Genomic DNA, 54,498 nt, shown 5'->3' with positions numbered 1-54,498 from the left:
GCTGAACGGCGGCACCTGCCAGTCGCCTTCGGTGCCCGGCGCGATCGGCACCACGTCCTGATGCGCCAGCAGCGCGATCGGCGCGGTCTTCGGGTCGCTGCCTTCCCATGTGTAGAGCAGGCTGTAGTTGGCGACGATTTCGCGCCTGGCGGCGGCATGAAACGCCGGAAAGCTTGCCGCGATCAGATCATGCAGCGCGCGGAAAGCGTCCGCGCTTTGATCGGGATCGGTGACGCTGGCGATGGTCTGCAGCCGGACCGCCGCGCCGAGCCGCTGCGCCGCCGCCTGCTCATCGATGATGACGGGCGCAACCGGAGCGGCGGCGATCTGCTGCGACGATTTTCGCCAGGCGTTTGCAACCAGAACGGCTGCGAGAATGACGATGGCGGCGATCAGGAGAAGGACGATGTTGCGGAGGATTCTGATGGAACGGCGCATCGTTTGAATCCCTCAGCCCGATCTTCCTGATTATTTTTTCTTGGCGCGCTCGAGGCCTTCGACAATCAGCTTGCGGGCATCGTCCGCATTGCCCCAGCGCAGCACCTTGACCCACTTGTTGGGCTCGAGATCCTTGTAGTGTTCAAAGAAATGCTGGATTTGTTGCAGGGTGATGTCAGGCAGATCGCTGTAGTTCTGCACCTTGTCGTAGCGCTGGGTCAGCTTCGACGTCGGCACCGCGATGATCTTCTCGTCGCCGCCGGCCTCATCCTCCATGAACAGCACGCCGACCGGGCGCACCGCGATCACCGCACCCGGCACGATGGCGCGGGTGTTGGCGACCAGCACGTCGCACGGATCGCCGTCGTCGGAGAGGGTGTGCGGGATGAACCCGTAATTCCCCGGATAGCGCATCGCCGTGTAGAGGAAGCGATCGACCACCAGCGTGCCGGCTTCCTTGTCCATCTCGTACTTGATGGGCTCGCCGCCGACCGGCACTTCGATGATGACGTTCACTTCATGGGGCGGGTTTTTTCCGATCGAGATCGCGTCGATGCGCATGACAAGGCCTTGGGTTGGTTCAGTCGAACGCGCTGGTTAGCGAATCGGGAGCGGGGCTGGAAGCCCGAAAAAAGAGCCAAAAGGATAAGACGGCAGGAAAAAGGAGAGTCGCCTCAGGCCGTCCAGGCAAACGCGACCTTGTCGAGCGACTTGCCGCCGAATCGCTCCGAGGAGCGCGCGACCATGCGGCCGCCGAGGGTCCGGTAGAATTCGACCGCCGGCTCGTTGTCCGAAAGCGCCCAGATCACCATGCTTTTCAACCCGCTCTGGACCAGATCGCGCTTGGCGGCGGTGAACAGGCGGCGGCCGAAACCGAGGCCCTGGAATTCCGGCCGCAGGTAGAGCTCGTAGATTTCGCCTTCGAAATGCAGGCTGCGGGCACGATTGCGGCCATAATTGGCATAGCCTGCGACCTTGTCGCCGAACGACAACACGCTGACGCGGCTGCCCTTTCGGATCGCCGAATCCCACCATTGCGGGCCTCGGCGGTTGATCAGCTTTTCGAGTTCGGCACCGGGGATGATTCCCTGGTAGGCCGCGCGCCACGCCTCATCGTGCGTCGCAGCGACTGCGGGCGCATCGGAGGCCTTGGCTGGCCGGACTTCGATAAGGATCGTGCTCATGGTGCAATCAAAGCAACTCGCGGCCCCGCCTTCAAGGTCCATCGTTAATTATCGGTTAATATGTGAGCTTTTTGCATCAGGTCCAAGGCGGCGTTGTACCGAAAGAGGACAGCCAAACGGCTTATGGCCTTGGCTTGGCGGTGCGACGCAGGCAATGATCGCCGAAGATGACAAAAAATGCATTGTTCAAGGTCGCCAGCCTGCTTCTTGCGGTTGGTGTTTTGCCGCAAACACCCGCTTGGGGCGAGAATCAGTTAGGGGCACGCGGCGGCGAAGGTACGGCGAACCGGCGTCAGGAGTGGCTGGTGCCGACGCAGGACCAGATCACACCTTCGCGAGCGGTTCTGTTTCGCCCCGCCGGCAAAGGCCCGTTTCGTCTCGCCGTGATCGCCCATGCCTCGACGCAAAACCGGCTGGCGCGTGCGCAGATGCCGCAGCCGGAATATCCGGCGCTCGCCGCGGCGCTGGTGGCGCGCGGCTTTGCGGTGCTGGTGCCGCAGCGGCTTGGCCATGGCAAGACCGGCGGACCTTATCTCGAAGACCAGGAAGGCTGCGACAACGCCGAATACGCGATGTCCGCGCGCTCAACAGCCGAAGCGATCACGGCTGCGCTCACGTTCATGCGCACGCAGCCGTTCATCCGCAAGGATGCCTCGGTGATTGTCGGGCATTCGGCCGGAGGCTGGGGCGCGCTCGCGCTTGCGGACCAGAGCCCGAAAAGCATTTCGTCGATCGTGGTGTTCGCGCCGGGGCGCGGCGGGCGCAAGGATGACCGCGCGAACAGCATTTGCGCGCCGGACAAACTCATCGCCGCAGCGAAGGAATTCGGCGAAGACGCGCAAGTGCCGGTGACATGGCTGGTGGCGGAAAACGATTCATATTTTCCGCCGGAGTTTTCGAAAAAAATGGCGGACGCTTTCATCGAAGCCGGCGACGACAAGGTGGATTTTCAGGCGCTGCCGCCGTTCGGCAAGGAAGGCCACTGGCTCGCGGAAGCGGGGGAGGAGGGGATGATTGAATCGATTCTCGCCAATACCGCGGGGCTGAATGTGCCGGGGCCGGTCGTGCAGGGCGCGAGTGCGAAGAAGAAATAGCGCGACGTTGCGAGGCGCTAAGCCGCGCTCCTGCCCACCACCTCCCCCGCCGCCCGCACACCTGTCTCCTGCGCGCCGTGGGCGGTGGTGAAGAAGTTCGGCGAGGTCGCTTCGCCCGCAAAGAACAGCCGGTCATCGACCGGTGTCGCGAGAACCGCGCGGTCATCGGCATGGCCTGGCAGCGCATGTGAGTAGGAGCCGCGCGCGAACGGATCGTGCGCCCAGCGGGTTTCTGCAAGCGGGCGCAGCTTGCGGCGGAAATCCGATCCCAGCAGCATCACCAGCTCGTCGATCGCCTGTGCCGCCAGCGCGCCGTCTCCGGCATTCTCAAGCTCGCGCGCGAATGTGCCGCCGAAAAATCCGGAGATGCAGGGCTGGCCCATCGGACGCAGGTGATAGCTGCCGGTGCCGACACGATCGAGCGCGCCATAGAGATGCCCGTCGCCCGGCAGCGATTCAGGATCGTCCAGCGCCAGCATCACCTTGTCCGCGAGGCCGAGCGGCAGGCCGGCCGCAGCGCTCACCTTGCCCGGCAGCGGGGGATGAAAGCGGATCGATTCATTGGCGATCAGGTCGGTCGGTGCGGTGACGATCACCTTGCCTGCGGAGATCGTTCCCTGCGAGGTCTCGATCCTGATGCGCGCGCCGGAATGATCGATCAGCGTCACCTTCGTGTTCAGCGCCACAGGACATGGCGCGCCATAGGCCGCGATCAGCGCGCCATAGCCGCGCCGCACCCGCCAGTTGATGCCGGTGTCCTCATACGCATCGAAGTCATAGGTCGAGACGCGATCGAGCTCGGTGCCGTTGATGTAGGTGCTGATCGCATCGATCTGCGCGTTCCAGGGATTGCCGGGTTCGAGCCACTTGCTGGCTGGCGTATCGTCCGGCAGATCGGACGCCGTGCTGACACGGGCATCGAAGGCGTCCATCGCCGCGAGGAATTCCTCGCGGGCCTGCGGCGGAAAGCCGGCGTTGAGACTCTGCTCGCGCCAACGCGGACGCGTCTCGTTGATCTCGAAGCCGAGATCGCGCGCGATCGCCACGAACGAATTCTTGTCGGCGGAATGCAGCCACTCGCAGCCGACATCGAACACGATGTCGCCGGGCAGGATCACGGTCTGGCTGCGTCCGCCGATCCGGTCGCGCGCTTCGAGGACGAGAACGGACAGCCCCGAATTTTCCAGCGTGCGCGCGGCAGCAAGGCCGGCCGCACCGGCGCCGATGATCGCAACATCGATGTCGGAGGGAATGGGCATTCGAGACCCGGGTCCGGTATTTCTGGCGGGCCTGTCCCGGCCATTCATGACTTCAGTCTAACCGACCTATAAGACGACAATGCCCGGCACAAGGCCGGGCATCATCAAGATTTGGAAAGAGGCGGGCCGTCTTAGCCGACCAGCGCTTCCTTGGACTTTTCGGCGCGCTTGCGCTCGTTCGGGTCGAGATGGCGCTTGCGCAGGCGGATCGACTTCGGCGTGATCTCGACCAGCTCATCATCCTCGATATAGGCCAGCGCCTTTTCCAGTGTCATGCGGATCGGCGGCGTCAGGCGCACCGCTTCATCCTTCGATGTGGTGCGGATGTTGGTGAGCTGCTTGCCCTTGAGCACGTTGATTTCGAGATCGTTCTCGCGGGTGTGCTCGCCGACTATCATGCCGCGATAAACACGCCAGCCCGGCTCGATCATCATCGGGCCGCGGTCTTCCAGCTTGAACATCGCGTAGGCAACGGCTTCGCCCTGCTCGTTGGAGATCAGCACGCCATTGCGGCGGCCCTGGATTTCACCCTTGTACGGCAGGTAGTCGTGGAACAGGCGGTTCATGATCGCCGTGCCGCGCGTGTCGGTCATCAGTTCACCCTGATAGCCGATCAGGCCGCGGGTCGGCGCGTAGAACACCAGACGCAGGCGGTTGCCGCCGGACGGGCGCATCTCGATCATCTCGGCCTTGCGCTCGCTCATCTTCTGAACGACCACGCCGGAGAATTCCTCGTCCACGTCGATCACGACTTCCTCGACAGGCTCCAGAATCTGGCCGTTCTCGTTCTTGGTCAGCACGACGCGCGGACGCGACACGGAGAGTTCAAAGCCTTCGCGGCGCATGTTCTCGATCAGGATCGCGAGCTGCAATTCGCCACGGCCCGAGACTTCCATCGAATCCTTGTCGGCGGCTTCGACCACACGCAGCGCGACGTTGCCTTCGGCTTCGCGCAGCAGGCGGTCGCGGATCAGGCGGCTGGTGACCTTGTCGCCTTCGGTGCCGGCGAGCGGCGAGTTGTTGACGATGAACGACATCGACACGGTCGGCGGATCGATCGGCTGCGCCTGGATCGGCGTCTCAACCGTGGGATCGCAGAACGTATCGGCGACGGTGCCCTTGGTGAGGCCCGCGATGGCAACAATGTCGCCGGCTTCGGCGAGTTCGACCGGCTGGCGCTCGAGACCGCGGAACGCGAGGATCTTGGTAATGCGGCCGGATTCGACGACCTTGCCGTCACGCGACAGCACCTTCACCGACTGGTTCGGCTTCACCGAACCGGAGGCGACGCGGCCGGTGATGATGCGGCCGAGATAGGGGTTGGCTTCGAGGATGGTGCCGAGCAGGCGGAACGGACCTTCTTCCACCACCGGCGGCGCGACGTGCTTGATGACGAGATCGAACAGCGGCTTCATGCCCTTGTCGTTCTCGGTCTCGCTGTTGCCCATCCAGCCGTTCTTGCCGGAGCCGTACAGGATCGGGAAGTCGAGCTGTTCGTCGGTGGCGTCGAGCGCAGCGAACAGATCGAACACTTCGTTGACGACTTCGGTGACGCGCGCGTCCGGACGATCCACCTTGTTGATCGCGACGATCGGCTTGAGGCCGAGCTTGAGCGCCTTGCCGACCACGAATTTGGTCTGCGGCATCGGGCCTTCGGCGGCGTCGACGAGAACGATCACGCCGTCGACCATCGACAGGATGCGCTCGACCTCGCCGCCGAAGTCGGCGTGGCCCGGCGTGTCGACGATGTTGATGCGGGTGTCTTCCCACTCGACCGAGGTGCACTTGGCCAGAATGGTGATGCCGCGCTCGCGTTCGATATCGTTGCTATCCATCGCGCGCTCGACCTGCCGCTGGTTCTCGCGGTAGGTGCCGGATTGCTGGAGCAGCTTGTCGACGAGCGTGGTCTTGCCGTGGTCGACGTGGGCGATGATGGCGATGTTTCGCAAATTCATGTGTCTCAGGTCTTCCAGCTATGGGGCGCGGCGCCGCAGAGGCGGCTGAGTGCAGGTCCGATGTCGTCGTGCGCACTCGTGGTGCGGATTTGACATTCGCGACCCGTCGTGCGGCGGGTTCGTTCGGCGAATGTCAAATCCAAAGCTCCACGAGCATGTTATTTTTGCCGGTGGTTCTTTGATTCTGACATTTGCAAGAGAGTCGAGGGAACGGGATGCAAATGTCAGAATCGAACCACCCGCCCAAAAAACGCGGTGCCCGGTCCAAAAGAACCGGGCACACGGGCACTCATTGCGGCGCAATATAGTCAGAATTCGCCGAAAAACAACGGTCAGAACGGCATTTTATCGGTCCATTTTTGGGTCAAGGTTGATGCCGCAAAGGGCCACATCGGCCCTATCCAGCAATGTTACAGAGCGATGACGGGGCTCCATCGATCGATCACGTCGCCTTCGTCTCGTCCGGATAAACCCCGCGCAGAACTTCGTCGAAATGAGCTTTGACGGCGTCGTTGCAAAGACATGACCGGGCCGCCAGGGCCTCCGGGTTGCGGATCAGGATGGCGCCGCGGCGGGTCTCCAGAATGCCTTCCGCCTTGAAGGCCTGGATGACACGGCTGGTGTAGCTTCGTCCCACACCGAGCATGGTCGATAACTGCTCGTGGGTGAGGGGAACAAGGTCCTCGCCGGTCCGCTCCCGCGCCGACAGGATCCACTTTGCCGTGCGTTGTTCGATCGAATGGATCGCATTGCAGGCGGTGGACTGAAAGATCTGCGCCAGCATGCAGTCGGCGTAGCGCGCGAAAAGATAACGCAGCGTTGGGGATTGGGTCTTGGCGGCATCGAGCTTTGCGACGCGCAGCCGGACGAAGGGGCCGGCGACCTTGACCGTGATGCGCGTGTAGGCTGGCAGATAGCCCAGGCTGACAATGCCGCCGACCGCGCCTTCGCGTCCGACCAGAATGGTCTCGACATCGCGGCCGTCTTCATTCGCCACGAGGAACGAGACGAGACTGGGACCGCATGGAAAATAGACGGTCTGGACGTCGTCGCCCGGATTGTAGAGCAGGTCGTCCGCCTTGGCGTCCGCGGGTTCCAGGAATGGTTCGATAAGCGCGAAATCTCCGGCGCTCAACCGACGGAGCAGATTGTTGAACGGGCGGCCGTCGCTGACCGCTGCCAGTTGTCGTGTCATGGTCCCCTCGCCAAGAGTCACCGTAGCGCAAGTTCCGGCGCGCCTGTGTTCAAAAGTGCACAGACGCAACGGGTGTTTATGTGTTCGGTTCCATGCGGGAACTGGAATGACGGCTCTTTAGCGCCATGACTGGGGTCCCAGCGGACGTATCTCAACCCATCCTCGGACGTGACTCATGAACTCGATCGACCCCCGCGGGCCGGCGGCTGCAAGTCCTGCTGATCTGCCAGAATCCGATCTGCCAACGGATGTTCTGCTGGTCGAAGACGATCCGTTGATCGCAATGGACTGCGCTGAAACCATCACTGGATTCGGCGTGACCTCGGTGCGGACCGCGCGCAACGTGACCGGAGCCCTGAAGCTGATTGCCGAGCGTGCGCCGGATTTTGTGTTGCTCGATGTCGGCTTGATCCGGGAAAAAAGCTTCGCCGTCGCAGAACAGCTCAAGCGGCAGAAAATCCCGTTTTCATTCGTCACCGGATATTCCGGCCCCGCGGGCGTGCCGCCGGCGTTCGGGCGCTATCCGGTGCTGCGCAAACCCTATCTGCGCGAAGAACTTCTGGAGATATTGCGCAAGTGGCGCGATCCGGCTTAGCGCGCCGCGCTCAGGCGACCTGACTACGCGCCGGCCGCGTATCTTTCGACGCCATGTCGAGCAGGAACGTCTTGCGATCCGCGACCGCGTTGTGGAACTGCTCGAGCGCGATGCTGAATGCCGTCAGCGATCCTTCCTCGATCGCGCCGTCCTCGAAACAGTGCAGCGTCTCGCGCATGATCTCGTCGGCCTCCGCCTGCATGGCGTCAAGCTCGCTGATGGATGTAGTCTTGCGCGCGGCCGTCAGCATCTCCAGCAAGCGCTCGCGCAGGTTGGAGTTGGTGACGCGCTCGTCCTTGCGCCAGTAGCTCGCGAACCACGCACCGGCGGAGCCGAGCGCCGACAGCGCCATCAGGCTGCCCCAGATGTAATCGCTGTACCTGTCGAGGAAGGTTTTTTCCTCGCCGTCGACATAAGCGGCCGCGCCGGGATGCGCGGGGATTGCAGCGTCCTTGTCAGTGTCGGGCGTTTCCAGTTTCGCCGTCTGCGGGAATTCGCTCTGGATGGTCTGACGGACCGAGAACAACTGCCGTGTCAGCGCGCCGGCGGTGGCCTCCGACAGCGATTTTCGCGCCACGATGTGATGCGCGAACGTGATGGTATCGATCTTGTCGTCGGGCCGTGCGGGCTTTGCGCCGAACGATCCGGCAGGAATTTCGCCCGATTCATAGACGGGATACTTCTGCGCGATCGCGTCGGCGGTCTCCACCGACAGGAAGGTGGCTTCCTTGCCGCCCTTCGTTGTGGCCGCGACGGCATCGGCCGTGATCTTGCTGTTGAGCGGACCGACGGCGAGGAAGGCGTCGAGCTTTTCGTTCTTGATCGCGTCGGCAAATCCGGTGGTGGTGAACTGGACGATCTGGACCTTGGCGGGATCGACGCCGGACTGCGTGAGAATGACCTTCAGCAGATTGACGTTGGCCTGGGTGCGGCCGATGACGCCGATGCGCTTGCCGGCAAGCTGCTCGATCTTCTTGATGGCGCCCTTCTTGCTGCTTCCGTTCAGCGCCCACAGCACCGCGTAATTCTTGCGGATGCTGGCGATCGCCTGCGCGTCCTTCGGCAGTTCGATGTCGCCGCGGATGACCGCAAGGTCGGTGGTGCCTGCATTCAGACTTGCCGCGCTCGAGGATGTCCCGTCGGTGATGATCGGACGCAGCCGGATATACTTCCGGTCCCGCGAAAAGATTTGTGCGATCGACTGAACGACCTTGACGTCGTCGCTGTAGGGCGGGCCGACCGCGATGCGCAGATGGATCGGGCGGTTCATCCAATAGGTCGCGCCGCCGACGGCAGCGACGGTCGCCAGCACTGCGGCGACCACAATCAGCATGGCCTTCATCTTGTGCGGCCGGGGCGTTGCGGAGCCCGGCGGCCGGGGCGCCTCCGTCGCCATCGATCTGGTAAACATGTCGCTGAAGCCCATGGGTTACCGCGCCTCCTGGCGTCTGCCTGCATCATACCAGATCGCCGGTATTTTCGCAGGCTCCAAGTTCAGCATGGTTAGCGGCCCGAGAGCGGCTTTTCCGTGACTGGCACCGGAAAAGGAGTGCCGGCGCGAAACTCGTTCGCGCAGATGTTCAAGGAACCGTTATATTCGAGAATGGGAGGATCGCATGGTTGAACGGCTATCGGCAGATGAACGGCGCGCGGCGCTGGCAAAGCTCACGGGCTGGTCGGAGGTGTCCGGCCGCGACGCCATCGCGCGGACCTTCACTTTCAAGGATTTCAATGAGGCGTTCGGTTTCATGACCCGCGCCGCGCTGGTCGCCGAGAAGAGCGATCACCATCCGGAATGGCGCAATGTCTACCGGACCGTCGAGGTGGTGCTCTCCACCCACGATGCGGGTGGCGTCACTGCGCGCGATATCAAGCTGGCAGAGGCGATGGACAGGATCGCGGGGCTGTGAGGATGCGCACCTCAGGATGACGCTTCCCAAGGACGTCTTGTCGCGGCGGTCACAGTTCCTACGTAACGTATGCGGCGCGGATCATCGCGCCGGGTGAGGGAACTCGAACCATGATCTCCGACGACACGGCGCATTTTGAACGGGCTGAAAAGCTCGCGAAAGATCCCGAGCGGGTGCGCCGGAAGTTCTGGCTCAAGATCAAGCGCGTCGCGGGCAGCCTGCCGTTCACCGAGGATCTGCTTGCGGCGTATTACTGCGCGTTCGACCGCGAGACGCCGCGCCAGGTGCAGGCGGCGCTGCTCGGGGCGATCGCGTATTTCGTGCTGCCGTTCGATTTCCTTCCCGACATGCTGCCGGTGCTCGGCTTCGCCGACGACGCCGCAGTGCTGGCAACCGCGATCCGCATGGTGTCGAGCCACATCACGCCGGAGCATCGCAAGGCGGCGCATGCGGCGCTGACGCGCGGGCTGGAAGATCAAGAAGCGTGATTTAATCGCGAGTCGTCATTGCCGGGCTTGACCCGGCAATCCATACTTTGAAAATTTTCAAGAAGAATGATGGATGCGCGGGTCAAGCCCGCGCATGACACGTCTTTGCGTTGAACATCACGGATGCAGGATCACCTTGCCCATGGCCTTGCGCTCGGCGAGCACCTTGAGCGCTTCGGTGGTCTTCTCCAGCGGGAAGGTGCTGTCGACGTGGGATGAAATCTTCCCTTCGGCGGCCCACTTCATCAGCTTCTCAAGAGCCGCACGGCCCTGCTTCGGTTCGCGCTTCATGTGCGCGCCCCAGAACACGCCGCGAATGTCGCAGCCCTTGAGCAGCGCGAGATTGAGCGGAATCTTCGGAATGTCACCGGCGGCGAAGCCGATCACCAGGAAGCGTCCCTTCCAGCCGAGCGAGCGCACGCCGATTTCGGCATAGCTGCCGCCGACCGGATCGAACACGATGTCGATGCCCTTCTCGCCGCCAACCTTCTTGAGTGCGTCCTTCAGGTCTTCCTTGGCGTAGTTGATGGTGAGGTCCGCGCCGTGCTTCTTGGCGAATTCGAGTTTCTCGTCGCTCGATGCGCAGGCGATCACCTTCAGTCCCAGCACCTTGCCGAGTTCGCAGGCTGCAAGGCCGACGCCGCCCGCCGCGCCGAACACCACGAGGGTCTCGCCGGGCTTCGGGTCGGCACGATCTTCCAGCGCATGCAGCGCCGTGCCGTAAATCACGATGACGCCGGCGGCGCGGTCGAAGTCGAGGTTGTCGGGAATCTTCACGGCCTGCGATGCGGGGATCGCGATCTTCTGCCGCGCACCGTTGTAGCCGCACGACGCCGCGACGCGGTCGCCGGGCTTCAGATCGGTCACGCCCGCGCCGACGCTCTCGACCACGCCGGCGATTTCAGCGGCGGGCGAAAACGGAAACGGCGGCTTGATCTGGTACTTGCCCTGAATCATCAGGAGGTCGAAGAAATTCAGTGCCGCTGCCTTGATGGCGATGACTGCTTCGCCGGGTCCCGCGACCGGATCTGGAATATCGCTCAGCACGAGATCGTCGGGGCCGCAGTATTCCGAGCAGAGAATGGCTTTCATCGAGACACCTGAAGAGTTCATGGAAACAGGTGGACTGTTTGCCGGATTTGGCGCGGCCCTACAATCGCAATTGCGGGCTGGCGATGATGCTTGCGGGATGTAACTATGTTTGAAACACTGAGCTTTCGGAAAGACACCGCGGTCCGCCGCCATCCCGGCCATGGCTCATATGCTCCCGGACGGATGCGGCAAAGCGCAGCGGTGGTGGGTTAACTTTCCAACAAGCGGTTTGGGGTCTATTGCACGTCCGCGCGCAAGTGCGAGCCATCTTGCAGTCACAATATTGAAGGAACCAGTTTTGGTGATGTCCTTGCAGCGAGCGATGGTAATTCTGGTGGCAGCACTGCCGGTTGTCGGCTTTGCAAATGCTGCGTCGGCCCAAACTGCGCAATCCAAAGCCGCCAAGCCCGCGCCGAAAGCAGCCGCGCCTGCGAAAGCTGCACCCAAGAGCGCCGCACCTGCAAAGCCCGCGGCGCCTGCCGCTGCCGGAAATGCCGAGCCGTCACTGATCGGCCAGTTCGGCACCTGGGGCGCCTACACCGCGACACCGAACGGCAAGAAGGTCTGCTTCGCACTCGCCAAGCCGTCGTCGTCGAAAACCAATCCGCCGAACCGCCCGCGCGATCCATCCTATGCATTCATCTCGACGCGGCCTGCGGAGAAGGTGTCGAACGAAGTGTCGATCATGATCGGCTATGCGCTCAAGCCGGGCTCCGAAGGCTCGGTCGAGGTCGGCGGCTCGCGCTTTGCGATGTACTCGCAGGGTGACGGGCTCTGGATCAAGAATGCGGCCGAGGAAGACCGGCTGGTGGACGCCCTGCGCAAGGGCGCGGACGCCGTCGTGAAGGGCACCTCCGCCAAGGGCACCGAGACCACGGACACGTTCCCGCTGAAAGGGCTCGCCCAGGCGCTGGACAAGCTGGCGCAGGAGTGCCGGCGGTAGCCCCGGCATACCGCAAAGACGGTCGCATTTAGCCGATATTGCCTCTATATAGCGGGTCACGGGACCACGGGTTCCGGTGCAAGCGGCCCTGTGCCGCGGCCATTTCCCCGAGACACGTATCGATATGACCATGACCGAAGCGCCAAACATTCTGGAATCAGGCGTCCTCGAAAAAACCGCGCTGGAAACCTACGTGCCGCCCGCGAAGCCCTCGCTGGTGGGGCTGTCGCGCGAGGAACTGGCGCAGCGTCTCGGCGAGATCGGGGTCGCGGAAAAGCAGCGCAAGATGCGCGTGCAGCAGCTCTGGCACTGGATGTATGTGCGCGGCGCGCAGAGCTTCGCCGACATGACCAACGTGTCGAAGGACATGCGGGCCGAGCTCGAACAGCATTTCACCGTCGACCGGCCGGAGGTCGTCGCCGAACAGATTTCCAACGACGGCACCCGCAAGTGGCTGCTGCGCCTGCCGAGCGGACACGCCTCCGAGCGTCCGCACGAAGTCGAGTGCGTCTACATTCCCGAAACCGACCGCGGCACGCTGTGCGTGTCATCGCAGGTCGGCTGCACGCTGAACTGCTCGTTCTGTCACACCGGCACCCAGCGGCTGGTGCGCAATCTCACCGCCGGGGAGATCGTTGGACAGGTCATGGTGGCGCGCGATCGCCTCAATGACTGGATCGACCGTGAGACGCCGAACGGCAACCGCCTCATCACCAATGTGGTGATGATGGGCATGGGTGAGCCGCTGTACAATTTCGACGCCGTGCGCGATGCGCTGCTGATCGTCTCCGACAACGAAGGCATCGGCATTTCCCGCCGCCGCATCACGCTGTCGACCTCGGGCGTGGTACCGAACATCGCGCGCACCGGCGACGAGATCGGCGTGATGCTGGCGATCTCGCTGCATGCAGTGCGCGACGAACTGCGCAACGAACTGGTGCCGCTCAACAAGAAGTATCCGATCAAGGAACTGCTGGACGCCTGCCGCGCCTATCCCGGCTCATCGAACTCACGCCGGATCACCTTCGAATATGTGATGCTGAAAGGCGTCAACGATTCGCTGGATGACGCCAAGCTGCTGGTGAAGCTGCTCAAGGGCATTCCGGCCAAGATCAATCTCATTCCGTTCAATCCGTGGCCGGGCACCAAGTATGAATGCTCGGACTGGGACCAGATCGAAAAATTCTCCGAATACGTTTTCAACGCGGGCTATTCGTCGCCGGTGCGCACTCCGCGCGGCCGCGACATTCTTGCCGCCTGCGGACAGCTCAAGTCGGAAACCGAGAAATTGTCCGCGCGCGAACGCCAGGCGCTCCGCGCCATGGCGATGACGGATTAAGAATCAGGCTGCAACGGCCCCGATGTTCTCCTTCTCCCCGATGGGGAGAGGGTTGGGGTGAGGGGCTCTAAATGTCAGACGTAAGATCCGAACCCCCTCACCCGGCGCTACGCGCCGACCTCTCCCCCAAGGGGAGAGGTGACAAACAAACCTTGCATCGCTCTCGGCGAGAAGGACGCGATTCATGGCCGTGATCGGACGTTTCTTCGCTATCTTGTTCGGGTTTCTCGCCGCGTGCCTTGTCGCCAGCATCGTGGTGCTGTGGGCAATCTTCTTTCCAGAAATGAGCGATGTCTCACTCGACATCGATCAGGGCGCCATCAACATGGTGCTCGGATTCGGCTTTGTGCTGGTCAGCGGCTTCGCATTGCTGCCGGCGCTGATTCTCGCGCTGGTCACCGAAGCCTTTGCGATCCGTCACATCCTCGCCTATGCGGTGATCGGCGGCCTCGCGGGACTGTTCTGCTATCTCGGCTTCATCCCGTTCGACACCGTGAACATGACCTTCAACGGCATTGTGCGCCGCCATCTCGAAGTGATGGTCGGTGCGGGGATTCTCGGCGGCGTGGTCTACTGGATGATCGCGGGCCGCAATGCCGGCGCGTGGCGCGCGTTGCCGCCGCCTCCGCCATCGTTGCCGCCGCTGCCGCGGTAAGCTGGATTCGTCCGTCATTGCGAGGAGCGCAGCGACGAAGCAATCCAATCTTACTGATACCGAAGCTGGATTGCTTCGCTTCGCTCGCAATGACGGGAATTATTTCGTCGCCCAGCGCAGCGCCTGCTCGAGGCGGTCATTGCCCCAAAACAGTTCGCCGTCCTGCGTGGTGAAGGTCGGCGCGCCGAAGAACTCGCGCCGCTGGGCTTCCGCCGTCAGTTCGCGCAGCTCCGTTTTGATCTCGTCGGCCTGCGCGCTGGCGAATGTCGCATCCACCGGCACCTTCAGTTTTGTCAGGATCTCGGCGATCACATGTGGCTCAGAGATCACCCGGTTCTCGGCATATTCGGCGTGGAACACCGCGCGGCAGAAGTCTTCGCCCCAGGTGTCCTTCAGCCCCACCAGTGCGACACGGCTCGCCAGCACTGCCGATTGCGGAAACACATCCGGCCACTGAAAGCCGACGCCGATCTCGTCCGCGCTGCGCTTCACATCGCGGATCATGTGCTTGCCGCGCAACGGAAACAGATTGAACGGCGAATCCGCCATGCCTTGGGTGGCGAAAATCGGCCCGAGCAGAAACGGCCGCCACCGCACCTGAACACCTGCGGCATCGGCCAGCGGCGCAATGCGCGTCGCGGACAGAAACGAATAGACCGAGGCGAAATCGAACCAGAAGTCCAGAACGGGCTTGGGCATGGTCTTGGGAGGCTCCCGCTTTGAAGGCTTATTTTTGCCGTGCTGCTCTAAAGCTTAACACGGATCGGGGAGGACGCCGGAATGCGGCGTGTGGCCACTTTTATTCCCCTGCCGGCTCGGCTAAACCCCCGCCATGAACCGGACCGGACTCTACATCGCGCTCGCGATCTCGGTGTTTTTCGGATTGCTGTTCGGCCTCTATCCCGAACTCGATCTGAAAGTTGCCGCATTCTTCTACGACGCGACGACCAAAAGCTTTCCGCTGAAATCCAGCACGTGGGCTGCGATCGCCCGCGACGGCGCGATGTGGATTGCATGGGGTCTGGTGATGCCCGCGCTGGTGTCGCTGATCGTCAAGCTGATCAGTCCGGTGAAGCCGCTGATGATCTCCGGCCGCGCCATGGTGTTTCTGATCGTCACCATTCTGCTCACGGCGATCGTGCTGTCGAACATCGTGTTCAAAAGCTACTGGGGCCGTCCGCGTCCAGTAGTGGTGACGGAGTTCAACGGGCCGCTTGAATTCAAGGCGTGGTGGGACCCGCGCGGCGCATGCCCGAAGAACTGTTCGTTCTTCTCCGGCGAGGGCGCGACTGCATTCTGGACCTATGCGCCCGCCGCGCTGACGCCGCCGCAGTGGCGTCCGCTGGCCTATCTCGCGGCGACTGCGTTCGGCGTGCTCACCGGCGGTCTTCGCATGTCCTTCGGCGGACATTTTCTGACCGACGTGTTGTTCTCCGGCACCGTCTCGTTCATCGTGATCTGGCTGGCCTATGCCGTCATCTACCGCTGGCCGTCGACGCGGCTGACGGACTACGGCATCGACGCCTGGCTGACGCGCTTCGCATGGCCGGGCTATCGCTGGCGGCAGAAGCGGCTTGGCCGCGACGTCGGCGAGACCCCGCGCATCAGGCCGGACGCGTCCGCGAACGCTGCGGACGGCGGAGCGCCTGTTCTGCGGCCCTAGCGGAGCGTCCGAGGCCGGTCAGCGCGTGAATGCTCCCTGCGTGTCATTGCCGGGCTTGACCCGGCAATCCATCTTTTTGAATAAGTTCACGTTTTGATGGATCACCGGGTCAAGCCCGGTGATGACGATTGTGTTTGTTGAGGCTCTGTGCCTCATCTTCCCATCGTCCGCCAATCTTTCTATAGAAGCCGGTCTGGTGAGGCTTGTCAGCCGTGCATCCAAACCGCCCAAATGAAATCTCCCGAAGGGAAGTCCCATGACTACGATTCTGAAGAGCCTTCCCAAGGGGGAAAATGTCGGCATCGCTTTCTCCGGCGGGCTCGATACCAGCGCCGCGCTGCTCTGGATGAAGCAGAAGGGCGCGCGCGTCTTCGCCTACACCGCCAACCTGGGCCAGCCGGACGAGGCCGACTACGACGAGATTCCGCGCAAGGCGATGGAGTTCGGCGCCGAGAAAGCGCGCCTCGTCGATTGCCGCACGCAACTGGTTCACGAAGGCATCGCCGCGATTCAATCGGGCGCCTTCCATGTCTCGACCGGGGGCATCGCATACTTCAACACCACGCCGCTCGGCCGCGCCGTCACCGGCACGATGCTCGTCTCCGCGATGAAGGAAGACGGCGTCAACATCTGGGGCGACGGCTCGACCTACAAGGGCAACGATATCGAGCGGTTCTACCGCTACGGACTGCTGACCAATCCGGACCTCAAGATCTACAAGCCATGGCTCGACCAGCAGTTCATCGATGAACTGGGCGGGCGCGCGGAAATGTCGGCGTTCATGAAGGCCGCCGGCTTCGCCTACAAGATGAGCGCCGAGAAGGCGTACTCGACTGACAGCAATCTCCTCGGTGCGACGCACGAGGCCAAGGATCTCGAACATCTCGACAGCGGCATCAAGATCGTCAATCCGATCATGGGCGTTCCGTTCTGGCGCGACGACTGCGTGGTCAAGGCCGAGAAGGTTTCGGTGCGCTTCGTGGAAGGCCAGCCCGTGGCGCTGAACGGCAAGACGTTCACTGATGCTGTCGCGCTGTTCTATGAGGCCAATGCCATCGGCGGGCGTCATGGCCTCGGCATGAGCGACCAGATCGAGAACCGCATCATCGAGGCGAAGAGCCGCGGCATCTACGAGGCGCCGGGCATGGCGCTGCTGCACATCGCCTATGAGCGTCTCGTCACCGGCATCCACAACGAAGACACCATCGAGCAATACCGGATCAGCGGCATGCGGCTCGGCCGGCTGCTGTATCAGGGGCGCTGGTTCGATTCGCAGGCCCTGATGCTGCGCGAAACCGCGCAGCGCTGGGTGGCGCGCGCGATCACCGGCGAGGTGACGCTCGAGCTGCGCCGCGGCAACGACTACTCGATCCTGAACACCGAAAGTCCGAACCTCACCTATGCGCCGGAACGGCTCAGCATGGAGAAGGTCGAGGATGCGGCGTTCACGCCGGGCGACCGCATCGGCCAGTTGACCATGCGCAACCTCGATATTTCCGACACACGCCGCAAGCTCGATCTCTACACCAGGACCGGTCTGCTCTCGGCCGGCGAGGGCTCGAATATTCCGAAGCTCGACAGCGACAAGAGCTGAGACGCAGCTCATCTGCATAAATTTTGCGAGGGCGGGCCGTTCGGTCCGCCTTTTCATTTTGCCGCACCCTGTAGTCAAGCCGTCATCTTGCGCTCATAATTTCCGCGCTCGCGCGCCTGACCCTTACGTGGACATCGTTATGAGACATCTGATTATCGCGGCTGTCGCCGCAGTGGCCTGCAACACCGGCGCAATTGCGCAAACGATCTATCCGATCGACCGCGCGGACATCCTGTCGGGTGCGCGGTTCGATCTGAAGGTGGAGTTCGCCGCGAAAGTGGATCAGGACAAGGTGCGCGTCACCATCAACGGTCAGGATGCGGCAGCGGCGCTCAAGGCCGCGCCGCTGTTCATCGATCGCGAAGACAACAAGGACCAGTCAGCGCTGGTGCTGCGCGGCGCAACGCTGGATACGCCCGGTGCATACACCGTGGTTGCGAGCGATGGCGTCAATTCCCGCACCGTGACCTGGAATGTGTTCGGCACCGGCGCGCGCAAGGCGAAAAACGTGATCCTCTTTATCGGCGACGGTTTGTCGCCCGCGCATCGCGTGGCGGCGCGGCTGCTGTCGAAGGGCATCGCGGAAGGCAAAAGCCTCGGCAAGCTGGCGATGGACGACATGCCGCATATGGCGATGGTGGCGACGGCGGGCTCGGATTCGATCATCACCGACTCGGCCAATGCGGCGAGCGCCTTCGCGACCGGTCACAAGACCGCGGTGAACGCCATGGGCGTCTATGCCGACCGCTCTGCGAATCCGTTCGACGATCCGCGCGTGGAGACCATCGCGAGTCTGGTGAAGCGGCGGCTGAATCTCGCCGTCGGCATTGTCACCAACACCGAGGTCGAGGACGCGACGCCTGCGGCGATGATCGCGCATACCCGCCGCCGCCTGACCTATAACGACATCGTCGATCAGTACTTCGCCGCGAAACCGGATGTGCTGATGGGCGGCGGCATGGCGAACTTCCTGCCGAAGGGCGCGCCGGGCTCGAAGCGCGCGGATGAGACCGACTATGTCGCGAAATTCAAGGAGGCCGGTTATGCCTATGCGGCGACCGCCGCCGAACTCGCCCCCGCGGCGAACAAGGCTGATACGCGCAAGCTGCTCGGCCTGTTTGCGCTGGGCAACATGGACGGCGTGCTGGACCGCAAATTCCTCAAGGGCGGCGGCGTTGCGAAATCGCCGGACCAGCCTGACCTGACGCAGCAGGTGCAGGTCGCCCTCGATGTGCTGGCGAAGAACGACAACGGGTTTTTCCTGATGGTCGAGTCGGGTCTGATCGACAAATATGCCCATGCGCTCGATTTCGACCGCGCGGTGTACGACACCATCATGCTCGACAACGCGGTCCGGCTTGCGCGCGACTGGTCGCAGCGCAACGGCGACGAGACGTTGATCCTGGTGGTGGCCGATCACAACCATCCCAACGGTCTTGTCGGCACCGTCAATGACGACATGAGCACGATTCCGAACGCGCCGCTGCGCGAGCGGATCGGTGTCTACGACAAGGCGGGCTTCCCGAATTATCCGGCGCCGGACGCGGAGGGTTATCCCGCCCGCGTCGATGTCAGCCGCCGTCTGGCGATCTTCTCGGCGAGCTTGCCGGATCATTACGAGACGATGCGGCCCAAGCTCGATCATCCGAACGAGCCCACGCATAAGGCCGACGAGCCCAACACCTACAAGGCCAACGACAAGCACAAGGATCTGCCCGGCGCGGTGCTGCGGCTCGGCAACCTGCCGGCGATGATGGGCGCCAGTGTCCATTCCGGCGAGGATGTGATCCTGACCGCGACAGGCCCCGGCAGCGATCGGGTGCGCGGGTCGATGGATAACACCGAGGTGTTCCGCGTCATGGCCGAAGCGCTCGGGCTTGGGCAACCGAAGCAATAAACATGCACCACAAACAAATACGGCCGGGACATTGTCCCGGCCGTTTTCTTTTTCGACTCGCTCTGCCTTAGCGGCGCGGCGGCGCGGTGCCCGCCGGCGGTGCCGGCAGCGAGGCCTGTCCGCCGTTGAGCAGCGGCGTGATGTTGCGGATGGTGACGCGGCGGTTGCGCCGCTCCGGCCCGTCCGTCGGCACCTTCAGGTACTGTTCGCCGTAACCCTGCGACGTGAGGTTTTCCGCAGGCACGTTGAACTGCTGGGTGAGCAGCGTGGCCGCCGATTCGGCGCGGCGATCCGACAGCGACAGGTTGTCGACGTCGCTGCCGACCGCATCGGTGTGGCCCTCGATCAGGAACACCGTCTGCGGATTGCGTTGGATGGCGCGGTTGATGCCGTCGGCAATCACCTGCAGCTTCGCGGCCTGATCCGGCGGGATTTCCCACGATCCGGTCTCGAAGTTGATGCTGTCGACGTCGATGCTCGGCATGCGCTGGCGCACCGAGGGGCTGTAGCGGATTTCATCGAGCGAGTAGGGCCGCTCGATGCGCTCCACCGGAGGCGCCATCAGCGTGTCATAGATCACATCCGGCGGCGCATCCTCCGCTTCGACGATGTAGCGGTTCTCCGGAATGCGCAGGACCGGCGGCGGCAGTGACACGAAGTAGCCGCCGATGGCGCCGGCAACCACACCGGCGGCGAGACCGGCGCCGAAACCGGGTCCGCGCCGGTTGTCGATGATGATCACCTCGCGTCCGCGTTCGTCGCGGCGGATGCGCCTGAGCAACCGGCCGTCGCGGTCGTTGACCGTGATGATCTGCGTGCCGTCGGGCCGCACCACGACAGTCCGCGTGTCGTTGCCGTCACGCGTCACGCGCACGTCGCGCGCGCCGTAACGGAAACGATCGACGTCGTTGTGACGGACGAAGGACTGCCCGTTCGGATCCTGAACGATGACGCGTCCAGGTTCGCGAATAATCGTGCGGCCGCCTTCCGTGGTCTGCTGACGCTGGCTGCGGAAGTCATCGATACGTCCGACCGGACGCATGCCGGGCTGCTGGACCGGAATCGGCGTGGCCTGAATCGCCGGTGGAGGAGGCAGCGGCGCGGCGACGGGGGCCGTGGCCGGTGCGGCGGGCGTGCCGGCGGGAAGACCCGGAGGCGGACCCTGACGCTGGCCGCGGCGATCGCCGAAGCCCGGCTGTCCCGGCGCTGGCGGCTGGCCGGGTGCAGGTGCTGCGCCTGGCGTCGCAGGCGGTGTCGCGCCCGGTGTGGCAGGAGGCGTTGCTCCCGGTGTTGCGGGTGGCGTTGCAGGAGCTGTTGCAGCAGGAGGTGTTCCCGGTGCCGGTGGTGTGCCGGGCGCTGGCGGGCGCGCACCTTCAGGACGCGTCGGCGTGACATCACGCATGCCCGGCGCAACCGGAGGCGCACCCGGCGGACGCTGAGGTGCAGGCGCAGTTGAAGGCGCACCGGCCGGAGGCGTTGCGGTCGATGGTGCCGGTGCGGCGCCCGGAGCTGGTGGAGGCGGCGTTGCCGGGCGTGCAGCCGGAGGAGCGGTTGGTGCAGGCGGTGGGGTTGGCGCAGCCTTCGGCGCTGCCGCAGGTGGCGGCGGAGGAGGTGCAGCTTTCGGTGCGGCCGGAGGCGGCGTCGGCGCAGCCTTGGGTGCAGCCGGAGGTGGCGGCGGCGGTGGTGCTGCCTTGGGAGGTGCGGGTGGTGGAGGCGGGGCAGCCTTCGGCGGAGCAGGCGGCGGCGGAGGCGCAGCGCGCGGCGGTGCCGGCGGCGGAGGAGGAGCGGCTCGCGGCGGAGCCGGTGGCGGTGCGGCCTTCGGCGGGGCAGGCGGCGGTGCCGGTGCAGCCTTCGGAGGCGCGGGTGGAGCTGCCTTCGGCGGGGCCTTCGGTGCATTCGGGTCTGTAGGCGCGGGTGCGGCCTGTGCGATGACGATCGACGATGTCTCGGCATGCGCCGGTGCTTGCGAAAGCTGGATCGCAGCGATCGCTGTCGTCGTCAGCAGGATGAGTCGAATGTTCTTCATGAGTCCTCTGGGGTGTGAAGAAAGTAAAGCAGCGGTGAAGCTGTCGCCCGTCGCAACGAAGTGAGTAACGATCAGTGATTAGTGATTAGGCGGTAATGTGGCGAAGCCAGAACGCTTGGAACTATTTCACATCGCACGGCGAATCGGCTCGCCGAGAATGAATGGACGTTAAGATACGCTTCGAATCTACCGCTGCAAAATGCGTATCTGCCAAGCACAGTTGCGGTGCACCACAAGCTGTGGCGCAGATTAGCGCTGCGGCGTTTTCACCGGCGCCTCGTCCGGCGCGTTCGGAGGAAGCTCGCGCGGCGCGTCCGGCTCGACCGGATCGTGCATCGGCGGCGGCACTTCGGGGCGCGGGTTGCCGGGCGGATTTTCCACCGGAGGCGCGGTGGGCGTCCCCGGCGTCGCGGGCGGAATCTCCTGCGGCTCGCCGGGGATTTGAGAAAATCGTTTGGTCACATTGCGACCTTGCGGTTTTCGCCGATGTCGGGACGGCCGCCTGTCGCGGCGGCGACAGCCATCTTGATCGAACTGATCACCTTGCCGGGCGTGTCCCAGTACTGAGCTTCGGTCGGCACGACCTTCAGCACGCAGACGTTCGGATCGTCGGGGGACTCCCACCAGGCCTTTGCCCACGCGGTCCACAGCTCCTTGATCTTGGCGCGATCGCTGGACACTGAGGCTTCGCCCGAGATCGAGACGTACTTGTGGTCGCTGGCGTCGGCGAAGGCGAGGCACACGGTCGGGAATTTCCTGATGTCCTCGTCCTTGTGATGACGTTTGTCCGCCAGAAAATAAAACGCGTTCTCGTCGCGCGCGATATGCGCGCTCATCGGCCGCGCATGCGGATTTTGGCCGTCCCATGTCGCCAGCATGGCAACCGAAATTTTCTCCGCAAGATCCCATACGCGGTCCGTGTCGTCTGTCGCTGCCATTCCTGAAACTCCCTGGATCACAAGCCTGTTCAACAAACGCAACGAACGGAGCAAAGCTATGTTCCGTTGCGGACAATGCGAAGACAGCGGGTTCCCGCGTATTGACAGCGGGACGTGAACCCACGGAGATAGCGGAACAGATATCAGGGGGACTTCCGATGCCGCTCGCCTACTGGTGCGTCCTGATCGCCGCGCTGCTGCCCTATGTGCTGGGCAAATACGCCAAGCGGGGCGTCGAGAGCGACAACCGTTATCCGCGCGAGGACTATGACAACCTTCCGCCAAGAAACCGCCGCGCCTATGCGGCGCATCAGAACGCGCTGGAGACGTTTCCGTTCTTTGCGGTCTCGGTGATCATTGCGCTCACCATGGGTGCGCCGGTCTATCTGGTGAACGTGCTCGCGGTGCTGTACATCGTGCTGCGCATTGCCCACGCCCTGCTGTACATCTTCAATCAGCCCACCGCGCGCTCGATGGTGTTCGCCGTGGGCATGGCGGTCAATGTCGCGATCTTCGTGTTGCCGGCGTTCAAATAGGCTTCGTCATTGCGAGCGAAGGGAAGCAATCCATGCTTTGAAACAGCAACAACGGGATTGCTTCGCCGCAAGCGCTCCTCGCAAATCCCGGTGTGATTGTGGCTATTGCTTCCGCACCAGCAGCGTATTGCTGCGGGTCTTGCCGGCAATGCCGTAGCCGAGGCCGGTCATGTCCTTGATGCAGTCGTGCAGCCATTCCTTGCGCTCGAGATGCTCGATGGCGACGGCCTTCGGCCACAGCGATTCCGGAGCCTCGCGGAAAAACGGCGTCAGCACGCGGTCCTCATAACCTTCGACGTCGATCTTGAGAGCGTCGATCTGTGTCACATTGGCGTCGCGCAGGATTGTCAGCAGGCGATGCGCCGGCACCTTGATGCCGCCGGTGGTGGAGATGTGGCTGGCGCCGAGATTGTCGCCGTCGGTCTCGATCATCAGTTCGCCGTCGATGTCGCCGGCAGCCGCCTTGACCAATGTGAGATTGGTCAGCTTCGAGGCGCTCGCGTTGAAGGCGAGCCGCGCATTGCTCACCGGATGCGGCTCGATGGCGATCACGCGTCCGCGCTCGCCGACATGCTTCGCCAGCGCCACCGCGTAGGTGCCGACATTGGCGCCGACATCGACAAAGGTGCCGCCGCGCGGCGCATGTTCGCGGAGGAAGTCCAGCTCCGGAAGGTTGTAGTCCGGATTGAACAGCGCGCCGCGCTCGGTGCCGCTTGCCAGATGATGCAGCCGGAACGACGCACCTTGATAGCTGGCGTCGATCGGGCCGGAGCCGAACAGATGCACAATCCGCGACAGCCATGGCCGGAACGCGCCGCGCTTGAGGCCGGAGCCGTGCGCGGCCGCGATCACCGCGCGTTGCAGGGCGTTGGGGGCATAGGTGCCGAAAGGCTTCTGATCGTCGCTCATGCGCCAGTCATCGCGCACCTGCCCCGCCGTTTCAAGACCGATCCGGCGAGATCGCTGTCCCGAGTTATTTCAGGCTTTTCAGGAAGGACAGCAGATCGTTGATCTGATCGGGCTCAAGCGTGAACACCGGCATGGTGGGATGGCCGGTATCGATGCCTTCGGCAAAGGCTTCCGAGAGCGTATCGAGGGGATACTTCTTGTGCAGCGTCCTGAACGGCGGAGCGATCGCGAGGGGGCTCGGCGTATAGCGATCGATCGAATGACAGCGCGCGCAGTTGGTTTGCGCGAAGGCGCGTCCGCGCAGTTCGGCGGGCGAGGCGGCCATGGCCGAGCTCGTCATCGCAAAGGCGAACAGCGCAAAACTCAAAATCAGGGCGACGGGCATGCATCCATGCTGGAGCTTCTGCGCGAAAGTGCGTTGACCTGCATCAACCCGCCGGGCGCCTGCGATCCTGCAGATACCGCTCGAACCGGCTCGCGGCCTGTCCATCGGACCTGATGCCGGGATCGATGGTGTACAGTTCCTGCGCGCGTCCGATGCCGCGCAAAGCATAGCGCCCGGTCGAAACGAAATGTCCATTGCCCGGCGCATCGAGGCCGTCGAAAAACGCCGAGGACACGAGAAGCTCCCGTTCGACCGAGCGGCACATCGATGCGATGCGGCTGACCTCGTTCACCGCCGGTCCGACCACGGTGAAGTCGAGCCGCTCCTCGCTGCCGATGTTGCCGTAGAAAACCTCACCGACATGCAGGCCCACATAGGCCGAGGTGACCGGCCTGTTCTCGGATGCGCGCCGCTCGTTGAGAACCTGGATGTTCTTTCTGAACTGGTTTTCCGCGCGCAATGCCGCGCGCCGCGCCGCGCCCATGTCGTCCTCATTGAAGATCGCCAGCACGCCATCGCCGATCAGCTTGAGAACGTCGCCGCCTTCCTCGTGAATGGCGTCAATGGCCGCGCCGGCGTAGTCGTTGAGAAAGGGAATGAACTCGGCGGGGTCCATCCCTTCGCCGAGGCGGGTCGATCCGCGCAGGTCCGAAAACCACAGCACCGCATTGATGCGGTCGGCGACGCCGCGTGAAATACGCCCGCTCAGCACGCGCTCGGCGGCATCGCGGCCGAGATAGACGTGACCGATGGTGCGGGCAATCCGCGCATGGGCGGCCGATTTTATCGCAAGGCCCAGCACCGGGACGAGTTCACGCATTGCGTCCATCGCGGATTCATCGAAGCCGTCGTGGCGGCGCATGCACCAGATGGAATAGACGCAGTCCATCTCGCCGATGATGCCGGTCTCGCCGAAGCGGTGAATGAACGTCGCGAAGTGCCTGTGACCGTCACCAATAAGTTTCGACGTCATCTTGAAATGGTCATCGGTATGGCCGATGCGCATTTCGGTCTGCCCGTTCTGGAGCATCGCGTAGAACGGCGAACGCTGCCAGTTTTCGGCGGCCTCGCCTTCGCTGGTCGAGCCATACTCGAAGGTGTCGCTCTCGTTCGATTCGATGTCGCTCCAGCGGAAACCCTGCCCCTCGAAAACCGGATGCAGCGTGTCGATGAATACGAGGCCGCGCGACAGCTCCAGCCCTGCGGCCCTGCTGCGTTCGCAGAACCCGCGTACGAGGTCCGTTTCAGCAACGCCGGCGAGGCCGGCGCCGGCCAGCCAGTTCATGATGTCGAGGCGGGACGATAAATCCATACGGATTCATCGCGCGGGATTGGCGATGTTTCAAGGCGATATCCGGGAAAGTGCGGCGAAAGACGCTACTTCGCCGCGCCCTTCGTTCCCTTGATGAGATTGTTGCGCAGCTTGACCACGCTCTTCTGGATCAGCGCGAATTCCTCGGGCGTGAGCTGCGTTTCCCGCACCAGATTGAGCGGCAGGGCCTTCTCGCGCACCCGGCGGCCGGCCTCGGTGAGGCTGATCAAAACCTTGCGCTCGTCCTTGGGATCGCGCTGCCTTCGGACATAGCCCATCGTTTCGAGATTCTTCAGGATCGGCGTCAGCGTGTTGGATTCGAGAAACAGCTTCTCGCCAAGGCTGCTGACGGTCTGGTTGTCCTCTTCGGACAGAGCCACGATGGTGATGTACTGTGTGTAGGTCAGGCCAAGTTCATCGAGGATCGGCTTGTAAGCCCGCCCGTAGGCGAGGTTGGCCGAATAGATCGCAAAGCAGAGGAAATTCTCGAGCTTCGGGCCCGCTGCTTTCGGAGATGTCTGTTTTAGCTTCGTCATGGCCGCCTCCGTCACACGGGATCGTGATGTCTCGCATCCATATATATCGTATCCGATTAAATCGGAAGGGTTGACTTCGCGGGAGGTGGGGCTATTTAGATCGCATTCGATTGCATCGGATACGATTTAAGTAGGAAAGGACATGCCATGATCACCCAGATCGAAAAGGTACTCTACACCGCCAAGACCCACACCACCGGCGGCCGCGAGGGCGCGTCGCGCTCGTCAGACGGTCAGCTCGACGTCAAGCTTTCGCCTCCAGGCTCGAACCGCGCCGGCACCAACCCTGAGCAGCTCTTTGCCGCCGGCTGGTCGGCCTGCTTCGAGGGCGCGATGGGGCACGCGGCACGGGCCATGAAGGTCAAGCTTCCTGCCGATGTCGCTGTCGATGCCGAGGTCGATCTCGGCACTGCGGGGGATCAATACTTCCTTCAGGCCCGTCTCAACGTCAGCTTGCCGGGCCTCGATCGTGAGGTCGCCCGCGCCGTGGTCGACGCTGCGCATCAGACGTGTCCGTACTCCAAGCTCACGCGCGGCAATATCAACGTCGAACTGAATCTGGTGTGAGCCGGATTGTCACATCGCGGACGTGGCCTGCACGCACTGTCGGCAGGCCGCGCCGCGAAGCGGCGAAAAGCCATCATTCGCTGCTGTCTAATGTCGACCCAAGGAGATTTTCATGTCCGGCCTCATCAGCGCCAACCGCCGCAACTTCCTTCAGGCCGCGGGCAGCGGCGTCGCCGCGCTCGCCGCGTCACAGCTTGGTCTGATTCAATCCGCTGTCGCCCAGACCGCAACAGCTTCCCCGGCGCCGCTGGGCCCGATCAGGCAGATCAATGCCGGCACACTCAATGTTGGCTATTATGAAACCGGTCCCGCCACCGGGCCAGTCGTTATCCTGCTGCACGGCTGGCCCTACGACATCCACAGCTTCGCCGAGGTCGCGCCGCTGCTGGCGGCAAAGGGCTATCGCGTGATCGTTCCGCATCTGCGCGGCTACGGCACCACCACGTTTCTGTCCGCCGACACGCCGCGCAACGGCCAGCAGGCCGTGCTGGCGATGGACATCATTGAGTTGATGAATGCGCTCAGGATCGAGAAAGCCGTCGTCGCCGGCTATGACTGGGGCGCGCGCACCGCCAACATCCTCGCGGCGCTGTGGCCGGAGCGGGTCAAGGCGATGGTGTCTGTCAGCGGCTATCTGATCGGCTCTCGCGAGGTGAACAAGAAACCGCTGCCGCCGAAGGCTGAATTGCTGTGGTGGTATCAGTTCTACTTCACCACGGAACGCGGCCGTCTCGGTTATCAGCAGAACACCCACGACTTCGCGAAGCTGATCTGGCAGCTCGCATCGCCGAAGTGGAACTTCAGCGACCAGACGTTCGCGCGCAGTGCGAAGTCGCTCGACAATCCGGATCATGTCGCGATTTCGATTCACAATTATCGCTGGCGGCTCGGCCTTGCGGAAGGCGAAGCGAAGTACGACGATCTGGAAAAGCGGCTGGAGCAGGGGCCGCTGATCACCGTGCCGACCATCACCATCGAGGGCGATGCCAACGGCGCGCCGCATCCCGAGCCGGCGTCTTACGCGAAGAAGTTCACCGGCAAGTATCAGCACCGGCTGCTGACCGGCGGCGTCGGGCACAACCCGCCGCAGGAAGTGCCGCAGGCGTTCGCGCAGGCCGTTATCGATGTCGACGCGTTCTGATCCACGTCGTGCATGAAAGAAAAAGGCCCGCCAGATTCCGGCGGGCCTTTTTAACAGGGAGGCGGCGGGGATCAGACCTGCCGTTCGACCATCTTCGCCTTGAGATCGGCGATGGCTTCCGACGGGTTGAGACCCTTCGGGCACGCCTTGGCGCAGTTCATGATGGTGTGGCAGCGATACAGCCGGAACGGATCTTCGAGGTTGTCGAGACGCTCGCCGGTGGCCTCGTCGCGCGAATCCTTCACCCAGCGGTCGGCGGCGAGAAGCGCGGCCGGGCCGAGGAAGCGATCGCTGTTCCACCAGTAGCTCGGGCACGAGGTCGAGCAGCAGGCGCACAGGATGCACTCGTAGAGGCCGTCGAGCTTGGCGCGGTCTTCCGGCGACTGCCGCCATTCCTTCTGCGGGGTTGCGGTGGTGGTGTGCAGCCACGGCTCGATCGAGGCGTACTGCGCGTAGAAATTGGTCAGGTCCGGCACAAGATCCTTCACCACCGGCTGATGCGGCAGCGGATTGACCTTGATCGGACCGGCTTCGACCTCGTCCATCGCGCGGGTGCAGGCCAGCGTGTTCTGGCCGTCGATGTTCATGGCGCAGGAGCCGCAGACGCCTTCGCGGCAGGAGCGGCGGAAGGTCAGCGTCGGGTCGACGTTGTTCTTGATCCAGATCAGCGCGTCCAGAATCATCGGACCGCAGTCGTGGGTGTTCACGTAATACGTATCGATGCCGGGGTTTTTGCCGTCGTCCGGATTCCAGCGATAGACCTTGAACTCGCGCAGCTCGGTTGCGCCCGCCGGCTTCGGCCATTCCTTGCCGCCCGAGATCGTCGAATTCTTCGGAAGTGTGAACTGAACCATGGTTGCCTGCCAGTTTAGTGTTGAAGCACGTGGGCAGCTCGTCCGACTCGAACGGTGCTGCCAAGCAGCCAGCCGAATACGAGTTGCGGGAGCAGAGAAGCAGCCACGCCCAGAGCCAAGAAACTCGTGTGAAGACCTCGGTTATCGCCCATTGTCTCCCACAGAATAAAACCAATGGCGGCAACAAGCACTGCCGCATTGATGGGTGCAGCGATCTTAACCCGCCACAAGCGGCCAATAATCAGACTAGAAGCGGCAAGAGCAGTTCCCGCAATTGTCCAAGTGAAGACAATACTGCCATAACTGCCAGGCGCGGCATCTTCCAGATTGGGCATCGAGATCACAGGTGTCCATAGAAAAACTGAGATCAGCAACCACGCAGCCCCACACAATGCCATCAGGGACCATCGTGCAATCTGCATAGTGCGGTCAGGTGTCATTCTATCAATAGACTCGCGCTTTCGGCGGGATGTACTGAACGTCGTTGGTCATCGTGTAATCGTGCACCGGGCGGTAATCGAGGGTCGTGGCGCCCTTGTCGCTGCTCCACGACAGAGTGTGCTTCATCCACTGCTTGTCGTCGCGATCCGGGAAATCCTCGCGGGCGTGAGCGCCGCGGCTCTCGGTGCGGTTGGCAGCCGAATCCATCGTCACCAGGGCCTGAGAAATCAGGTTGTCGTATTCGAGGGTCTCGATCAGGTCCGAATTCCACACCAGCGAACGGTCGGTGACGGCGATGTCGTCGGTGCCGCCGTAAACCTTGTGGATCAGCTCCTGGCCTTCCTTCAGCACGTCGCCGGTGCGGAACACCGCGCAGTTGTTCTGCATCACGCGCTGCATGTTGTCGCGCAGCTTCGCGGTCGGCGTGCCGCCGGAGGCGTTGCGGAAATGGTCGAGGCGGCTGAGCGCGAGATCGGCGGAATTCGCCGGCAGCTCCGGCTGCCGCGCGTTCGGCTGCAGCTTCTCGGCGCAGCGCAGCGCCGCGGCGCGGCCGAACACCACGAGATCGATCAGCGAGTTGGAGCCGAGGCGGTTGGCGCCATGCACCGACACGCAGGCGGCTTCGCCCACAGCCATCAGGCCGGGCACGATCGCGTTGTCGTCGCCGCCCTTCTTGGTGACGACTTCGGCGTGGAAGTTGGTCGGGATGCCGCCCATGTTGTAGTGAACGGTCGGCAGCACCGGGATCGGCTCGCGGGTCACGTCGACGCCGGCGAAGATCTTCGCGGATTCCGAGATGCCAGGCAGGCGCTCATGCAGGATCGCCGGATCGAGATGATCCAGATGCAGGAACAGGTGGTCCTTGCCCTTGCCGACGCCGCGGCCTTCGCGGATTTCAATGGTCATCGCGCGCGAGACGACGTCGCGCGAGGCGAGATCCTTCGCCGACGGCGCATAGCGCTCCATGAAGCGCTCGCCTTCCGAATTCGACAGGTAGCCGCCTTCGCCGCGCGCACCTTCGGTGATCAGGCAGCCCGCCGGGAAGATGCCGGTCGGATGGAATTGCACGAACTCCATGTCCTGCAAGGGCAGGCCGGCGCGCAGCACCATGCCGCCGCCGTCGCCGGTGCAGGTGTGCGCCGAGGTACAGGACAGGTAGGCGCGGCCATAGCCGCCGGTGGCGAGAATGGTGGTCTGGCCGCGGAAGCGGTGCAGCGTGCCGTCGTCCATCTTCAGCGCGATGACGCCGCGGCAGACGCCCTGATCGTCCATGATCAGATCGATGGCGAAGTATTCGATGAAGAACTCGGCCTGATGGCGAACCGCCTGACCGTACATGGTGTGCAGCATCGCGTGACCGGTGCGGTCGGATGCGGCGCAGGTGCGCTGGGCCTGGCCCTTGCCGTAGTCGAGGGTCATGCCGCCGAACGGGCGCTGATAGATCTTGCCGTCTTCGGTGCGCGAGAACGGCACGCCCCAGTGTTCGAGTTCGTAGACGGCGTCGGGCGCGTTGCGCACCATGTATTCGATCGAATCCTGATCGCCGAGCCAGTCCGACCCCTTCACGGTGTCGTACATGTGCCAGCGCCAGTCGTCCTTGTGCATGTTGCCGAGCGAGGCGGAGATGCCGCCCTGCGCCGCGACCGTGTGCGAGCGCGTCGGGAAAACCTTGGTGATGCAGGCGGTGCGCAGGCCCGCTTCCGAGCAGCCGACCACCGCGCGCAGACCCGCGCCGCCGGCGCCGACAACGATCACGTCATAGGTGTGATCTTCGATCGGATAGGCTTGACCGTTCGCGCCGGGCGCGCTCTTGCCGTTCACGGCCATGCGTCAGACTCCAGAGGACAGTTTGAAAATAGCGTAGATCGAGGCGAGGCCGACGGCGATGCAGAAGAAGGTGTTGGCGATGATCGCGACCAGCTTGATCTTCTCGTCGGTGATATAGTCTTCCAGCACCACCTGCATGCCGATCTTCATGTGCCAGACGCTGGCGATGATGAAGAGGATCATGATGATCGCGATCAGCGGCGAGCCGAGAATCTGCGCGGCGCCGGCCTGATTGCGGCCCAGCAGCGACAGGATGACGACAATCACCGGCACGATCAGCAGCACCAGCGCAACCGCGCTGACGCGCTGACGGAAGAAATCCGACGTTCCGCCCTTGGCGGAGCCGAGACCGCGGACGCGCTTGAGCGCGGTGCGGATCGATGTATTCGAATGACCCTGCGCGCTCATCGGCCGCCTCCCACGACGTAGGCGATGATCCAGACCAGCACCGTCGCCGCGATGCCCGCGATCAACGCCGCCCAGGTGAGGGATTCGCGTTCGGTCGGCGAGAAGCCGTAGCCGAGATCCCAGACAAGATGACGAATGCCGCTGAACAGGTGGTGCATCAGCGCCCATGTGTATCCGAACACGATGACGCGCCCGATCCAGCTCGAGGTGAAGCCCTGGATATTGGCGTAGGCGCCGGGACCAGACGCCGTGGCGATCAGCCACCACGCCATCAGCAGTGTTCCGACATAAAGACCGATGCCGGTGATGCGATGAACGATGGACATCGCCATCGTCAGCGTCCAGCGGTAGGTCAGAAAAGGTGAAAGCGGACGGTCGATCCTGGGTGCCATGCGCGACTTTAATGGTTTGCGGCAGAGGGAAGTTGCCGTCTTTTTATGCGGGACCGGGTTCTTAGAGGGCTTCTATTTACGGAGAAGGCGGAACGAGCGCAACGCAGAATCGATCAAACTATGAATCGTAAAGCATTGCTTGATCTGCGCTTTAGCCCTTCTGGTATACCTGTTTTTCGTATACCACAGATGAAAGTGATCACTTCTGAAGCGTGATTCACCTCCTGTCATGAAACCGATAGAAGCGCCCCAGCATCCCTTTACGCGAGATCGCCGCATGATCGCCGGCCTGACGACGTCCCAACTGCTTGAACTTGTTCTGTTGCTGGTGGTGACCGGAGCGCTTGCCGGGTTCCTCGCCGGAATCTTCGGCATCGGCGGCGGCGCGGTCCTGGTGCCGGTGCTGTACGAATGCTTCCGGATCGCAGGCGTGCCGCTGGATGCACGGATGCCGCTCTGCATCGGCACATCACTCGCCATCATCATCCCGACCTCGATCCGCTCATGGCAGGCCCACCACAAGCGGGGCAGTGTCGACATGGACATCCTCGTGAGGTGGGCGGTGCCGGTGCTGCTCGGCGTGATGCTGGGCAGCGTGATCGCGCGCTATGCACCGGAGAAGCTGTTCAAGGTTGTGTTCGTCGGCGTCGCCTGGTCCGCAGCGGCGCGGCTGCTGCTCGGAAAAGAAAACTGGCGGCTGGGTGACGAAATGCCGAAAGGCATCTTCATGCGGGCCTACGGATTCTTCATCGGCCTGCTCTCGACGCTGATGGGAATCGGCGGCGGATTGTTTTCGAACCTGCTGATGACGTTCTATGGCCGCCCGATCCATCAGGCGATCGGCACATCGGCCGGCCTTGCGGTGCTGATCTCGATTCCCGGCGCGATCGGCTACATCTATGCCGGCTGGCCCGCGGCGGCGCGCTTCCCGGACGTGGCCGCGCTGCAGCTGCCGTTTGCGGTCGGCTACATCTCGCTGATCGGCGCATTGCTGGTGATGCCGACCAGCTTGCTGGTCGCGCCGCTCGGCGTGCGCGTCGCGCATTTCATGACCAAGCGGAAACTCGAAATCGCGTTCGGGATCTATCTCTTGGTGGTCAGTTCGCGCTTCGTGGTCAGCCTCGCGACCGGTTACTGACCGATCGCCGCCAGATCGATTCCATTTTCCGTTCGTCCCCGCGCAGGCGGGGACCAAGGCAAAGAACTGGATTCCCGCTTTCGCGGGAATGAGCGGAGAGGGGACGTTACGCGCGGCGCGCGTCGTCGCGCTCGCGCTTCATGTAGAACTTTCGGTCATCCTCATCGATGATGTGGAAGCCCAGACGTTCATAGAGTTTCAAAGCGCGATTGCTGCGCACCACGGCGAGTGTCATCGGCTGACGCGCGCGCGTCGCCTGATCGATCAGATCGGTAATCAGCCGGGTGCCGATGCCGCGTCCCCGGAACGGAGCGTCGACGAAAATCTGCTCCAGATGCAGCGTGGAATCCTGCACCGCGATCTGAATCCAGCCGACGTCACAACCATCGAGTGTGACGATCTGCACCTGATCCGCCTCCCAGAGATGACGCAGGTTTTCCTCCTGCCGCGTCACGTCGAGATTCAAATCCCGGATGATGTTGGCCATCGCGGAGAGATAAAGCCTGACGCAAAAGGCGAAGTCCTCGCTGCGGGCCGGACGAAGCACGATCGGCATGACGGCATCAGCCCTTATGATGTGGCGTGCGGCGGCGCGGACCATGTTCTGCAAACGTGTCATTTCTTGTAAATTTCGGAATAGGTGTCGCGCAGCACGTTCTTCTGCACCTTGCCCATGGTGTTGCGCGGCAGGTCGTCGACGAACAGCACGCGCTTGGGCATCTTGAATTTCGCCAGCCGTCCGTCGAGCGCATGCAGCACGGTGGCTTCATCAAGTGGCGTTTTCTTGTCGCCGACCACGACCGCCGTGACGCCCTCGCCGAAATCGGCATGAGGCACGCCGATCACGGCGGATTCGGTGACGCCGGGAATGGCGTCGATCTCGCTTTCGACTTCCTTCGGATAGACGTTGAAGCCGCCGGAGATCACGAGGTCCTTGCCGCGTCCGAGAATATGGACATAGCCGCGCGGATCGATCTTGCCGAGATCGCCGGTGATGAAGAAACCGTCGGCGCGGAATTCGGCCTTGGTCTTGTCCGGCATCCGCCAGTAGCCCTTGAACACGTTCGGGCCCTTGACCTCGATCATGCCGATTTCGTCGCGCGCGAGTTCGTCGCCGGTCTCGGGGTTGGTCACGCGCACCGAGACGCCCGGCAGCGGGAAGCCCACCGCGCCCGGCACGCGGTCGCCGTCGTAAGGGTTCGACGTGTTCATGTTGGTTTCGGTCATGCCGTAGCGCTCCAGCACCGCATGGCCGGTGCGCGCCGACCATTCGCGGTGGGTCTCCGCCAGCAGCGGCGCCGAGCCCGAAATAAACAGCCGCATGTGCGACGTGGAGTCCTTGGTCAGGTTCGGGCTTTGCAAGAGCCGCGTGTAGAACGTCGGCACCCCCATCAGCACGGTGGCGCGCTGCATGAGCTTGATGATCAGTTCGGGATCGAGCTTCGGCAAAAAGATCATCGACGCGCGCGCGAACAGCGTGACGTTGCTCGCCACGAACAGGCCATGGGTGTGATAGATCGGCAGCGCGTGGATCAGCACGTCGTCCTGCGTGAAGCGCCAGTAGTCGACAAGGCTGTGCGAGTTCGACGCCAGGTTGTCGTGGGTCAGCATCGCGCCCTTGGAGCGGCCGGTGGTGCCTGACGTATAAAGAATGGCGGCGAGATCGTCGCCCGCGCGCGGCACGGTTGCAAAGTCCGCAGATGCATTCGCGGCGCCGTCGCTCAGCGATCCCTTGCCGTCGGCATCGAGCGTCTCGACCTTCGCACCGGATTTGGCGGCAAGCTTGCCGATGCCCTCGGCTTTCGACGGATCGCACACGATCAGCGACGGCTCGGCGTCGCCGATGAAATATTCAAGCTCGTTGAGCGTGTAGGCGGTGTTCAGCGGCAGGAACACCGCGCCGGCGCGCACGGTTGCCAGATACAGCACCAGCGCCTCGACCGATTTTTCCGTTTGCGCTGCAACACGGTCGCCGGGCTTCACGCCGCGCGAGACGATGAAGTTCGCGGTGCGTCCCGCCTGCGCGATCAGATCGGCATAGCTGATGCGCGTTCCACCAGATGTTTCGATGGCAAGCCTGCTGGTGTCTGCAAGCCCGTCAAACAGGCGAGAAAACAGGTTGGCGTTCGCGCTGGCGTTCATGCAACACTTCCATCGGGATCGGATTTTTCCGGTTTTGAGTACACCAAAACTACAACGCGCAGCAACGGAGACAACCCGGCATGAGCAATAACAAGAAACGTGTGGCCTGGATCACGGGTGGGGGAAGCGGCATCGGTCTCGCCGGTGCACAGGAACTCGCCAAGGAGGGATGGACGGTCGTGATCTCGGGGCGCCGCAAGGATGTGCTCGATGAGGCCGTTGCAAGCATCGCCAAATCCGGCGGCAAGATCGAGGCGATCGTGCTGGATGTCTCAAGCGCCGCGGATGCCGAGAAGGTGGCGAAGGAGATCGTCGCCAAACACGGGCGGATCGATCTTCTGGTCAACAGCGCCGGCGTCAACGTGCCGAAGCGGAGCTGGGACGACATCACCACCGAAGGCTGGGACAAGCTGGTCGATATCAATCTGTCCGGCGTGATGTACTGCATGCGCGCGGTGCTGCCGACGATGCGTGCGCAAAAGGATGGCGTCATCATCAACGTCGCCTCATGGGCGGGCCGTCATGTCTCGAAGATGACCGGACCGGCTTACACCACCACCAAGCACGCGGTGCTGGCGCTGACCCATTCGTTCAACATGGATGAATTCAAGAACGGCCTGCGCGCCTGCTGTCTCTCTCCCGGCGAAGTCGCGACGCCGATCCTGAAGCTGCGGCCGGTACCGCCTTCGGCCGAGGACATGGCAAAGATGCTGCAGCCGGAAGATCTCGGCCGCACCATCGCGTTCGTCGCCAGCATGCCCGCGCACGTCTGCATCAACGAGATCCTGATCTCGCCGACGCACAACCGCAGCTTTGTGACGCCGACGATGTTGTAAGAGATGCGGCAAACGTCGGGGCGACGGGTCTATTCCCGCGTCGTCCCGGCGAACGCGGGGACCCATAAACACTGTTCGCAATTGAACGCTGGATGACCACCAATCCCGAGGATGACATTCGAAGGGAGAAGCAATTCAAAAACGGGAAACGCGATTGGAAAATCCAGTTGATTGAGGACGACAACCCAGAATGGGCGGATCTTAGCCATTTGATAGTCGAAAGCTAAAATTGGCTTTTCATTTTCGCTGTCACCTCGCTGTCAACTGCGCCGACAGGGGTGATGGGTCCCGGCCTGCGCCGGGACGACGAGAGATTAGAGCGTCGCCGCCCCACGTACCCCGTCCGGAAAAGTTTCAAATTCCCGAAAATTTATTTCCTGAAACGCGTCGCGGAAGCCGTCGTAGCTCGGCCAACGACGGCGCAATGATCTGCAATCCCTGACGATCAGCGCCATCGTCCGTTCCGGCGGATGGTCGCCGGAATTTCCAATTCATCGGGAGACGACACATGTTCAAGATCAACTCCACCCGCATCGCCCTCTTGTCCGCCGCCGCGATCGGCGCGCTGGCTCTCACCGCTGCCGTAACTGCGCCGGTCCAGGCCCAGGACAAGATGATGAAGAGCGAAATGTCCGGCGAGAAGACCGTGATGGTCGGCGGTGCCGCGATGTTCCCCTCGAAGAACATTGTTCAGAACGCGGTCAACTCCAAGGATCACACCACGCTGGTCGCGGCGGTGAAGGCCGCGGGTCTGGTCGATACGCTCTCCAGCAAGGGCCCGTTCACCGTGTTCGCGCCGACCAACGCCGCATTCGGCAAGCTGCCGGCCGGAACGGTCGACACGCTGGTGAAGCCTGAGAACAAGGCGACGCTGACCAAGATCCTCACCTATCACGTCGTTCCCGGCAAACTGAACGCCGCTGACCTGACCGACGGCAAGAAGCTGACCACGGTGGAAGGCGAACCCCTCACCGTGAAGCTCGACGGCAAGAAGGTCTGGCTGATCGACGCCAAGGGCGGCAAGTCGGCCGTCACCATTGCCGACGTCAATCAGTCCAACGGCGTGATCCATGTCGTCGACACCGTGTTGATGCCGGCGTCGTAAGGCCGAACGAGCTGCTCCCTCTCCCCGCAAGCGGGAGAGGGAGTGGAATTCGGGCGTAGTCCTTTCGGGCTATGGAACGGGCACGATCTGCATCGCGTTGATTCTCCGGTCACTTCGATGCGAAGCCGCAGATGAGCGAACAGCTGGAGGTTCTCGGTGAGATCCTCGCGCGATTGATCCGGGACAAGGAAAAGTTCGAGAAGCTGCTTGAGAATCCGGTCGATGCTCACTCGGACGAGTGCGCCCGTCAGGCACTCGCCGGCACCGAACTGCTGATCGCAGACGTGCATGTGCAAATCTACAAGCTGTCGGCGGATGACCGCGAAGCCGCGCCCGGCAGCGAACCGGACAGCCCGCCGCCGGCCACCTGGTTCCGCATCATTGAATAGCCGGGCGGCGCGGGCTTGCCTCGCGGTTTTGTGAACGGGCATCGTGGCGTTCGTTGCGGCCTTGACCCGTGAAATTTGCAATGCGGGGCGTAACACGGACTAGAATGCCCCGTATGGTGTTTGTGACATCGTGAAACCGGAAACGCTCATGTCCAGCATCTCAGCCGATCATTCGGCAGCAGCACCGGCCGCAGCCAAGGTCATTCAGCCCGCCTGGGTGCGGATCGTGCACTGGATCAACGCGGTGGCGATGGTCCTCATGATCATGTCCGGCTGGCAGATCTACAACGCCTCGCCGCTGTTCGATTTCACCTTCTCGCGCTCGATCACGCTGGGCGGCTGGCTCGGCGGCGCGCTGCAATGGCATTTCGCGGCAATGTGGCTGCTGATGGTCAATGGCCTTCTCTATCTGACGCTGGGTCTGGTCACCGGCCGCTTCCGCCGGAAGCTGCTGCCGATCACCGTCGACGGCGTCGTCGGCGATACCAAGGCCGCGCTGACCGGCAAGCTCTCCCATGCCGATCTCACCACCTACAACTATGTGCAGAAGCTGCTGTATGCCGGCATCATCGTGGTCGGCATTCTGATCGTGCTGTCGGGATTGGCGATCTGGAAGCCGGTGCAGCTGCAATGGCTGACCGCCGTGTTCGGCGGCTACGACGTGGCGCGTTACGTCCACTTCTTCTGCATGGCCGCGATTGTCGGATTTCTGGTGATCCATGTCGCGCTGGCGCTTTTGGTGCCGAAGAGCCTGCGCGCGATGATCATCGGCAGATAAGGGAGACGCATCATGGGACGCATGCGCAAACTTCTGATCCCCGGCGTCGACAAGCAGTTGCTGGTCAAGGATGCGACGAAGCTGATGCCGGACCTGTCACGCCGCCGCTTCATCGCGGGCGGCGCCAGTCTCGGCGCGCTGACGCTGCTGACCGGCTGCGATGTCACCGACAGCTTCTCGGCCGAATCGATGCTGACGCAGATTTCGAAATTCAACGACGCGGTGCAGGCCAAGCTGTTCAATCCGAACACGCTGGCGCCGACCTTCCCGGAAAGCGCGATCACGCGGCCGTTCCCGTTCAACGCTTACTACGCCCTCGACGATGCGCCGACCATCGACGGCAAGGACTGGAAGCTGGAAGTGCGCGGCCTTGTCGAGAACAAGAAATCCTGGACGCTCGAGGAGCTTTACAAACTGCCGCAGGAAAAGCAGATCACGCGCCACATCTGCGTCGAGGGCTGGAGCGCGATCGGAAGCTGGACCGGTGTACGGCTCAGTCACTTCCTGCAACTGATCGGCGCCGACACCAAGGCGAAGTACTGCTGGTTCCAGTGCGCGGATTCCGATGGCTATAACTCGCCGCTGGACATGGCGAGCGCGCTGCATCCGCAGACCCAGATGACCTTCAGGTTCGACAACGAAATCCTGCCGCGCGCCTACGGCTACCCGATGAAGATCCGGGTGCCGACCAAGCTCGGGTTCAAGAACCCGAAATACGTGGTCTCGATGGAAGTCACCAACGACTACAAGGGCGGTTACTGGGAAGACCAGGGCTATAACTCGTTCAGCGGCAGTTAGACCTCTGTCGTCCCGGCAAGCGAAGCGCTAGCCGGGGCGACGCGCGGGGCCGGGTTCCCGATCCATGCGAAAAACGCAGCCCTGAATCGCGATTGCCGCCAAAGCAGGCATTTGCCGTACCTGCATACTTTTGCCTCAAAAGCAGTCATGACCTCACATGTCGCTGACGGAATTGTGAGCAGTCTTAACGGCTGTTAACCTCTTTAAAAACAGTAGGTTACCCAAGGCGCGACATCGAGTCACCCCGTGGAAATGTTGCGACGCACACCGGCATGATTCATGCTGAGGACCCTAGCCAAGGATCGTGAATCAGGTCGCTTCTCAGCGGTTGATCCCGGTCATTCTGGTTTCGGTTATGCGAAATAAGAAGGATACGATATGCGCCCGCGTCCCCACGCGATGACCTCTCTGGCCCTGCTTTTTGGGGCCGCCGTTCTGCTCTCGGGCTGCAACGACCAGAGTGTCGCCTCCGCCCAGCCGCCCGAGCCCCCCGAAGTCAGCATTGTCACCGTCAAGGCATCGCCGCAGGCGATCATCCGCGAACTTCCGGGTCGCATCGCGCCGCTGCGGGTCGCCGACGTGCGCCCGCGGGTGTCGGGCATTATCGTCGAGCGCCTGTTCGAGCAGGGCTCCGAGGTGAAGGCCGGCGACGCGCTGTACCAGATCGATCCGAAACCGTTTGAAGTCGAACTGCAGGCGGCGGAAGCCGCGCTCGCCAAGGCCGAGGCGGCGCTGCAGCAGGCGTCGCAGCACGCGGTGCGCATCGAGACTCTGACCAAGAGCCAGGCGGCTTCGGCGGCCTCCAATGAAGTCGCGATCGCGAACCTGGCGCAGGCCAAGGCCGAAGTCGCGGCGCGCACCGCCGACGTCTCGCGCGCGCGCCTCAATCTCGGCTACGCCACGATCCGCGCGCCGATCAGCGGTATCATCGGCGCGGCGCTGCTGAGCGAGGGCGTTCTTGTCGTGCAGAACGAAACCCACGCGCTGGCAACGATCCAGCAGCTCGATTCCGTCTATGCCGACTTCACCCAGTCGGTGAACGACATGAACCGGCTGCGCCGCGATTTCGAGCGCGGCGACCTCGACCGTGTTTCGGAAGACGCGGCCAAGGTCCGCCTCGTGCTCGACGATGGCCAGCCGTATCCGCTCGCCGGCAAGCTGCTGTTCTCCGACACCAAGGTCGACGCCGGCACCGGACAGGTGACGCTGCGCGGCGAGTTCAAGAATCCCAGCCGCGAACTGCTGCCCGGCATGTTCGTGCGCGTGCTGATCGAGCAGGGCCGTGATCCTGACGCCATCGTGGTGCCGCCGCAGGCGATCCAGCGCAACTCATCCGGCGCCAGCGAAGTCTTTCTGGTGAAGGACGACAACCGCATCGTCGCGCAGCCGGTTCGCACCGGCGGCCTCATCGACGGCCAGTGGCTGATCACCGAAGGCCTCAAGCCCGGCCAGCGCGTGGTGGTCGAGGGCTTCCAGAAGTTCGCCGTCGGCGACGCCGTCAAGGCCAGCGACTGGCGGGTGTCCGGAGAGACCGGCCGCCATCTCGACAAGTCGGCGGCCGCGGCCGCTCCTGCGCAATCGCAAGTCCGCTAACCGCGACGACAGAAATGCGCCCTCTCCGGTGCGGAGAGGGTTGGGGTGAGGGCGTGACTGCCCGGATTGAAATCGGATCCCCCTCACCGCGAGCCATGCTCGCTGCCTCTCCCATTTGGCGAGGTGAAGACATCAAGAGTTGATGCGTCTGCGCCGGTCCGAAGCAGATTCCTGGAACCAGATTCGAGAGAGCGACGTCCATGCCCGCCTTTTTTATCGACCGCCCGATTTTCGCTTGGGTGGTTGCGCTGTTCATTTGTCTGATCGGACTGATCTCGATTCCATTTCTGGCGATTGCGCAGTATCCGATCATCGCGCCGCCCTCGATCTCGATCTCGACCAGCTATCCCGGCGCGTCGCCGGAAGAGCTCTACAACTCGACCACCCGGCTGATCGAGGAAGAACTGAACGGCGCGTCCGGCATTCTCAATTTCGAATCCACCTCCGACTCGCTGGGTCAAGTGGAAATCATCGCCAACTTCGTTCCGGGCACCGATTCCAATCTCGCGTCGGTTGAAGTGCAGAACCGCATCAAGCGCGTCGAGGCGCGCCTTCCGCGTGCGGTGATCCAGCAGGGCATTCTCGTTGAGGAAGCGTCCAGCGCGGTGCTGCAGATCATCACGCTGAAGTCGACCGACGGCAGCCTCGATGAAGTCGGCCTCGGCGACTTCATGATCCGCAACGTGCTCGGCGAAATCCGCCGCATTCCCGGCGTCGGCCGCGCTACGCTATATTCGACCGAGCGTTCGCTGCGCATCTGGATCGATCCGGTCAAGCTCGTCGGCTACAACCTCACCGCGGACGATGTGACCCGCGCCATCACCGCCCAGAACGCGCAGGTCGCCTCCGGCAGCGTCGGCGCCGAGCCGAGCCGCAAGGATCAATCGATTTCCGCGCTCATTCTGGTGAAGGGCCAGCTCACTTCCGCCGACGAGTTCGGCGCCATCGTGCTGCGCGCCAATCCGGACGGCTCGACTGTTCGCTTGAGAGATGTCGCGCGGATCGAGATCGGCGGCATGGGCTATCAGTTCACCACGCGGCAGGACGGCAAGGCGATCGCCGGTCTCTCGGTGCTGCTCGCGCCGACCGGCAACGCGCTCGCGACCGCCAGCGCGGTGCAGGCGAAGATGGATGAACTGTCGAAGTTCTTTCCGTCCAACATCACCTACGACATTCCCTACAACATCACGCCGGTGGTCAAGGCGTCGATCTCCAAGGTGGTGCAGACGCTGATCGAGGCCGTGGTCCTCGTCTTCATCGTGATGTTCCTGTTTCTGCAGAACTTCCGCTACACCCTGATCCCCACCATTGTGGTGCCGATCGCGCTGCTCGGAACGTGCGTCGCGCTCTACATGTTCGGATACTCCATCAACATGCTGACCATGTTCGGCATGGTGCTGGCGATCGGCATTCTGGTGGACGACGCCATCGTGGTGGTTGAAAACGTCGAGCGCATCATGTCCGAGGAAGGACTGTCGCCGAAGGAGGCGACGCGCAAGGCGATGTCGCAGATCACCAGCGCCATCATCGGCATCACGCTGGTGCTGATCGCGGTGTTCGTGCCGATGGCGTTCTTCCCCGGCTCGGTCGGCATCATCTACCGCCAGTTCTCGGTGACCATCGTGGCCGCGATCTCGTTCTCGGCGCTGATGGCGCTCTCGCTGACGCCGGCGTTGTGCGCCACCTTGCTCAAGCCGGTGAAGGCGGGACACGGTCACGCCAAGACCGGCGTGTTCGGCTGGTTCAACAAGCGCCTTGATGGCGCGCGGGACGGCTATGGCCGCGTGGTCGGCTGGTCGATCCATCGCACCGGTCGTTTGCTGATCCTGTACGCGGTGCTGCTCGGCGCTCTGGTGTTCGGTTTCTCGCGCCTGCCCGGCGGCTTCCTCCCGGTGGACGATCAGGGCTTCATCACGGTGGACGTCCAGACGCCGCCGGAATCCTCGTTCAATCGTACGCAGGCTGCGGTGGAGAAGGTCGAGCAGTATCTGGCGAAGCGCTCGGGCATCGAGGACGTGACCTTCCTCACCGGCTTCAGCTTCTTAGGGCAGGGCCAGAACACGGCGCAGGCGTTCGTCACGCTGAAGGACTGGTCGGAGCGCGGCCCGAATGATTCCGCCGCCGCCATTGTGGCGGACATCAACAGTTCGCTGCGCTCGATCCGTGACGCCAAGGTCTCCGCGCTGCAGCCGCCGCCGATCGACAACCTCGGCAACTCGTCCGGCTTCTCGTTCCGTCTGCAGGATCGCGGCCAGAAGGGCTATGCCGCGCTGATGCAGGCGAAGGAGCAGTTGCTGGCTTCTGCGAAGCAGAGCCCCGTGTTGCAGAACGTCTACGCGGAAGGCCTGCCCGAAGCGCCGCAGGTCCAGCTTGTGATCGACCGCGAGCAGGCGGCCGCGCAGGGCGTCACCTTCGCCGACATCAACAGCACGATCTCGACCAATCTCGGCTCGGCTTACGTGAACGACTTCCCGAACCGGGGTCGCATGCAGCGCGTGATCGTGCAGGCCGACAGCGTCGGCCGCATGAACGCGCAGGACATCCTGAAGTACAACGTCAAGAACAGCCGCGGCGATCTGGTGCCGCTGTCGTCGTTCGCGACCATCAAGTGGATGGTCGGCCCGACGCAGATCGTCGGCTTCAACTACTATCCGTCGGTGCGTATCTCCGGCGAAGCCAAGCCCGGCTACACCTCGGGCGACGCCATCGTGGAGATGGAGCGGCTGACCGAGAAGCTGCCGCGCGGCTTCGGCTTCGAATGGACCGGACAATCGCTGCAGGAAAAGCTGTCGGGCTCGCAGGCGCCGTTCCTGCTCGCGCTCTCGGCGCTGATCGTGTTCCTGTGTCTGGCCGCGCTCTATGAGAGCTGGACCATTCCGCTGGCGGTGCTGATGACGGTGCCGCTCGGCATTCTCGGCGCGGTGGTGGCGGCGATGTCGCGCAGCCTGTCGAACGACGTCTATTTCACGGTGGCGCTGATCACGATCATCGGCCTCGCCGCGAAGGATGCGATCCTGATCATCGAGTTCGCCAAGGATCTGCGCGCGAAGGGTACACCGCTGATGCAGGCCACGATGGAAGCCTGCCATCTGCGTTTCCGCCCGATTCTGATGACGGGTCTCGCGTTCGTCTGCGGCGTGCTGCCGATGGTGATTGCAAACGGCGCAGGCGCAAAAAGTCAGCAGGCGCTCGGCACCACGGTGATGGGCGGCATGATCGCGGTCGTGGTGCTGGCGCTCTTGATGGTGCCGGTGTTCTTTGTCGCGGTGACGAAGTTCTTCTCGAAGAACGAGCGCGACGGCGAGGCGGCGCCTGCGAAGGGATCGAAGCTGGAGCGGCTGATCGAGATGTTCCGGCGGACTCAGTCGTCGGCGTCGTAACGTTTCCGGGTCATCGTCATTGCGAGCGAAGCGAAGCAATCCAGCTTAAGACAAGCGAAGAGTGGATTGCTTCGTCGCTTCGCTCCTCGCAATGACGGGCGGTGTGACTCGCGCCGGCCTCTCAGCACCATTCCCTGATTTTGCGATGGCGGCTTTACGCTTTCACCGGCCGCTGGAATGCGCAGAGGATCGCACCCAGCGCCAGCGCGGCGGTGGAAACCCGAAGCGCGTAGGGCAGGCCCATCACGTCGGTAATCGCGCCGGTGACGAACGGGCCGAGTGTCTGGCCGAGCCCGAAGGTGATGGTCATCACACCGATCACCTTGGCCCAAGCTTCCGGCGGATAATTCAGCCGGGTGAAGACGGTGGTGGCGGCCACCACGGGAAAGAACGACAGGCCGAACACGAAAGCCGATGCCATCAGCAGCAGCGGCGACGTGCCCAGCTGCGCGATCAGCGTGCCGACGCAGGTCACGGCGATCATGGTGGCGATGGTGATGCCGCTGTTGCCGCGCGCCATCAGTCCGCGCCACAGCCACGAGCCCGCGAACGACATCAGTCCGATCAGGCACCAGAACGCGCTCTGCGCCGCCGCGCCGCCGCCGCCGTCGCGGACATAGGCGATCATGAAGGTCATGTAGGCGATGTAGCCGGCGCCGAACAGGAAGTAGCCGGCGAGATAGATCGCAATCGGGCGCAATGCCACCGGTGCTGCCGCCGCCGATGTTTCGCTGGCGGCGACGTCGATCGGATTGAGCATCAGCGGAATCATCATCAGGCCGGAGATGATGGTCAGCGCCACCCATACGATCCACCACGAGCCGGGGCCGAAGTACTGCAACAGGAATGGCGCGGCGAGGCCCGAGACGATCAGCCCGGTGCCGGGGCCGGTGTAGAACAGGTTGAGCAGCAGCGCGGATTTCATCGGCCGCGATTGCGCGATGGTCGCCGCCAGTGTGCCGCCGCCGACAAAGGTCGTTGCCGCGCCGAGGCCCGACAGCAGGCGTCCGAAGCCGAACACCAGCACATGGCCCGACAGCGCGCAGATCCCGAGCGAGACGACGCAGGCCAGCGCGCCGATCCAGACCGAACGGAATACGCCCACGCGGCGGATGAAGGCGGCGGCGCCCAGCGCGCCCGCGAGATAGCCGATGGCGTTGATCGTGTTCATGAAGCCAGCGGTCGAATACGACCAGCCGAGCGAGTCGCGCATGTCGGGCAGCACCAGCGTATAGCCGAAGCGGCCGATGCCGAGCCCGATGGCCGGCGCCAGCGCGAGGATCAGGATCATGCGCATCGGGCGCGCGAACGGGGCGGCGGATTCGGAGGATGTCACGGGGCGGCTCCGGGAGGGCCGCCAACATGGCAGTTTCCGCCGGATTTGACCAATCGCAACGGGGCAATGGTGTCTTGCCAATTCTGCAAGGGCGTTTTAGCAAGTTCGCGCAAATTCCCTACGTTTCGTCATGCCTGCGCTTGTCGCGGGCATCCACGTCTTCTGAAACTCCGTAAGCAGACATGGATGGCCGGGACAGGCCCGGCCATGACGAGCAACACTGATCGAGGCAATCATCATGGCATCGCACAAACTTCTCCTTCTCCCCGGCGACGGTATTGGCACCGAAGTGATGGCGGAGGTGAAGCGCGTCATCGACTGGTTCGGCAAGCGCGGCATCGCGAAGTTCGAAACCGAGACCGGTCTCGTCGGCGGCTCGAGCTACGACGCCGACAAGGTTGCGATCACCGATGCCACCATGGCGCTGGCGCAGGCGGCGGATGCCGTGATCTTCGGCGCGGTCGGCGGACCGAAGTGGGCGGACGTTCCTTATGAGGCACGCCCCGAAGCGGGCCTGCTGCGTCTGCGCAAGGACATGGCGCTGTTCGCCAACCTGCGTCCGGCGATCTGCTATCCGGCGCTGGCGGATTCATCGAGCCTGAAGAAGGATGTCGTCGAAGGCCTCGACATCATGATCGTGCGCGAATTGACCGGCGGCGTGTATTTCGGCGAACCGAAGACCATCACCGATCTCGGCAACGGCCAGAAGCGCGCCGTCGATACGCAGGTCTACGACACCTACGAGATCGAGCGCATCTCGCGCGTCGCCTTCGAGCTGGCGCGCAAGCGCCGCAACAAGATGACGTCGATGGAAAAGCACAACGTCATGAAGAGCGGCGTGCTCTGGAAGGAAGTCGTGACGCAGGTTCACGCGCGCGAATACAAGGATGTCGAGCTTGAGCATCAGCTCGCGGATTCCGGCGCGATGCAGCTCGTGCGTTGGCCCAAGCAGTTCGACGTCATCGTCACGGATAACCTGTTCGGCGACATTCTCTCCGACATCGCGGCGATGCTCACCGGTTCGCTTGGCATGCTGCCGTCGGCGTCACTGGGCGAGGTCGATCCCAAAACCAAGAAGCGCAAGGCGCTGTACGAGCCGGTGCACGGTTCGGCGCCGGACATCGCCGGCAAGGGATTGGCCAATCCGGTGGCGATGCTGACCTCGTTCGGCATGGCGCTGCGTTATTCCTTCGACATGCCGAAGGAAGCGGACCTGATCGATCAGGCCATCGCGGCGACTTTGGCGAAGGGCCTGCGCACCGGCGACATCAAGTCGGAAGGCTCGACCGTGGTCTCCACGTCGCAGATGGGCGAGGCGATTGTGAAGGAACTGGACGCGCTGACGCGCTGACGGTGCAGGTTAATTTCCTCCACGAGCGACGCAGGCTTCGATGGCGGAGAAGATGCTGCCGCTGTTTAAGCCATTCATGGCCATTGAGGCATTGGGGGTATGTTTCGCGCGGCAACGGGCATAGAGGGCGATCTTGGAAGTGGATTCGGCCTGCGACTTGGTTTCGCGGGAGGGGCAGGGATTTCCCGGGACGGCGGCGGTTCCTGCCGACGGAGTGCAGTGTTGTTTCGATGAGGAGAGCGCCGGGTCTGGCTTGTCGTCAGCAGGTTTCGCGACTGTGTTGCGCTTCGCCGGTTCCGGCTTCTTCTTCACCTCGATCTTTTCGCAGGTGTTGTCGTCGCCGACCTCATAGCCCTTGCGGCACGTGATCCTGCTGCACTTGTCGCCGTCGGCCTTGTATCCCCATTCGCAGACGAGCGGACATACGCGGCCCTGCTTGGCCTTCACCGCATCGAGCGCGTCGGCACTGGCCAGCTTCACGTCGAATTTCGTGCTGGCGTTCTTGTTGAACAGATCGAGTGATTTCTGTGCCGCCGTGGTCCAGTTGCCGTCGGTGGCGCCAAGGTAGCAGCCGGTACGCTTCAGTTCGATCTGCAGTTGCTTTGGAATGTCAGCGACCACAACCGGTGCATCGGGCTTCGGCGCTGACTGATCCGGTGCCAGCGATGCGACAGGGCCGACGGGCTTGTCATCCCTGGCTTTTTGTTCGGCGGTCTTCTTTTCAGCAGCAAGACGCGCGGCCTCAGCGCCCTTGGCCTCGTCAGCCGCCTTCTTCTCGGCGGCGACGCGCGCCTGCTGCTCAGCCTTTGCGAGCGCTGCAGCCTTGGCCTTCTCGGCCTCGGCCAGCCTGGCGTCTTCCGCTTTCTTCGCCTGTTCGGCTGCCACGCGCTGCTGTTCGGCCTTGCGCGCCTCGGCGGCGGCCTTGTCCTGCTCGGCTTTTTTCGCGCCCTCGATGGCGAGGCGTGTCTGTTCTTCCTGTGCGGTCTTTGCCTTTTCTGTTGCGGCGACGCGGGCTTCTTCGGCTGCGAGCTTGTTCCGCTGGGCATGGGCCAGTTTGGCGTAGAAGCTGTCCGGATAGGTCGCGATGAAATAGTCCCACGCCTCGCGGGTGCCGACGCGCTCGGCAAGTTCGTAATCGCGGCGGAGCGCGGAGTTCGGGTCTGTCTGCTGCGTCGAGGCTGCCGCAGCCGTCACGACGGCAGGCACGAGCGAAACGTCATTGCCGCCGAGCGAGCCATAGACGAACGGCTCCTGCTTGTTGCTTGTCGCTTTCAGCACATCGTCGCGCACATAGCCGAAGGCCTTGCGCAGATCGAGGCCGGGCTTGGTCATGTGCTTGACCAGCGCCGCGGCGAACGGACTGTTCTTGCCTTCGCCGTCCGAGGCCGTCGATCCGGCCTTCGCGGCGAACGCCACCAGCGTGTTGGGATTCGTCGGTTCGACCTTCGCCAGTCCGCGGCTAACCGCGCGCGAGCCGATGGTCCGTTTCATCGTCTTGTTGAACGGATTGTCGCGGCATGCATCGAGAATGATCAGCCGGAGCTGTTTGGCAGGATCGGCCGCGACGATGAAGCGATCCAGCGGAAACGCTTCGTCGAGAACATCGGTGTCGATTTCGAGTTTTGCATCGACAGGAATGAGATAGTTCGTGCCCTCAAGCTCGATGCCATGGCCCGCATAGTAGATGACGGCCACGTCCGCATCGCGGACCTTGTTGCCGAAGTCGCGCAGCGTCCGCTTCATCTCGATGCCGGTCAGATTCGATTTGGCGTCGACGACGTCGAAGTTGGCTTTGGTCAGAATCGCTGCGATGGCCGCCGCATCGTTGGCCGGGTTGGTGAGCGGCGAGACGTTTTGATAATCCGAATTGCCGATCACCAGCGCCACGCGCTTCTCGGCGAGCGCCGGCGTCAGCGCAGCGATCAGGATTGTCCATACGAGAATCGAAAGTCGCAGGCGCAAGGCCGATCCTCAAAATCAGATGCGGGCAAACGGTAAAATATGCCGGACTTTAATCCCGAGGCTGGCGACTGCAAAGCGCAAAAGCGCGCTTCCGCGCCGGTCATCGGCAAATTTGCAGGCCTCGGGCGCGGTCACTATTCCGCCCTTTGCGCCGAAGTCCGTCACCGCTTTGCCTTATGCAAATCGGCATAAAAATGCCCGGCTGGTGCCGGGCATTTTGGTCGCACATGATTCCGAAAAGGGGGTACCGGTTTTCGGATCAGATCATGCGAATATTTTTCGCTGAAAATCAGTAGAGCGGAAACGGGAACGGCGTGCCGGTGTCCCACTGGTCGCCAAGCGGGCGGCGGCTTGTGTAGAGCCGGTCGATCTGCTGGCCGTAGGAGTAGCCCGGCGGGAAGGCGTAGTCGGTGAACTTGCGCTCGCCTGGCCGCACTTCGGTACCGGCATCGAGCCACGAGCGGCGGGTCACGTAAACGCGGGTCCGGCCACGCTGGTAGACGCGGTTTTCCGCCCGGCGCGGAGGGCCGTCATAGGTCGGGTCTTCCACCGCGACGCGCTTCCGGGTCTGGGCATCGGCGGCAGTGACGCCGAATCCGGCGGTCACGATCGCGGCCGTGGCCAGCAGCATCGCCAGTGTTTTCGCGCCCGGGTACTTCAAAGCCATTGAATCCTCGTCACATTCCCAATTGCGCCGCACCATACCCCTGTCCGGCGGTCTCCCACAAGGACGAATGGGCCACACTTGCCGGATGATCGTCGCGCGATATTCAGATAGGGCGGGAAAGGCGCGATTCCAGCCTTCAGAGCCGGCGGGGCGGGCGCGGCGGCCGGGTGTCGGTGGTCTGCGAGACCGGCTCGGCACTGCAACGCGGCGAACGCTTCATCCGTTCCTCGAAGAACGTCTGTGCGGCCGGCGTCGGCAGTACGCCCTTCAACGTGATGCGGTCGAGGATGCAGGCCAGCGTATGGAAATTCGGGCGCGCGCCGCTGGCCTCGCAATACCAGCCCTTGAGATACACCGCCGTGGTTTCGAAGCGGCTGAGATAGGACACGCAGAGCTTGATCTGGCCGTCGGAATTGACCTGGAAATTCGCGGCGCGGACCGGGCCGAAGCGGGTCTGCAAATCGTAGTAGGTATTGGAGCCGATATAGGCCGTGCGCAGCAGCGGCCTCAGGCTGGACATCTCGTAGGAATAGTCGCGGACAACCGGTGTGTCCGGATTGGCCGGCATGTTGATCACAAGCGTGAAGTCGGTGTTGCGATCGTAAACCTGGCCGTATTGCAGGATCTCCTGCCAGCCTGCGTTGAATCGCGCGGAGTTGGCCGTCGGCGACAATCGCGTGAGTTCGGGCGCGCTGACCTGGAACGATGCCTTGGCGCTCACGCGGCTCGGCTGATCGAAAAAGCTGGTGACACGCACAACCACAATGCCGATGAGAGCCAGGACAATCGTCCCCACCGCGTAGAAGGAATAGCGCACCATCTTCCCGGCGTAGTTGCCGGCGGTTGAGATGTGACTGTGATCGAAGGACATTTCTGAATTCCCGGTGTGCAGTTTCTGACTGATCGTCTCAATCCTGTGTGAGCGGGCCGCGTAACTGCGGAGCGTCGCCGGAGACGATCCAGTTCGCGGAAGCGGTGGTTGTCGTCGTGGTGCAGGTGTCGCGCCTGAGTTCGGCGCGCGCGAACAGTTCGGCGATCTTCGGATCGTTGCCGGCCGAGAGCAGGGTCAGCCGGTTCAGCGTGCAGCCGAGGAACGCGCGCTGCGCGGCCAGCGAGTCGGCCTGACAGGACCACCCGCTTATTCTGACGCTCGGGCTTGAGAAGGTTTTCACAAAGCCAAGACAGTCCTGCCGGCCGGGGAGGGCAGCCCCACTGAAACGGAGCAGGCTGACCGGGCCGAACTTGGTGTCGACGAACCCCGCAGGTTCGACCTCGGCCGGGCGCCCTCCGGCCATCCGGGCTGCGATATCCGCGTCAGCGGCCGCGAATGCGTCCAGTTCGCCGCCGGCGCGGTAAATCTCGATCTCGGCGGTGGGCGCCTCGCCGGCATGAGCGGCCCAGCGCAGGATATCCCTGCGGCCGCCTTCCGGGTGCCGCAAGATTTCATAAGCATTTGTTTTATCTGATAAATCAAGCTTGCTGATGGCGAAGGCCGGATGCGGGCGACTGGCCGGAACCCAGCTCGGCTGAGCGGGGAGGACAAGATCTCCGGTATTGGCGGCAACCGGAACCGCAGACACCAGATCTACCGCGATTACCGCCAGCACGGCGAGGCCGCAGATATAGGCGAAGATGCGAACCGCCACGGCGCTGCATTCGTCGGCAAAGCTGCGCAGCGCCGGATGAATGCCGGAGGTACTCGGAAGGGGCTGGTCGAGCAGGATCGGGTTCATATCTGACTCGTCGGACGTTCTGTTCCGTTCTCGAAAACGGGAACGAGCTTCCGCCGTGGTCATGGCCACAAGACCTGCCACCACTTGACGTCACCTGCCCCCGCAGTTGCTTCTGCGTTGTATTTGGGCCGTTTTTCGCATAGAAGCGCTGCCTCTTCCCTTTCTACAGACAGCGAGGGCGAGGCATTTTTCTTCGGAGAGTCAACGATGGGTTACAAGGTTGCGCTAGTTGGAGCGACCGGCAACGTAGGCCGGGAGATGCTCAACATCTTGGACGAACGCAGTTTTCCGGCTGACGAGGTGGTCGCATTGGCCTCCCGCCGCAGCATGGGCGTCGAAGTGTCCTATGGCGACCGCACCCTGAAATGCAAAGCGCTCGAACATTACGATTTTAGCGATGTCGATATCTGCCTGATGTCGGCCGGCGGTGCCGTGTCCAAGGAATGGTCGCCGAAGATCGCCGCGGCGGGCGCCGTCGTGATCGACAATTCGTCGACGTGGCGGATGGATCCGGATGTGCCGCTGATCGTACCGGAAGTGAATGCGGATGCGGTCAACGATTTCCGCAAGAAGGGCATCATCGCGAATCCGAACTGCTCGACCGCGCAGCTCGTCGTTGCGCTGAAGCCGCTGCACGATGCGGCGAAGATCAAGCGCGTCGTTGTCTCGACCTACCAGTCGGTCTCGGGCGCCGGCAAGGACGCGATGGACGAACTGTTCTCGCAGACCAAGGCCGTCTACACCAACGACGAACTGGTCAATAACAAATTCCCGAAGCGGATCGCCTTCAACGTCATCCCGCAGATCGACGTGTTCATGGAGGACGGCTTCACCAAAGAAGAGTGGAAGATGATGGCGGAGACCAAGAAAATTCTTGATCCCAAAATCAAGCTGACCGCGACCTGCGTGCGCGTGCCGGTGTTCGTCGGCCACTCGGAAGCCGTCAACATCGAGTTCGAGAATCCGATCTCTGCGGATGAAGCACGCAACATCCTGCGCACTGCGCCGGGCTGCCTCGTGATCGACAAGCGGGAACCGGGCGGCTACGTCACGCCGTACGAATCCGCCGGCGAGGACGCCACCTACATCAGCCGTATCCGCGAGGATGCGACGGTGGAGAACGGTCTCGTGCTGTGGTGCGTGTCGGACAATCTGCGCAAGGGCGCTGCGCTGAACGCAGTTCAGATCGCGGAATGCCTGGTCAACCGCAAGCTGTTGCAGCCGAAAAAGAAGGCGGCCTGAGCCGCCTGATGTGAGCAGGAAAACGGGGCCGGGAATTCAGGATGACAAGCGAGCCATCTGAGCACCGGCCCTCTCCTGCGGAATACCGGCCAAATCCAAAGCTGAAGCGTGCGGAGCACGCATTCGAATCCCTGCTGTTCAACAGCCGCTGGCTGATGGCGCCGTTCTATCTCGGCCTCGTCATCAGCCTCCTCGTGCTATTGTTCAAGTTCGTCGCGCTGCTGGTCGAGTTTATCGCTCACGCCACCCTGGCGAAGGAATCGGACATCATTCTCGGCGTGCTGTCGCTGATCGACGTGTCGCTGACCGGCAATCTGGTTCTGATCGTGGTGTTTTCGGGCTATGAGAATTTCGTCTCGCGGATCGATCCGCGCGGCCATCCCGACTGGCCGGAATGGATGACCAAGGTGGACTTCGCCGGGCTGAAGCAGAAGCTGCTGGCGTCGATCGTCGCGATCTCGGCGATTCAGGTGCTGAAAGCGTTCATGAATATCGATGTGGCGTTCGACGCCCAGAAGCTCGCCTGGCTCGCCGGCATTCATCTCGTATTTGTCGTCTCAACGCTGCTGATCGTGTGGTCGGACAAGCTCGGCGATCACGGGGCGTCGAACAAGGCCGGCCACTGACCGGCCATCCTAGCCGACCAAGGACGGCTGGTAGACGCGGCTGAATTCGTTCGTGCTCTGGTCGACGATGGACAGCGAGCCTTCGGCCACTCCGAAATAGGCGCCGTGGAGCTGCAACTCGCCGCTCTCGACCCGGTTCTTCACGAACGGAAATGTCATCAGGTTTTCCAGGCTGCGCAGGACCGCGGCCTTCTCGATCCTGGTGACGAACTGCTGCATCGTTTCGTGGTCGCGCTGCGCGACCTTTTCGCCCGGCTTGACGAACATCGACATCCATTTGCCGATGAAGTCGCCGGGGGACAGCGGTGCGCTGTCGTCGACGAAGGCGCGAATGCCGCCGCACTGCGCGTGCCCGAGCACGACGATGTGCTTTATCTTCAGGACCTGGTTTGCATATTCCAGCGCTGCCGAGACGCCGTGCGCGTTGTTGTCGGGCTGGAACACCGGGACCAGGTTGGCGACGTTGCGGACAACGAACAGTTCCCCCGGTCCGGCGTCGAAAATCACCTCCGGCGAGACACGGGAATCGCAGCAGCCGATCACCATGACCTCGGGGGATTGCCCCTTTTGCGACAGTTCGCGGTAGCGCGACTGTTCGGTGGGCAGGCGCTGGGTGACGAAGGTCTGGTAGCCGGCGAGCAGGTGTTCGGGGAATGGCGACATAGGAGGCCTCGCAAGTTCGTAACAAGGGAGCGCGCAGGGGTTGGCTAACCTAGGAGAGCCAATCGAACAAGCCTTTCGGGCGCGGGACGGAAGTGCTACTCAGGCTGCTTCCCCAATGGAAACCAGACCATGATCCGTCCGCGCCGCAGTGTCCTGTTCATGCCCGGCTCGAATGCCCGCGCGCTCGACAAGGCGCGGAACCTGCCCTGCGACGCCGTCATCCTCGACCTTGAGGATTCGGTTGCGCCTGACGCAAAATCGATGGCGCGCGATCAGATCGCACAGGCCGTCGCCGCCGGCGGCTTCGGCAAGCGTGAGATCATCATCCGCATCAACAATCTGGAATCGCCGTGGTGGGAGGACGACCTGACCATGGCCGCCAGAGCGAAGCCCGACGGGATTCTGGTGCCCAAGATTTCACGCCCCGCCGATATCAAGAAGCTGGAGGAGCGCCTGCGCATGCTCAAGGCTGATCCGGGCATCGTGCTGTGGGCGATGATCGAATCCCCGCTTGGCGTTCTTTCGGCACAAGAGATCGCTGCGACCGCGCGCGAAGGCGACAAACGCCTCACCGGCTTCATCATGGGGCCGAACGATATCGCGCGCGAAACACGAATGCGGATGCTGCCGGGCCGCGCGGCAATGCTGCCGCTGTTCACACATTGCATCCTCGCGGCGCGTGCCTATGGCCTTGAGATTCTCGACGGCCCCTACAACGACATCAGCGATGTGGCCGGATTCGCGAAGGAGTGCGCGCAGGGCCGCGACATGGGCTTCGACGGCAAGACGCTGATCCATCCGGGCCAGATCGATGCTGCCAACGCGGCCTACACGCCGCCCGCTGAAGAGATCGCCCGCGCGCGCAAGATCATGGGTGTGTTCGATCTGCCGGAGAACGCCAGCAAAGGCGTGGTGCAACTCGACGGCCAGATGGTCGAGCGGCTGCATGTCGAGATGGCAAAGCGCACCATTGCGATTGCAGATGCGATCGCGGCGCTCAAGACGGCGTAGCTGACGCTGAAAAGACAATGGCCGGGAACGAGCCCGGCCATGATCCAAATTCAAAGATAGCGCGACTCGCTCACAGCCATGGGCGCTCGGCTTTTTCCTTCGCCTCAAACACGTCGATCGACTTGCCCTTTTCCATGGTCAGGCCGATGTCGTCGAGACCGTTCAGCATGCAGTG

General features: G+C 62.9%; 58 protein-coding genes (2 of these 58 running past the window's edge). 27 read left to right on the top strand and 31 right to left on the bottom strand.

The features are described from left to right. The 3 genes from AC1Q67_RS10820 to AC1Q67_RS10810 all read right to left on the bottom strand — a co-directional run. Positions 1 to 438, bottom strand: the beginning of a protein-coding gene (locus AC1Q67_RS10820) for a M20 family peptidase (protein ID WP_492234128.1). The gene continues 1,047 nt to the left of window position 1, outside the view; 438 of the gene's 1,485 nt are visible here — the first part of the coding sequence; its start codon is at positions 436 to 438; its stop codon lies off the left edge, out of view. Between the two features lie 30 nt (positions 439 to 468). Further along, complete coding sequence (ppa, locus tag AC1Q67_RS10815; RefSeq protein WP_024576868.1) at positions 469 to 999, bottom strand: inorganic diphosphatase; 531 nt, start codon at positions 997 to 999, stop codon at positions 469 to 471. A gap of 113 nt (positions 1,000 to 1,112) precedes the next feature. Next, entirely contained in the window at positions 1,113 to 1,622 is a 510-nt protein-coding gene (locus AC1Q67_RS10810; RefSeq protein ID WP_024576869.1) for a GNAT family N-acetyltransferase, read from the bottom strand. Positions 1,623 to 1,789: 167 nt separating this feature from the next. On the opposite strand from AC1Q67_RS10810, the gene AC1Q67_RS10805 reads away from it, so the two are divergent. After that, positions 1,790 to 2,716, top strand: coding sequence for an alpha/beta hydrolase family protein (locus AC1Q67_RS10805; protein ID WP_492234129.1), 927 nt, complete (start codon positions 1,790 to 1,792; stop codon positions 2,714 to 2,716). 17 nt (positions 2,717 to 2,733) lie between these two features. Here AC1Q67_RS10805 and AC1Q67_RS10800 read toward each other — a convergent pair whose 3' ends face one another. The 3 genes from AC1Q67_RS10800 to AC1Q67_RS10790 form a co-directional block, all read right to left on the bottom strand. Further along, positions 2,734 to 3,975, bottom strand: a complete 1,242-nt coding sequence (locus AC1Q67_RS10800) for a flavin monoamine oxidase family protein (protein ID WP_492234130.1) — start codon at positions 3,973 to 3,975, stop codon at positions 2,734 to 2,736. A 131-nt stretch (positions 3,976 to 4,106) separates the two neighbouring features. Next, complete coding sequence (gene typA, locus AC1Q67_RS10795) at positions 4,107 to 5,930, bottom strand: translational GTPase TypA (protein WP_492234131.1); 1,824 nt, start codon at positions 5,928 to 5,930, stop codon at positions 4,107 to 4,109. A 442-nt stretch (positions 5,931 to 6,372) separates the two neighbouring features. After that, on the bottom strand, positions 6,373 to 7,125 hold the full coding sequence (locus tag AC1Q67_RS10790) for a Crp/Fnr family transcriptional regulator (RefSeq protein WP_024575562.1): 753 nt from the start codon (positions 7,123 to 7,125) through the stop codon (positions 6,373 to 6,375). 175 nt (positions 7,126 to 7,300) lie between these two features. On the opposite strand from AC1Q67_RS10790, the gene AC1Q67_RS10785 reads away from it, so the two are divergent. Continuing rightward, positions 7,301 to 7,720 (top strand): response regulator, encoded by a 420-nt coding sequence (locus tag AC1Q67_RS10785; RefSeq protein WP_492234132.1) that lies wholly within the window; start codon positions 7,301 to 7,303, stop codon positions 7,718 to 7,720. Positions 7,721 to 7,730: 10 nt separating this feature from the next. Here AC1Q67_RS10785 and AC1Q67_RS10780 read toward each other — a convergent pair whose 3' ends face one another. Further along, entirely contained in the window at positions 7,731 to 9,146 is a 1,416-nt protein-coding gene (locus AC1Q67_RS10780) for a TAXI family TRAP transporter solute-binding subunit (RefSeq protein WP_492234133.1), read from the bottom strand. A gap of 190 nt (positions 9,147 to 9,336) precedes the next feature. Here AC1Q67_RS10780 and AC1Q67_RS10775 point away from each other — a divergent pair, with 190 nt between their 5' ends. Then, positions 9,337 to 9,630 carry a 4a-hydroxytetrahydrobiopterin dehydratase gene (locus AC1Q67_RS10775; protein ID WP_024575565.1) on the top strand — a complete coding sequence of 98 codons (294 nt, stop codon included), beginning with the start codon at positions 9,337 to 9,339 and terminating at the stop codon, positions 9,628 to 9,630. Between the two features lie 110 nt (positions 9,631 to 9,740). After that, on the top strand, positions 9,741 to 10,118 hold the full coding sequence (locus AC1Q67_RS10770) for a YkvA family protein (protein ID WP_024575566.1): 378 nt from the start codon (positions 9,741 to 9,743) through the stop codon (positions 10,116 to 10,118). A gap of 117 nt (positions 10,119 to 10,235) precedes the next feature. Here AC1Q67_RS10770 and AC1Q67_RS10765 read toward each other — a convergent pair whose 3' ends face one another. Beyond that, positions 10,236 to 11,210: an NADPH:quinone oxidoreductase family protein gene (locus AC1Q67_RS10765; RefSeq protein ID WP_024575567.1), complete on the bottom strand. Its 975-nt coding sequence runs from the start codon at positions 11,208 to 11,210 to the stop codon at positions 10,236 to 10,238. A gap of 322 nt (positions 11,211 to 11,532) precedes the next feature. Here AC1Q67_RS10765 and AC1Q67_RS10760 point away from each other — a divergent pair, with 322 nt between their 5' ends. The 3 genes from AC1Q67_RS10760 to AC1Q67_RS10750 all read left to right on the top strand — a co-directional run bounded on the left by AC1Q67_RS10760 (position 11,533) and on the right by AC1Q67_RS10750 (position 14,147). Next, the gene (locus tag AC1Q67_RS10760; protein ID WP_152527686.1) at positions 11,533 to 12,153 is read left to right on the top strand and encodes an invasion associated locus B family protein; all 621 of its coding nucleotides are present in this window, start codon (positions 11,533 to 11,535) and stop codon (positions 12,151 to 12,153) included. 124 nt (positions 12,154 to 12,277) lie between these two features. Then, the gene (gene rlmN, locus AC1Q67_RS10755; protein WP_492234134.1) at positions 12,278 to 13,492 is read left to right on the top strand and encodes a dual-specificity RNA methyltransferase RlmN; all 1,215 of its coding nucleotides are present in this window, start codon (positions 12,278 to 12,280) and stop codon (positions 13,490 to 13,492) included. A gap of 184 nt (positions 13,493 to 13,676) precedes the next feature. Continuing rightward, complete coding sequence (locus AC1Q67_RS10750; protein WP_492234135.1) at positions 13,677 to 14,147, top strand: hypothetical protein; 471 nt, start codon at positions 13,677 to 13,679, stop codon at positions 14,145 to 14,147. A 99-nt stretch (positions 14,148 to 14,246) separates the two neighbouring features. On the opposite strand, the gene AC1Q67_RS10745 is transcribed toward AC1Q67_RS10750, so the two are convergent. Continuing rightward, positions 14,247 to 14,846, bottom strand: a complete 600-nt coding sequence (locus tag AC1Q67_RS10745) for a 2-hydroxychromene-2-carboxylate isomerase (protein ID WP_492234136.1) — start codon at positions 14,844 to 14,846, stop codon at positions 14,247 to 14,249. A 133-nt stretch (positions 14,847 to 14,979) separates the two neighbouring features. On the opposite strand from AC1Q67_RS10745, the gene AC1Q67_RS10740 reads away from it, so the two are divergent. From AC1Q67_RS10740 to AC1Q67_RS10730, 3 genes are all read left to right on the top strand, one after another. Further along, a complete protein-coding gene (locus AC1Q67_RS10740; RefSeq protein ID WP_492234137.1) occupies positions 14,980 to 15,810 on the top strand; it encodes a phosphatase PAP2 family protein in 831 nt (276 codons plus the stop codon). A gap of 256 nt (positions 15,811 to 16,066) precedes the next feature. Then, a complete protein-coding gene (gene argG, locus AC1Q67_RS10735) occupies positions 16,067 to 17,404 on the top strand; it encodes an argininosuccinate synthase (protein ID WP_492234138.1) in 1,338 nt (445 codons plus the stop codon). 139 nt (positions 17,405 to 17,543) lie between these two features. Next, positions 17,544 to 19,301, top strand: a complete 1,758-nt coding sequence (locus tag AC1Q67_RS10730) for an alkaline phosphatase (protein ID WP_492234139.1) — start codon at positions 17,544 to 17,546, stop codon at positions 19,299 to 19,301. 67 nt (positions 19,302 to 19,368) lie between these two features. On the opposite strand, the gene AC1Q67_RS10725 is transcribed toward AC1Q67_RS10730, so the two are convergent. Continuing rightward, entirely contained in the window at positions 19,369 to 20,703 is a 1,335-nt protein-coding gene (locus AC1Q67_RS10725) for an OmpA family protein (protein WP_343205827.1), read from the bottom strand. A 38-nt stretch (positions 20,704 to 20,741) separates the two neighbouring features. On the opposite strand from AC1Q67_RS10725, the gene AC1Q67_RS10720 reads away from it, so the two are divergent. Together AC1Q67_RS10720 and AC1Q67_RS10715 are read left to right on the top strand one after the other, a co-directional pair. Beyond that, complete coding sequence (locus AC1Q67_RS10720) at positions 20,742 to 21,209, top strand: hypothetical protein (RefSeq protein ID WP_492234140.1); 468 nt, start codon at positions 20,742 to 20,744, stop codon at positions 21,207 to 21,209. Positions 21,210 to 21,229: 20 nt separating this feature from the next. Next, a complete protein-coding gene (locus AC1Q67_RS10715) occupies positions 21,230 to 21,391 on the top strand; it encodes a hypothetical protein (protein WP_244432741.1) in 162 nt (53 codons plus the stop codon). Positions 21,392 to 21,576: 185 nt separating this feature from the next. Here AC1Q67_RS10715 and AC1Q67_RS10710 read toward each other — a convergent pair whose 3' ends face one another. Together AC1Q67_RS10710 and AC1Q67_RS10705 are read right to left on the bottom strand one after the other, a co-directional pair. Next, positions 21,577 to 21,789, bottom strand: coding sequence for a hypothetical protein (locus tag AC1Q67_RS10710; RefSeq protein WP_492234141.1), 213 nt, complete (start codon positions 21,787 to 21,789; stop codon positions 21,577 to 21,579). Further along, positions 21,786 to 22,265, bottom strand: coding sequence for a pyridoxamine 5'-phosphate oxidase family protein (locus AC1Q67_RS10705; RefSeq protein ID WP_492234142.1), 480 nt, complete (start codon positions 22,263 to 22,265; stop codon positions 21,786 to 21,788). Before AC1Q67_RS10705 ends, AC1Q67_RS10710 begins: the two co-directional genes overlap by 4 nt. A 158-nt stretch (positions 22,266 to 22,423) precedes the next feature. Here AC1Q67_RS10705 and AC1Q67_RS10700 point away from each other — a divergent pair, with 158 nt between their 5' ends. Continuing rightward, positions 22,424 to 22,801 carry an MAPEG family protein gene (locus tag AC1Q67_RS10700; RefSeq protein WP_492234143.1) on the top strand — a complete coding sequence of 126 codons (378 nt, stop codon included), beginning with the start codon at positions 22,424 to 22,426 and terminating at the stop codon, positions 22,799 to 22,801. Between the two features lie 102 nt (positions 22,802 to 22,903). On the opposite strand, the gene AC1Q67_RS10695 is transcribed toward AC1Q67_RS10700, so the two are convergent. The 4 genes from AC1Q67_RS10695 to AC1Q67_RS10680 form a co-directional block, all read right to left on the bottom strand. After that, positions 22,904 to 23,710, bottom strand: a complete 807-nt coding sequence (locus AC1Q67_RS10695; protein WP_492234144.1) for an FkbM family methyltransferase — start codon at positions 23,708 to 23,710, stop codon at positions 22,904 to 22,906. A 64-nt stretch (positions 23,711 to 23,774) separates the two neighbouring features. Further along, positions 23,775 to 24,095 carry a c-type cytochrome gene (locus tag AC1Q67_RS10690; RefSeq protein WP_492234145.1) on the bottom strand — a complete coding sequence of 107 codons (321 nt, stop codon included), beginning with the start codon at positions 24,093 to 24,095 and terminating at the stop codon, positions 23,775 to 23,777. 43 nt (positions 24,096 to 24,138) lie between these two features. Then, positions 24,139 to 25,407 (bottom strand): adenylate/guanylate cyclase domain-containing protein, encoded by a 1,269-nt coding sequence (locus AC1Q67_RS10685; protein WP_492234146.1) that lies wholly within the window; start codon positions 25,405 to 25,407, stop codon positions 24,139 to 24,141. A 65-nt stretch (positions 25,408 to 25,472) separates the two neighbouring features. Next, positions 25,473 to 25,943: a MarR family winged helix-turn-helix transcriptional regulator gene (locus AC1Q67_RS10680; protein ID WP_024575585.1), complete on the bottom strand. Its 471-nt coding sequence runs from the start codon at positions 25,941 to 25,943 to the stop codon at positions 25,473 to 25,475. A 150-nt stretch (positions 25,944 to 26,093) separates the two neighbouring features. On the opposite strand from AC1Q67_RS10680, the gene AC1Q67_RS10675 reads away from it, so the two are divergent. Together AC1Q67_RS10675 and AC1Q67_RS10670 are read left to right on the top strand one after the other, a co-directional pair. After that, positions 26,094 to 26,510: an organic hydroperoxide resistance protein gene (locus AC1Q67_RS10675; RefSeq protein ID WP_492235667.1), complete on the top strand. Its 417-nt coding sequence runs from the start codon at positions 26,094 to 26,096 to the stop codon at positions 26,508 to 26,510. Between the two features lie 112 nt (positions 26,511 to 26,622). Beyond that, complete coding sequence (locus AC1Q67_RS10670; RefSeq protein ID WP_492234147.1) at positions 26,623 to 27,651, top strand: alpha/beta fold hydrolase; 1,029 nt, start codon at positions 26,623 to 26,625, stop codon at positions 27,649 to 27,651. Positions 27,652 to 27,722: 71 nt separating this feature from the next. Here AC1Q67_RS10670 and AC1Q67_RS10665 read toward each other — a convergent pair whose 3' ends face one another. The 5 genes from AC1Q67_RS10665 to sdhC are packed head-to-tail and all read right to left on the bottom strand — an operon-like array spanning position 27,723 to position 31,573. Continuing rightward, complete coding sequence (locus AC1Q67_RS10665) at positions 27,723 to 28,505, bottom strand: succinate dehydrogenase iron-sulfur subunit (protein WP_006023450.1); 783 nt, start codon at positions 28,503 to 28,505, stop codon at positions 27,723 to 27,725. Positions 28,506 to 28,519: 14 nt separating this feature from the next. Continuing rightward, complete coding sequence (locus tag AC1Q67_RS10660; RefSeq protein WP_492234148.1) at positions 28,520 to 28,945, bottom strand: hypothetical protein; 426 nt, start codon at positions 28,943 to 28,945, stop codon at positions 28,520 to 28,522. 4 nt (positions 28,946 to 28,949) lie between these two features. Then, positions 28,950 to 30,773, bottom strand: a complete 1,824-nt coding sequence (gene sdhA, locus AC1Q67_RS10655; RefSeq protein ID WP_492234149.1) for a succinate dehydrogenase flavoprotein subunit — start codon at positions 30,771 to 30,773, stop codon at positions 28,950 to 28,952. Between the two features lie 3 nt (positions 30,774 to 30,776). Further along, positions 30,777 to 31,181: a succinate dehydrogenase, hydrophobic membrane anchor protein gene (gene sdhD, locus AC1Q67_RS10650; RefSeq protein WP_024575589.1), complete on the bottom strand. Its 405-nt coding sequence runs from the start codon at positions 31,179 to 31,181 to the stop codon at positions 30,777 to 30,779. Continuing rightward, complete coding sequence (gene sdhC, locus AC1Q67_RS10645) at positions 31,178 to 31,573, bottom strand: succinate dehydrogenase, cytochrome b556 subunit (protein ID WP_024575590.1); 396 nt, start codon at positions 31,571 to 31,573, stop codon at positions 31,178 to 31,180. Before sdhC ends, sdhD begins: the two co-directional genes overlap by 4 nt. Positions 31,574 to 31,850: 277 nt before the next feature. Between sdhC and AC1Q67_RS10640 the strand changes: the two genes are divergently transcribed. Continuing rightward, the gene (locus AC1Q67_RS10640) at positions 31,851 to 32,711 is read left to right on the top strand and encodes a sulfite exporter TauE/SafE family protein (protein ID WP_492234150.1); all 861 of its coding nucleotides are present in this window, start codon (positions 31,851 to 31,853) and stop codon (positions 32,709 to 32,711) included. 106 nt (positions 32,712 to 32,817) lie between these two features. Here the strand turns inward: AC1Q67_RS10640 and AC1Q67_RS10635 are convergent, their stop codons facing one another. Further along, positions 32,818 to 33,330: a GNAT family N-acetyltransferase gene (locus tag AC1Q67_RS10635; protein ID WP_492234151.1), complete on the bottom strand. Its 513-nt coding sequence runs from the start codon at positions 33,328 to 33,330 to the stop codon at positions 32,818 to 32,820. Beyond that, complete coding sequence (locus AC1Q67_RS10630; RefSeq protein ID WP_492234152.1) at positions 33,327 to 34,853, bottom strand: malonate--CoA ligase; 1,527 nt, start codon at positions 34,851 to 34,853, stop codon at positions 33,327 to 33,329. Before AC1Q67_RS10630 ends, AC1Q67_RS10635 begins: the two co-directional genes overlap by 4 nt. Before the next feature lie 80 nt (positions 34,854 to 34,933). Here AC1Q67_RS10630 and AC1Q67_RS10625 point away from each other — a divergent pair, with 80 nt between their 5' ends. Next, positions 34,934 to 35,689 carry an SDR family oxidoreductase gene (locus AC1Q67_RS10625; protein WP_492234153.1) on the top strand — a complete coding sequence of 252 codons (756 nt, stop codon included), beginning with the start codon at positions 34,934 to 34,936 and terminating at the stop codon, positions 35,687 to 35,689. A gap of 314 nt (positions 35,690 to 36,003) precedes the next feature. Here AC1Q67_RS10625 and AC1Q67_RS10620 read toward each other — a convergent pair whose 3' ends face one another. Continuing rightward, the gene (locus AC1Q67_RS10620; protein WP_492234154.1) at positions 36,004 to 36,144 is read right to left on the bottom strand and encodes a hypothetical protein; all 141 of its coding nucleotides are present in this window, start codon (positions 36,142 to 36,144) and stop codon (positions 36,004 to 36,006) included. Between the two features lie 53 nt (positions 36,145 to 36,197). Here AC1Q67_RS10620 and AC1Q67_RS10615 point away from each other — a divergent pair, with 53 nt between their 5' ends. From AC1Q67_RS10615 to AC1Q67_RS10590, 6 genes are all read left to right on the top strand, one after another. Continuing rightward, a complete protein-coding gene (locus AC1Q67_RS10615; RefSeq protein ID WP_024575596.1) occupies positions 36,198 to 36,794 on the top strand; it encodes a fasciclin domain-containing protein in 597 nt (198 codons plus the stop codon). A 131-nt stretch (positions 36,795 to 36,925) separates the two neighbouring features. Beyond that, positions 36,926 to 37,183: a hypothetical protein gene (locus AC1Q67_RS10610; protein ID WP_492234155.1), complete on the top strand. Its 258-nt coding sequence runs from the start codon at positions 36,926 to 36,928 to the stop codon at positions 37,181 to 37,183. A 148-nt stretch (positions 37,184 to 37,331) separates the two neighbouring features. Beyond that, entirely contained in the window at positions 37,332 to 37,961 is a 630-nt protein-coding gene (locus AC1Q67_RS10605; RefSeq protein WP_492234156.1) for a cytochrome b/b6 domain-containing protein, read from the top strand. A gap of 12 nt (positions 37,962 to 37,973) precedes the next feature. Next, positions 37,974 to 38,759: a molybdopterin-dependent oxidoreductase gene (locus AC1Q67_RS10600; protein ID WP_492234157.1), complete on the top strand. Its 786-nt coding sequence runs from the start codon at positions 37,974 to 37,976 to the stop codon at positions 38,757 to 38,759. 378 nt (positions 38,760 to 39,137) lie between these two features. After that, complete coding sequence (locus AC1Q67_RS10595; protein ID WP_492234158.1) at positions 39,138 to 40,352, top strand: efflux RND transporter periplasmic adaptor subunit; 1,215 nt, start codon at positions 39,138 to 39,140, stop codon at positions 40,350 to 40,352. Between the two features lie 200 nt (positions 40,353 to 40,552). Beyond that, complete coding sequence (locus AC1Q67_RS10590; protein WP_492234159.1) at positions 40,553 to 43,732, top strand: multidrug efflux RND transporter permease subunit; 3,180 nt, start codon at positions 40,553 to 40,555, stop codon at positions 43,730 to 43,732. Between the two features lie 154 nt (positions 43,733 to 43,886). On the opposite strand, the gene AC1Q67_RS10585 is transcribed toward AC1Q67_RS10590, so the two are convergent. Continuing rightward, entirely contained in the window at positions 43,887 to 45,029 is a 1,143-nt protein-coding gene (locus AC1Q67_RS10585; protein ID WP_492235668.1) for a YbfB/YjiJ family MFS transporter, read from the bottom strand. Positions 45,030 to 45,306: 277 nt separating this feature from the next. Here AC1Q67_RS10585 and leuB point away from each other — a divergent pair, with 277 nt between their 5' ends. Beyond that, positions 45,307 to 46,419 carry a 3-isopropylmalate dehydrogenase gene (leuB, locus tag AC1Q67_RS10580; RefSeq protein ID WP_492234160.1) on the top strand — a complete coding sequence of 371 codons (1,113 nt, stop codon included), beginning with the start codon at positions 45,307 to 45,309 and terminating at the stop codon, positions 46,417 to 46,419. A gap of 9 nt (positions 46,420 to 46,428) precedes the next feature. Here the strand turns inward: leuB and AC1Q67_RS10575 are convergent, their stop codons facing one another. From AC1Q67_RS10575 to AC1Q67_RS10560, 4 genes are all read right to left on the bottom strand, one after another. Beyond that, positions 46,429 to 48,381, bottom strand: coding sequence for a caspase family protein (locus AC1Q67_RS10575; RefSeq protein ID WP_492234161.1), 1,953 nt, complete (start codon positions 48,379 to 48,381; stop codon positions 46,429 to 46,431). A 289-nt stretch (positions 48,382 to 48,670) separates the two neighbouring features. Then, positions 48,671 to 49,048: a hypothetical protein gene (locus tag AC1Q67_RS10570; RefSeq protein ID WP_492234162.1), complete on the bottom strand. Its 378-nt coding sequence runs from the start codon at positions 49,046 to 49,048 to the stop codon at positions 48,671 to 48,673. Between the two features lie 136 nt (positions 49,049 to 49,184). Continuing rightward, entirely contained in the window at positions 49,185 to 49,919 is a 735-nt protein-coding gene (locus AC1Q67_RS10565; RefSeq protein ID WP_492234163.1) for a hypothetical protein, read from the bottom strand. Positions 49,920 to 49,956: 37 nt separating this feature from the next. After that, positions 49,957 to 50,781, bottom strand: coding sequence for a hypothetical protein (locus tag AC1Q67_RS10560; protein WP_492234164.1), 825 nt, complete (start codon positions 50,779 to 50,781; stop codon positions 49,957 to 49,959). Between the two features lie 207 nt (positions 50,782 to 50,988). Here AC1Q67_RS10560 and AC1Q67_RS10555 point away from each other — a divergent pair, with 207 nt between their 5' ends. Next, positions 50,989 to 52,023, top strand: a complete 1,035-nt coding sequence (locus AC1Q67_RS10555) for an aspartate-semialdehyde dehydrogenase (RefSeq protein ID WP_492234165.1) — start codon at positions 50,989 to 50,991, stop codon at positions 52,021 to 52,023. Between the two features lie 41 nt (positions 52,024 to 52,064). Then, positions 52,065 to 52,649 (top strand): TIGR00645 family protein, encoded by a 585-nt coding sequence (locus AC1Q67_RS10550; protein WP_492234166.1) that lies wholly within the window; start codon positions 52,065 to 52,067, stop codon positions 52,647 to 52,649. A 9-nt stretch (positions 52,650 to 52,658) separates the two neighbouring features. Here the strand turns inward: AC1Q67_RS10550 and AC1Q67_RS10545 are convergent, their stop codons facing one another. Beyond that, complete coding sequence (locus tag AC1Q67_RS10545) at positions 52,659 to 53,312, bottom strand: carbonic anhydrase (RefSeq protein ID WP_492234167.1); 654 nt, start codon at positions 53,310 to 53,312, stop codon at positions 52,659 to 52,661. 129 nt (positions 53,313 to 53,441) lie between these two features. Here AC1Q67_RS10545 and AC1Q67_RS10540 point away from each other — a divergent pair, with 129 nt between their 5' ends. Then, positions 53,442 to 54,323 carry an HpcH/HpaI aldolase/citrate lyase family protein gene (locus tag AC1Q67_RS10540; RefSeq protein WP_492234168.1) on the top strand — a complete coding sequence of 294 codons (882 nt, stop codon included), beginning with the start codon at positions 53,442 to 53,444 and terminating at the stop codon, positions 54,321 to 54,323. 70 nt (positions 54,324 to 54,393) lie between these two features. Here AC1Q67_RS10540 and leuD read toward each other — a convergent pair whose 3' ends face one another. Then, positions 54,394 to 54,498, bottom strand: the 3' portion of a protein-coding gene (gene leuD / locus AC1Q67_RS10535; RefSeq protein ID WP_024575611.1) for a 3-isopropylmalate dehydratase small subunit. It continues 501 nt past the right edge of the window; only the last 105 of its 606 coding nucleotides appear in the window; the start codon falls outside the window, past its right edge; the stop codon is at positions 54,394 to 54,396.

It is taken from the genome of Afipia sp. GW823-FHT06G09 (assembly GCF_058794875.1).
Note: the sequence above shows the minus strand (reverse complement) of the source record. Positions and strands in the feature narration are given on the sequence as shown.

Coding starts and splice junctions, on each gene's coding strand:
- leuB (WP_492234160.1), top strand. CDS start 45,307: ATGGCATCGCACAAACTTCTCCTTCTCCCCGGCGACGGTATTGGCACC.
- AC1Q67_RS10770 (WP_024575566.1), top strand. CDS start 9,741: ATGATCTCCGACGACACGGCGCATTTTGAACGGGCTGAAAAGCTCGCG.
- AC1Q67_RS10715 (WP_244432741.1), top strand. CDS start 21,230: ATGACGATCGACGATGTCTCGGCATGCGCCGGTGCTTGCGAAAGCTGG.
- AC1Q67_RS10595 (WP_492234158.1), top strand. CDS start 39,138: ATGCGCCCGCGTCCCCACGCGATGACCTCTCTGGCCCTGCTTTTTGGG.
- argG (WP_492234138.1), top strand. CDS start 16,067: ATGACTACGATTCTGAAGAGCCTTCCCAAGGGGGAAAATGTCGGCATC.
- AC1Q67_RS10690 (WP_492234145.1), bottom strand. CDS start 24,095: ATGCCCGTCGCCCTGATTTTGAGTTTTGCGCTGTTCGCCTTTGCGATG.
- AC1Q67_RS10680 (WP_024575585.1), bottom strand. CDS start 25,943: ATGACGAAGCTAAAACAGACATCTCCGAAAGCAGCGGGCCCGAAGCTC.
- AC1Q67_RS10625 (WP_492234153.1), top strand. CDS start 34,934: ATGAGCAATAACAAGAAACGTGTGGCCTGGATCACGGGTGGGGGAAGC.
- AC1Q67_RS10725 (WP_343205827.1), bottom strand. CDS start 20,703: ATGCGTGATGTCACGCCGACGCGTCCTGAAGGTGCGCGCCCGCCAGCG.
- AC1Q67_RS10760 (WP_152527686.1), top strand. CDS start 11,533: ATGGTAATTCTGGTGGCAGCACTGCCGGTTGTCGGCTTTGCAAATGCT.
- AC1Q67_RS10685 (WP_492234146.1), bottom strand. CDS start 25,407: ATGGATTTATCGTCCCGCCTCGACATCATGAACTGGCTGGCCGGCGCC.
- typA (WP_492234131.1), bottom strand. CDS start 5,930: ATGAATTTGCGAAACATCGCCATCATCGCCCACGTCGACCACGGCAAG.
- AC1Q67_RS10740 (WP_492234137.1), top strand. CDS start 14,980: ATGAACCGGACCGGACTCTACATCGCGCTCGCGATCTCGGTGTTTTTC.
- ppa (WP_024576868.1), bottom strand. CDS start 999: ATGCGCATCGACGCGATCTCGATCGGAAAAAACCCGCCCCATGAAGTG.
- AC1Q67_RS10745 (WP_492234136.1), bottom strand. CDS start 14,846: ATGCCCAAGCCCGTTCTGGACTTCTGGTTCGATTTCGCCTCGGTCTAT.
- AC1Q67_RS10550 (WP_492234166.1), top strand. CDS start 52,065: ATGACAAGCGAGCCATCTGAGCACCGGCCCTCTCCTGCGGAATACCGG.
- AC1Q67_RS10615 (WP_024575596.1), top strand. CDS start 36,198: ATGTTCAAGATCAACTCCACCCGCATCGCCCTCTTGTCCGCCGCCGCG.
- AC1Q67_RS10545 (WP_492234167.1), bottom strand. CDS start 53,312: ATGTCGCCATTCCCCGAACACCTGCTCGCCGGCTACCAGACCTTCGTC.
- AC1Q67_RS10785 (WP_492234132.1), top strand. CDS start 7,301: ATGAACTCGATCGACCCCCGCGGGCCGGCGGCTGCAAGTCCTGCTGAT.
- AC1Q67_RS10630 (WP_492234152.1), bottom strand. CDS start 34,853: ATGAACGCCAGCGCGAACGCCAACCTGTTTTCTCGCCTGTTTGACGGG.
- AC1Q67_RS10600 (WP_492234157.1), top strand. CDS start 37,974: ATGGGACGCATGCGCAAACTTCTGATCCCCGGCGTCGACAAGCAGTTG.
- AC1Q67_RS10605 (WP_492234156.1), top strand. CDS start 37,332: ATGTCCAGCATCTCAGCCGATCATTCGGCAGCAGCACCGGCCGCAGCC.
- AC1Q67_RS10635 (WP_492234151.1), bottom strand. CDS start 33,330: ATGACACGTTTGCAGAACATGGTCCGCGCCGCCGCACGCCACATCATA.
- AC1Q67_RS10555 (WP_492234165.1), top strand. CDS start 50,989: ATGGGTTACAAGGTTGCGCTAGTTGGAGCGACCGGCAACGTAGGCCGG.
- AC1Q67_RS10700 (WP_492234143.1), top strand. CDS start 22,424: ATGCCGCTCGCCTACTGGTGCGTCCTGATCGCCGCGCTGCTGCCCTAT.
- AC1Q67_RS10730 (WP_492234139.1), top strand. CDS start 17,544: ATGAGACATCTGATTATCGCGGCTGTCGCCGCAGTGGCCTGCAACACC.
- sdhD (WP_024575589.1), bottom strand. CDS start 31,181: ATGAGCGCGCAGGGTCATTCGAATACATCGATCCGCACCGCGCTCAAG.
- AC1Q67_RS10805 (WP_492234129.1), top strand. CDS start 1,790: ATGACAAAAAATGCATTGTTCAAGGTCGCCAGCCTGCTTCTTGCGGTT.
- AC1Q67_RS10670 (WP_492234147.1), top strand. CDS start 26,623: ATGTCCGGCCTCATCAGCGCCAACCGCCGCAACTTCCTTCAGGCCGCG.
- AC1Q67_RS10750 (WP_492234135.1), top strand. CDS start 13,677: ATGGCCGTGATCGGACGTTTCTTCGCTATCTTGTTCGGGTTTCTCGCC.
- AC1Q67_RS10610 (WP_492234155.1), top strand. CDS start 36,926: ATGAGCGAACAGCTGGAGGTTCTCGGTGAGATCCTCGCGCGATTGATC.
- AC1Q67_RS10560 (WP_492234164.1), bottom strand. CDS start 50,781: ATGAACCCGATCCTGCTCGACCAGCCCCTTCCGAGTACCTCCGGCATT.
- sdhA (WP_492234149.1), bottom strand. CDS start 30,773: ATGGCCGTGAACGGCAAGAGCGCGCCCGGCGCGAACGGTCAAGCCTAT.
- AC1Q67_RS10640 (WP_492234150.1), top strand. CDS start 31,851: ATGATCGCCGGCCTGACGACGTCCCAACTGCTTGAACTTGTTCTGTTG.
- AC1Q67_RS10800 (WP_492234130.1), bottom strand. CDS start 3,975: ATGCCCATTCCCTCCGACATCGATGTTGCGATCATCGGCGCCGGTGCG.
- AC1Q67_RS10540 (WP_492234168.1), top strand. CDS start 53,442: ATGATCCGTCCGCGCCGCAGTGTCCTGTTCATGCCCGGCTCGAATGCC.
- AC1Q67_RS10590 (WP_492234159.1), top strand. CDS start 40,553: ATGCCCGCCTTTTTTATCGACCGCCCGATTTTCGCTTGGGTGGTTGCG.
- sdhC (WP_024575590.1), bottom strand. CDS start 31,573: ATGGCACCCAGGATCGACCGTCCGCTTTCACCTTTTCTGACCTACCGC.
- AC1Q67_RS10765 (WP_024575567.1), bottom strand. CDS start 11,210: ATGAAAGCCATTCTCTGCTCGGAATACTGCGGCCCCGACGATCTCGTG.
- AC1Q67_RS10570 (WP_492234162.1), bottom strand. CDS start 49,048: ATGGCTTTGAAGTACCCGGGCGCGAAAACACTGGCGATGCTGCTGGCC.
- AC1Q67_RS10665 (WP_006023450.1), bottom strand. CDS start 28,505: ATGGTTCAGTTCACACTTCCGAAGAATTCGACGATCTCGGGCGGCAAG.
- AC1Q67_RS10585 (WP_492235668.1), bottom strand. CDS start 45,029: ATGCGCATGATCCTGATCCTCGCGCTGGCGCCGGCCATCGGGCTCGGC.
- AC1Q67_RS10810 (WP_024576869.1), bottom strand. CDS start 1,622: ATGAGCACGATCCTTATCGAAGTCCGGCCAGCCAAGGCCTCCGATGCG.
- rlmN (WP_492234134.1), top strand. CDS start 12,278: ATGACCATGACCGAAGCGCCAAACATTCTGGAATCAGGCGTCCTCGAA.
- AC1Q67_RS10660 (WP_492234148.1), bottom strand. CDS start 28,945: ATGACACCTGACCGCACTATGCAGATTGCACGATGGTCCCTGATGGCA.
- AC1Q67_RS10695 (WP_492234144.1), bottom strand. CDS start 23,710: ATGAGCGACGATCAGAAGCCTTTCGGCACCTATGCCCCCAACGCCCTG.
- AC1Q67_RS10775 (WP_024575565.1), top strand. CDS start 9,337: ATGGTTGAACGGCTATCGGCAGATGAACGGCGCGCGGCGCTGGCAAAG.
- AC1Q67_RS10790 (WP_024575562.1), bottom strand. CDS start 7,125: ATGACACGACAACTGGCAGCGGTCAGCGACGGCCGCCCGTTCAACAAT.
- AC1Q67_RS10620 (WP_492234154.1), bottom strand. CDS start 36,144: ATGGCGCTGATCGTCAGGGATTGCAGATCATTGCGCCGTCGTTGGCCG.
- AC1Q67_RS10565 (WP_492234163.1), bottom strand. CDS start 49,919: ATGTCCTTCGATCACAGTCACATCTCAACCGCCGGCAACTACGCCGGG.
- AC1Q67_RS10705 (WP_492234142.1), bottom strand. CDS start 22,265: ATGGCAGCGACAGACGACACGGACCGCGTATGGGATCTTGCGGAGAAA.
- AC1Q67_RS10780 (WP_492234133.1), bottom strand. CDS start 9,146: ATGGGCTTCAGCGACATGTTTACCAGATCGATGGCGACGGAGGCGCCC.